We start from the raw sequence: 57,671 nt of genomic DNA, 5'->3' as shown, positions 1-57,671 counted from the left end.
AGCCCCGCACCATCGCCTCGATCAGACTGACCTCGATAGAAAGCTTCAAACAATCGCTCACGGACTAAAGAAGAAATGCTTTCTCCATTGTCTGACACTTTTACTTCTATCACGCCATTTTGCTCACTCATCACCACACGAATTTCACTGCCTTGTCCTGAGTAGCGGATGGCATTGTCGATCAGGTTTCTGAACAATACTTCGACTAAGGCTGTATCACCAAGAAACTGACTGGCACTGCCTTCTAAACATATGTCTTGTTGCTGTTTAAGTGCCAAAGGTGCCAAGTCACCAATCACACGTTGCAACAAAGCATTGAGATCAACAGTATCAATCGCTCGCTCCGAAGCACTGTCAACTTTAGCTAAAGTTAGCAACTGTTGGATTAAGCGGTCTGTGCGCTCTATGCCAAGCAATATGTTGTGCAAAGCTTGTTGCTTTTGCTCTGGCTCATCCGTGGAAAGTGCGTTCTCCACATTGAGTCTTAATATGGTAAGCGGCGTTTTCAGCTCATGAGCCGCAGCACGCGTAAAGCGTTTTTCACGCTCCCATGCTAGATCAAGTTCTTCCAATAGCGTGTTGAGTGCATCGACTAATGGTGCAAGCTCCACGGTGTGATCTTTTACATGGATTCGATCGAGATGGTGAGCATTTCTTTGCGCGATGGCAGTGCGCAATTGATCGATGGGTCGAAGATATTTGGCGATCAGCCACAGAAGTACTGCCAGCAGGGTTGGCAATAAAAATAGCTGCTCAATCGAAGTGGACAACGCAATTTCGTTGATAATTTCTTGTCGGATCTCGTGCTTCTCTGCCACAACAACATATTCATTGGTTCCTTGTTCATCAACAAACGCTAGTTGAAATGTTCGCCATGACTCACCAGCGATCTCTACATCAGAAAATCCATTGCTTTGCGGCGAAGTCGATAGCGCTGGCAACTCTTCTATCGAACTCCACACCAATTCTGTGCGGCTAAAAAGCTGAAAGACTAGGTTTTGTTCGTACGGGTGACCATACTCAGTGCCTTCGTCATCGTCTTTAGCCAGTTTGCTAATGTTGTCCATCCAGCTATCGAACTGATCTCGATGATTGATGAGTTCGTTTTGGTTCTTGGATAAAGATATCGCGAGAAGAAGCAGTTTCGCAGACTGACCTAGACGCGCATCATATACCTCTTCGACCTCATGCTTGGCTGACTGAAAGCTAAAATAGAGCGATACCATCAGTAACACGCTCACCAAGATTGTCACGGACAGTGTCAGTTGGCGCTTAATTGAATAAGGCGCTTGTCGTTTGAAAAGGTTATTTTTCAAGAATGTACCCTACTCCACGGATGTTTTTAATCGCAATATCAGGCACCTTTTTGCGTAGGTTATGGATATGAACTTCTATCGCATTGTCACTGGCTCCCTCATCCCAGCCATGCAGGGATTGTTGCAACTGATCTTTACTCTGAACACGACCCGCATTGGTCATTAAACCCGCTAAGATCTTAAACTCGTTACGGGTCAGTTTCAGTGGTGAGTCCGCAAAACGAATGCAATGTTCCGACAACGAAAGACTCAACTGACCAACAACAATTTTTTCGTCCGCGCAGCCCGATTGGCGACGAATCAGTACACGCAACCTTGCGAGCAACTCTTCAAGCGCAAAGGGCTTGCCGAGATAATCATCCGCACCACCATCCAAGCCTTGAACACGATCGCGTATATCATCTCGCGCAGTTAATATCATAACGGGTAGTTGGTAACCTTCACGACGAATGGCTCGCAATACCTGTAATCCATCTATATCTGGCAGAGTCAGATCTAAAATCACCGCGGTAAACGCCTCTGTTTTTAGTGCAGTAGTAACCCCTGCCCCCTTATCTAGCCAGTCTACCGTGTAGCCATTGCGACTTAGCGATGTCACCATCGATTGCCCCAACAGCGCATCATCTTCTACCAGTAATAAACGCATTCGTTATCTCAGTCTCGCCATTGTTATTTCGATCTCTTTTTTACGCCCTTCATCCGCCAACTGGCGGTTAGCCCTTGGTTCTGCTTGTAGCGCTTTCATGAGGTAAGCTTTTGCTTCTGCTTTACGTCCATCTTGCGCAAGAAAGTCACCATAAAAATAGTTGGGATCGATACCTTTAGGATTGATCTCTAACGCTTTTTTTAACATTTCTTCCGCTTTTTCGTCATCTCCGAAACCAATCGGCCAACCAGGTACTTTATAGTATAAAGATCCCAAACTGGTATAGGCGGAACCATTTAACGTTGCTGGTGATGTATCAATAACCTGCTCTAGCAACTCTTTCGCCTCTTCCGCTAATGATAGCGCTCCTAAACCACCTTTTGCTCCCGCCAATGACGCTTTATTGATCGCTAACCAAACTTTTAATTCCGGATCGTTCGGATTCGAGCGTAAATACTGGTTATTTTTGCTGATCAATGCTTCAAGGCATTGCTGTTTGTCCTTATCTTCTGGCGTGTTGTACTGGCATAGAGCCCACTCTTTTTGCACAGTCTGTATTTGTGCCTCATTCGCATTAGCCAGTGAAGCCCAAAGCCCTATCGACATAATTCCTATTAGTTTGATGTTCATGTTACTTCCCTCACTAATGACTAACGCGGTTAACGTACTGATTAATGGTTTCTTTCTGCTTATTAATCGCTGATGAAACCACACCTGGTAAAATTTGATTTATGCGAACAAATAGCTTTTCGGGCCAGCCGATCCATTTGGCACTGGTCTCTTTCTCGATCATGCTCTGTACGTGCTTAGCAACGCGTTGAGGAGAATCGACGGCATTGCCGAGCTTTTGATTCATCTGATTCACAGCACTACTATTCAACGCGGTGTCAGTGGCTCGCGGTGCCAAATACAGCACTCGAATACCGCTACCGTTCAGCTCGCGATCTAAAGATTCGCTGAACCGATGTAGCCCCGCCTTAGCCGCACAGTAGGTCGTGTATCCAGGATAACCAATCGAACCAAATGTAGAGCCTATATTGAGCATCACACCCGGCTGAGAGATAGATCCAATCAAGGTTTGGCAAATCATGATTGGCGCGACTAAGTTGAGATTAATTTCTTGCTCGATTTGCTGTGGAGATTTACCGCTCAATAACGCAAAATCATTACAGCCCGCATTGTTAATCACGGCATTGATTCTACGGCGCTCTCCAATCGCGCGTTTGGCATATTCATTGATGTCAGCCACTCCCAGTGACGAGGTCACATCTGCAACCAAAACATGGTGTTGTTCGCTGTTCATTAACCCCGCCTGTAAAGATTGCAACGCTTCGTGACTTCTCCCCACCAGCGTTAGCTTCGCACCTGACTTTGCGAGCTGCTCAGCAATGGCTCGACCTATACCGCCAGTCGCACCGGTCAATAGAATATGACTATCTTTGATCTTCATTTTTCTATCTCACGCGGCTTGTTGACGGTTTTGAACAGGCAGTGCACGCAGCATTTGACCATAGAGATCAAACACCATGTTGGCAGATTCGATAATCACCTGTTGATCTTTAGGGTTGGTTACTTTGTTCATCAGTTGTTCAAAAAACTGTAAGTGAGACTGGTCAAGCACGCTGTGAGAAACCAGATAAGTCATGGCTTCTGGAGGAAGGTTGAGTCGTTTTTGGATCATCTCAGCCATTTTGCCGCCAATACCAACACTCGTGCCTTCTAACACCCAAACCATACCAAATAGCGCCAGAGGGTTATGACGGTCAATCTGGTGATACAGGTAGGCCACCATCAGTTCGATTGCTTGCCCTACGTGCCCTTCGTCTTGGTTTTGGCGAACCTTGTCCGCATCCCCTCCACATGCTTTGATATCGTTTAGAATCCACTCTTGGTGGCCTTTTTCTTCATCAATGTATTCGGCAAGCGCTTCCCTAACCCATTCATATTCTGAAGATAAACGACCACCACATGCCATCAGCAATGGTACGGTATGTTTAACGTGATGATAGGCCTGAGTAAGAAAGGCAATGTACATTTCTTTACTGATGTTTCCGCATTGCACTTCAGCAATAACAGGCGCAGTTAACATCCTCTGCTGAGCGGAGGCTGTGCATTGTTGTAGTTGATTAAAAAACGGGGTCATAGTGTTATCCTCACGAGGCTAAGGGCTGATCTGAAACGATCTCTATTCGGCTAACTTTCTTGCCATCAAGCGATACGTTACTGCGCTCATTCGACAATAGAGCGATTGCATCTTGTTCAAGCTGGGAGCGCCTAATTTTTCCATTTGCAGTAAACCATTGCGGTACTTGGTTAATCTCTTCCACTACCAATAAACTGCCAATTTGAGCGTAATCGGGCAGACGGTGGTTCAACTCAATCACTCTTTGCAGTAAAGAAGGGGCTTGCTCAGTGACTGCGCACAAAGCACTTTGGTCGTTGCCAACGACAAAAAAGGGCAAGTTGGGTAAGAAGGCGAAAGCCTCAGACTCTATCCACTCTGGTGATACATTGCGGCCGTATGCGGTGACGATAAGGTTCTTTTTTCTGCCTAAAAGGGTGACAAATCCCTGTTCATCGACTTCCGCCAAGTCGCCCGTTGCTAGCCATTCATCAGTAAATGGTTCACCTAGGTACCCGAGCGCATTATTACCTTTGACTTCCAACTCACCATCTTCAGCGATACGTACCTTTAGATGAGGCAGGACTCGTCCACTAGTGCCCGCCTTATTTGCCTTGGGCGTGTTTAGACAGACGACAGAACTGCACTCAGACAACCCATATCCTTCATACGCAGCGATGCCAACTTGTCGCGCGGCCTCAATAAGCACCGTCGAAACGCGAGCGCCACCAACGGCAACAAACTTTAGCATTTGTGTTAAATCTGGGGATTGTCGAACCACCGAAATCAGTGCAAGTAGCAGAGCGGGAGTTAGAACAAGACTCTCAGGTCGGTATTGAGCCAGAGCGTGAGCAAAACGCTGCGCATCAAACTTGTTTGATCCTTTCAATCCGGTTTGTTCACCACCGAGCACATAGGAAGTCACACCCAAGAGTAATGGGACGTAAACCCCGGTAATATTCTCAAGCAAAGTCGACAAAGGCAGTACGGTGAGGTGTCGGCTCGCCTCGCCACAAACACTATGAGCTAGCGACTGCGCTACTTGGCATATGTTCTCCTCACTTAAACAAACGCCTTTAGGATCACCTGTAGAACCCGAAGTAAACGTAATTTTCTGAGTGCCAGCTAAATACTCTTTGTGTTCTCTTGTATGATGCTGATAGACAGCAAGCCCTGCGATGCTTTCAATTCGCTCTCCAACATAATCGCCTTGATAAACAGACCAGTCTCCGATCAGTAGATCCACAGCCGAACGTTTTAAGACATGCTCAACTTGTTGCAGCGAGAAAAAAGTAGGAATAGGAACAACGACCACATTGACTGACATAGCCGCTAAATCAACCATCACCCAACTTAAGCTGTTATCTGCTCTTAGGGCGATAGCCTTCGCCCCCATCGCTTGTAATTGATGTGCCGTATAATGAATGCAGTCCAGCAACTCTTGGTAAGTAATGGTTAAGGGATCTCCCGTATGATCACTACCAACAAAAGCGATATTGTCAGGCGTTTCGCCTGCCCATTTTTCGATGGCCTCTAGAATCGCGTTCATAATTGTCCTCCCTATGCCTGCTTACGACGGTTGTGTACCAAGCGTAAACGCTGCAACCCTTTAATCAGGTTGCCAGCAAAAACCTTAGGTTGATGCTCGTAATAGGTGCCCCACACTTTCGGTGCATCAAGAATTTTTTCTGCATCGGCGTCAGCAATTAAACGAGGATCTAATCCTAGTCGTGACATCAATGCGAATAGAGGATCTGTCGCGGTAAAAATACACCATTCAAAGCCGTTTTCGACTAAGCACTCTGCAATCAAGAAGAAATGGAGGGGAGACATGCCTTTAGCGAAGGACGCAAGATGACCAAACTCTACAAGGTTGGAACGTTCAACAGGTTGCTGGAACAAGTTTGATATCAATACCTCTGCTGGTGCATCCAAATATTGCTCAAGAAACAGAGGCTCATCAGCCGCAATTCGGAATCCACAGACAGACGCGATCTCATCGTTATCGAGCAAGGTTAAATAGGCTGGCATGAAGAGTTTAAGCTCGGCACGAAAGGCTTGCTGGTAGCGCAAAGAAACGTGGTTAACCACTGGCTTCCACAATGCATGTGATGGATAAACGATGTCGAGCTGAAAATGAGTTGCTTGAGTTTGAGGTTTCATGAGCGTCACCTTACCTTGGTTCATTACCAGTAAGATAAAATGCGAAACTTAAGAAACCCTTAATGTTAGAAATATTCTATAAAAACCCTTCTAACCCACTGAAATTATTACTCTCTATTGAACCCAAAGTGATGACTAACTACCATGAACCGTTAGATATGCGCAGTATGCTCGCGCCTTTTCACCACCCTGCTGCTGGGTATAGCACGTTCGGTAGTTGTCGATGTAACGAAGAAATGCGGCCTCAGCTTGCGCTTTAGGCATTTGCACCAGTTGGTTGATAAAACGGCGCGAGCCCACTTCAAAGTGCTGGGTGTCAATTGGGGTGTTCCAGTCTCCTCCCCAGATTAAAAATCCATGATGAGCGAACAGCTCTACGACATCTTCCGCCATACCCTGACGTTCGATCTCTTCTCGAGCCCTATAGCGAGTCCGGTTGACATAACGTGTTGCAGATTGCGCAGGTTTGACAAAAATCTGGCCATTATCGGCAAATTCTACGAATGGGTTTTGTACGGGGTTAACGTCTATCGCGACGCCATAAGCATGTTTCGACCAGCTAGAACCGCTCGTGATCGGCCGAGCATTAAACGCACTGCTATTATTCGCTGCCATCGATGCGTCGTCATCCCCTTTAAACTCTCGCATCAATCTCGCAGAATGGAGTGGGAAACGGCGTTGATACAAATCCGCAAAAAGACGTTCCACGGAAGGAGCGACAATATCAAGAACGATCACGCTTCCTCGCTGGGTTTGCCCAGAGAAATCAATAAAATCAAAGTCAACCTTAGCCAGGCGTTCACATCCTACCGGAGCTCCAGAAGTCAATACGCCCTGCTTTTTCATCATCCCGCATTGCCACTCAGAGACAGGCGCTACCTGAGCATAACTGGTGGCACTTATCGAAAGGAATAACAACGGCAGTAACCAATTTTTCACGTAGCATTTCCTTCTTTTAGAGATTCAGAGGTAGGCTCAAATCCACCTCTAACTCAGCAACTTTTCGCTAGTTTGCATCTTTAGTCTTGCGGCTTCAAGCGGATCAAATCGGTGAGAAACGAGACATTCGATCACAAATAACTGGCTGAGTTAATTCATAATTACTTAGAAAACACTGCAAATTCGCAATTCGGACCACTCACTTTGTATTGCTGGTGACTTGAAGGCAAAGTCAACTGAGAATAACTCGGAGAGAAAGATGGAAATCATACATCACGGAGGGAAGCATACGGTCACAGGTTCATGTCATGAACTGAGGCATGATAATCAGGCTCTGTTGATCGACTGTGGTTTGTTTCAAGGACAAGATGCTCGCTCGCTTGACATTGATTTCCCAATCAAACAACTCAATGGGCTGATTCTAACTCATAGTCATATCGACCATATTGGGCGAATACCATGGTTGCTCGCGGCGGGATTTAAACAGCCAATATTTTGTACGCAAGCCACTGCGGAACTGGTCCCTCTGATGCTCGAAGATAACCTTAAGTTACAACTGGGGCTCACCGCAAAAAAAGCACAGCGGGTGTTAGAACGAGTCAAGCGCCAGCTCTGTCCTTATCCCTATGATCATTGGTTTTCTCTCGATAGCAAACAATCTGACTCAATCCAGATACGTCTGCAACAAGCTGGGCACATTCTAGGCTCTTGTTATGTTGAGTTGTGCTTACCCAACCAAGAGATCGTCGTTTTTTCTGGTGATTTAGGCCCAACGAACACACCATTGCTGCCCGATCCTGTCTCACCTCAGCAAGCGGATTATCTGTTTATTGAAACGACGTACGGCGATACACAACACGAAGATATCGCCACGCGCTCCTTGCGGCTGAAAGCCATCATCGATCGTTCTCTTGAAGACGGCGGAACGATACTGATACCGGCGTTTAGTGTCGGCAGAACCCAAGAACTGCTCTTTGATATCGAGCAACTGGTATTTGAGCATCAGATAGATACCAAAATCCCTATAATCCTTGATTCTCCCATGGCACAGAAAGTCACCCGTTCCTATCGCCGTTTCAAGCAATTGTGGGGAAATGAAGCCAAGCAAAGACTGCAAAACCGACGCCATCCACTCGCGTTCGAGCAATGCATCACTGTTGAAGATTTTCGCACCCACCTCCGACTGGTTAACCGGCTTAAATCGACCGGAGAGCCTGCGATAGTCGTCGCCTCTTCAGGAATGTGTCAGGGAGGTCGCATAGTGGACTACCTTAAAGCCTTGCTGCCAGATCAACGCACCGATATTTTGCTCGCTGGCTATCAAGCGGAAGGAACGCTTGGTCGTGCCATTCAATCTGGCTGCGTCGACATTGAGATTGACGATGAGCAGGTGGAGGTATTGGCACAGGTTCATACCATGTCAGGCTACTCAGCCCATGCAGACCAATCGGATCTACTGCGTTTTATCGAAGGAATCCCTACTAAGCCGCAAGCGATTCATTTGATTCATGGTGAGCCAAATACCCAATCCCAATTTGCAGAGCTCCTTCGCCGCCGAGATTATCAAGTTATCGAATAAAAATAAGGCTGCGAACAACGCAGCCTTATTGTGTTGAGCTGACAGTTTGACGTAAAAGCTATTTTTTACGTATTTCGTCAATATTACTGAATCCGGACGTTGCGGAACCATCAAACGCTTGCACGCGATAACCATAACTTCCTGTCGGTAAAGCGCTAATATCATCATCAAAACGGGTCGCGTTAATGCCTACCGTTCCAATTCGAACGAAAGAGAATTGACCTTTACGTTTCAACCCTCGCTCGATATAGAAGCCGCCTTCATTATCAGAGTTGTCCGACCAAGTTAAGGAAATAGTGTTGCCATTTTGAGTCAAAATCAGATTGCTCGGCGCCGCTAAACTACCGGGTTGAGGACCAGGTCCCGTACCGCCAGAATCGCTGGTGACAGTAACAATAAGGGTGTCTGATGTTGCTTGGTTAACACTATTTTTTGCAGTAACACGATAGCGATATTCTCCGGTATTCGGCACAGTATCGACAAAGGACGTCGTATCTGCTGGCAACGTCGCGATCTCGATAAAACTCACTTTACCGCGATATTTGGTTCCTCGTTCAACGACGTATTCTGTCTCATTGGCGCTGTTGTCTTGCCAACTCAAACTCACATTTAAGCCATCAACCGAAGCCGCCAGATCCGTAGCAGCATTGAGAGCATCTTGGTCAATGACCAACACATTGACACTGCTGCTGTTCATCGCGCCAGCATTATCCGTCACCGTCAGTGTCACCATAAAATCACCTGCCGACGCGTACGCATGAGAGGCATTCACTCCAACGCTGTTTTGCCCGTCACCAAAGTTCCATTCATAGACGGCGATGGAGCCATCCGGATCACTCGAGCCTAGCCCATTAAAGTAAACGACCTCCCCAATACCATAACTGACCGCGGGGTTGTCGATGGCAATAACCGCATTGGGCAAATCGGTCGTCACTTGAACGGTTGTCGACGTCGAATCCGATAGACCATCGTTATCGGTAACCGTTAAGGTCACCTCATAACTGCCTGCTTGAGCATAGACGTAATCATTAATAGCAACCTGATCAGAGGTAGTACCATCACCAAGATTCCAATCATAACTGACGATATTCCCACCTTCGCTGTCAGATGAGTTGCTACCATCAAAGTCCACAGGGGTACCAAAGGCAACAGAATTCGCGCTCACGACTATCTCTGCGGTTGGAGGGTTCATACCACCCGCATTCAATGCATAAGCTACAGCACCTGCTGCATCAACGAGGCCATGTCCAAATACGTTATCGTCACCAATAACGCCAATATCAACAGCCGTACTAAACAAGCCATTTTCTATATCATCTGGGGTAATATTTGGATTTGCCGCTACCATTAACGCGGCAATCCCAGCCGTCAATGGAGAAGAGAATGATGTACCGCTGTAGTATACGTAGCGGTTGTCAGGGTATGTGGTGAGGATTTCGACACCGGGGGCGGTGATGTCAACATAATCCCCCCAGCTAGAGAAACTGGCTCGATCATTGTTGCGATCTGTTGCCCCAACACCAACAAAACTGGTGAAGTCTGGATAAGTCGCATGCTGTAATCCACTATTACCCGCCGACATAAACAACAGACCATTACGATTTCGCAAATATTGAGCAGCCGCATTAATGGTCTCGTATTGGATGCCTCCGTAACTTAAATTGACCACACGTGCCCCTCTATCCGCGGCGTATTCAATACAGACCGCCATCGTAGAGATATAGGCAGAGCTGTTGTTGTCACTGATAGCGATTCGAACGGGAATAATATCGACATTCCAATTCGCACCCGCAACGCCAGTTGAATTATTACCTACTGCACCTAAGGTTCCTGCCGTCCCTGTACCGTGACCATTGGCATCGTAAATATAGTTAGATCCATCTTGAGCGTTGTAGGCGAGATCGAGTCGTAGGTTTGGGCCAAGATCTGGATGATTGAAGTCAAAACCTGTATCACACACTGCGACCAGTATCGATGAGCTGCCAGTAGTAATGTCCCAAGCCTGTCGGCTATTTACATTATTGTGGTGCCACTGATTACCAAACATGGGATCATTGGGCTGTAAAGTCGGTTCCATTGCGTAATCCGCTTCTGCAAAAGCAACATACCCGCTACTACTAAGAATTTTGGCAATCGCCTTTTCTCGACCATGGTGTTCAAAAGTGGCGATGACGATTTGACTGCCTTCAAGGATACGTTCAGAAACCAATCCTTGGCTCTTGAGTAGGCTGTTAAGTCCTTTTAGATCGCTTGGCGAAGCGTTGGCATCGATTTGGTATATAACCGTACCCGGCCTGACGCGTTCCTGATTGCTTTGCACGGTGTTCGCTAAGACACTAAATGTGACAACTGAGAAGGTTGCCCACAGGAATAAAGCTGGAATAAAGGATTTCACTAGGCGCATAGCACTTCTCCATGACGGACTTCAGGACGCTACTAATAGTTTGGTCAATAAATGAACAGCTGTAAAATAACGCTTTGTAATGAAATCCTCCTCAGAGCCTCCCGATTACTCAACATCAATCAGTTAGCCGACAAGCCTTTTTTACTCACTCGCTCGACTCGTGGCTTTAGTCGATGAAATACAAACCAAAGTTAACTTCCACCTTCACACAGCTCTAAATCAGAGAATTTTTCTATCGTTTTTTCCTATCAAACAAATAGGAGTAAAGAATCTGCAATTGATCCACTCCCATGCCATGCTTACTCAAACGAATAACCGCCCTAGGATTAAGGTCAAACCCTAGTCGCAGCAGGTGGCTCAATCAATTAAATCTCAAAATACTGCATCAGAACGATAAGAAGTCGAATCCGTTAGATGAAAACTTCAACTACGCATCACGTGGCGTCATCATTACGCTAACCGGTAAAACGTCCCATGCGTCGAGATGCGGGTAAGGTCGCTCCCCTTGCCATCGTGTAGTTAAGCGATTGAAAGATAGGTTGATATAGAAAAAGATTATCAATCGATACAAATATGCTGAAATTAAACATCGAAAGTTTGAAAAACATGGTTAAAATAGCCGGCTCAGATTTTCTATCCATACTGCTCCTTTGAGGACGAGACATTGAAAACGCAGCACCTTTCAGCAAGCGACAACCAAGATATCGAACTAGCTAAACAGATTTTAGCGCGTGGTGAATTGGTCGCGATTCCAACCGAAACGGTTTACGGACTGGCAGCAGATGCATCTAACCCAGAAGCAGTGAAGAAGATCTTCGCGGCGAAAGGTCGACCAGCTAACCATCCGCTGATTGTTCATATCGGTGATGTGGAGCAGCTGTCTGACTGGGCGCGTGATATTCCAGCACAAGCCTATACGATTGCTGAGGCATTTTGGCCGGGGCCAGTGACGCTATTGCTAAATAAAGCGCCACAAGCAACCTCTGTTGTGACTGGTGGCTTAGAGACCATTGGTATTCGTATGCCTGCACACGACGTTTTCAGTACGTTATTGAAGTCATCGGGAATGGCCGTTGCGGCTCCTTCTGCGAATCCATACAAAAAACTTAGCCCGACGTCGGCTGAACATGTGATGAACTCGCTCGGTGGCAAAATTTCAGCTGTCTTGGATGGTGGGGACTGTACCCATGGTCTTGAATCGACCATTATCGACCTGACAGAAAAGCCATACCGTATTCTTCGTACAGGCCCAGTAACGGCAGCACAGTTATCAGAAGTACTCGGAGAAGAAGTGCTATCGCCAAAAGCACACAGTGTTTCCGTCCCAGGCAATGTGACCAGTCACTACCAGCCAAACACTAAAGTTCGTCTGGTTACTTTGGAAGAGATTTCCAATGCAAGTGGTGACAATATCGCATGTCTGCACTATTCACCGATTGCACCTAGCTTGGCCTTTAAATCTAAGCCTATGCCAACCGATGTCGCGCAATACTCACATGATCTTTACCGCGCGCTAGATGAAGCGGATAAATGGGGCTGTGATGAAATTTGGGTTGAGAGACCACCAGTGAGTGAGGAGTGGTTTGCGGTACATGATCGCCTAAACCGAGCTCAGTCTAAGCTGTAGCCACAGAGAACAAATCAGCAAAAACGCCCCTGTACCAAGGGGCGTTTTTGTATCCCTATCGCTCAAATACTTATCTTAATGACCATAATTTAAGTGACAACGGATCAATCGCCAGTTAAACGTGTTGCAATTTTGTTAAATAGAATTAAAACTCTAAATATAGCTTCCTCGAGCTCAGCTCAGTGTATGCACGTTTAATAGAAGGAGTATGTTGTGCTAAGTATTCTTCGCCTGATAATGGCTGCCATTTTTGTTGTTTTTACTACTTTATTTGCCTTTGTCTACTGCCTGTTTAGCCCGCGTAATCCTAAACATGTCTATTTCTTCTGCCGATGGTTTAATCAATTACATAAAATCCTTGGTGTCACTTTAATTCAAAGAGGACTAGAGCGAGCCCCTACCCCAGCTAACAGCGTCTATATTTCTAACCACCAAAGCGTCTACGATTTTGTCACATCACCGGGAATGCTCAGACCAAGAACGGTCTCGTTAGGCAAACGAGAGCTGATCTGGGTGCCATTTTTTGGCCAACTTTACTGGATTACTGGCAATATTCTGATCAACCGAGAAGACAAGTCCAAAGCTCGCGATACGATAAAACAAGTCGCAGAAGCGATTGATAAGCGTAACCTTTCGGTTTGGGCTTATCCTGAGGGAACGCGAAGTAAAGGACGAGGTTTGTTGCCATTTAAGACGGGGGCATTTCGCATGGCAATTGAAGCTGGCGTTGCCATTACACCGATGGTGGTCAGCACGACGCATAATAAAATCAACCTTAACCGCAGCAATAATGGCATCGTGATTACTGAAATGCTCGATCCTATCGACACATCTGGCTATACCATTAACGATGCTCGCACCTTGGCAGACCACTGTCATGCTCTGATGGCCGAAAAGATTGCTCAACTGGATCTGGAAGTCGCCCAACTTGAGCTGCAAGCCAGCGAAAAACCGAGTTCTAGCGTCGGCTAAACACCACTCTTCTGCGCAAGGGGCAAATAATAAATAGTCAGCCTATTTTCATATCAGTTATCGAAAGCGAACTGTTGATAAATCATTCAAATATGTGGATTAATTCACACTCCATCACGAGTTTAGATTTTGTCTCAAATCTCCGACAGCCACCGTTATTCATCTGATTAGACCATTTAATTGCATAGCTTCATGTATACTGCGCGACAGTTATAGCCACATGAATAAACTTATGTTTCTAACACCGTATTTTTCACAACAAAACAATCAGTTCCAGTTCACTCGCCAACAAGCAAGCCACTTTGCGAAAAAGGTCGCGGGTGACTTTAACCCTATCCATGATGAAGATAGCAAACGCTTCTGTGTGCCAGGTGACCTATTGTTCGCCGTACTGCTCAGCAAAGAGGGCATCAGCCAGAAAATGCGCTTCGACTTCTCAGGCATGGTGAACGATGGTGTGGCACTGTCTGTTGAAAATAAATGTGAAAAAGAAAGTGCAGTGGTAGACGAGAAGTCTAAAGAGTACTTACATATGTCTCGTGAAGGGGAAGTTAATCACAACCCTGAGTTCATTGAACATGTGGTCACTAGCTATGTTCAGTTCTCTGGCATGAACTTCCCTCATATCATGGTTCCATTAATGGAAGAGCAGCAGATGATGATCAACTGCCAACGTCCATTGGTGATCTATGAGAGCATGGAAGTTGAGTTTTCTCGCCTAGATCTGACTCACCCTGAAGTGGAATTTTCCGGTGCGACATTTGATGTGGACGGTAAACGTGGCTTAGTGACTCTAAACTTTACCTTTAAAGAAGACGGTGAAGTGGTTGGTAAAGGTCTCAAACGTATGGTTGCAAGTGGTTTAAAACCATACGATCAAGAAGCGGTAGATGATCTTGTAGAACGCTTCCATGCTCGAAAAGAGGCGTTTCTAACCGAGTTTGCTAACGCAGCATAATCAATAAGGGGTTATCGACATTCGGTAACCCTTTTTTGATCGGTAGCACCAACACGCTCAGTCGCGTCGAGTTGTTGGTCAGCTCAAAAATCTCACTCAATCATCTAGCCCTCAAAGTGAATCTTGGTTAGCCTCCATCACACTGATTCATCCACACCAATCCCCATGACACAGCAAGCCTACTACTCAGCATCTATATTGCAGTTTTCCGAGAACGACACACAGAACATCCTCAATCATTTACGTGATGAAGCACAAGCTATCTGGCAATCAAAGATCGACCTACTGAAAACACAGTTCAACCAATTACCTCATCTTGCGGGTGATGTGATCCTTGGTTTTAATCAGCCAGAATTAGCACTCGATACCGAGGTGATTATTCTCTATCGCGGTCTAGTGTTTGTTGTCTCGATAGGTTCAGACAATAGCCAGTATGATGAACAGCAAATGTCACAGCTCCACAAACAAGCCCTGCGCCTTAAAAAACATCATTTGGGCAGTCAGACTAAATTCATCATCCCTGTATCAATAGAAACAAAGGCATCACCACAACCAAGCCCAATTATGGTTTCAGAAGATTTGGTGGCTGGCACTATGTGTGACAATGGCGAACATCTGGCTGCACTCATCGAACACTTTTCTAACCAATACAAAGATGACCAAATCCTCTTGGACGAATGGCTCGAAAGTGGCTTTACTCTCTTGTCGCAATCATCGATTAGCGAGTCATCTTCTTAACAAAGACCACAACAAACAGTGCCATGGTAAAGCTGCCTAAGAAGGCTTCGCAGGCAGCGATAAAGCGAGCGACCCCGATGGGCGATATATCACCATAGCCTAATGTTGTGAATGTCACGACACTAAAATAGAGAGAGTTGAAAAACTCAAGCACGTAAAACTGCCAACCCGTCACATCTTCATAAATAGGGTGCGCACCTGTCGTATCGAGAAAGAAGTAGGCAAAAGCGCAGATCAAAATTAGAAAGATGGAGAAACCCACTACTCTTATCGGGTCTTCGCCATAACCACAGAACATGTCCACTAACTTCGAGATCATCCTCTTAGAACTGAGTAATGGCATTTGGTAACGACGAAAGCGCATTTCTCGCTTAAAGAAATCCCCCGCCATCTCGAACAAACCTTGCTTTTCACACTGTTTACGTATGTTTCGACACACTTCTTCAGCTTCTTGGCAATAGGTAATGGATGCTTTCCTGTCATGTCCTTTCATTGCTCGTCGTGCTTCCCGCTCTTGTTTAAGGCTCTTGCCCCATTCAATATTCTCCAGTTTCGCACGAGACAACTCTGCCCCGAGTAGGTTGCAGTTGTCGAGCTTAGCACAATGTAAGTTGGCACCGATTAACTTCGCCTTCATTAACGACGAGTCACGTAAATCTAAACCGAAAAAATGGGCGTCAACCAAGTTCGCCCGATAAAAATCCGCGCCCCGACACTGGTAGCCGTCTTTCGAACCACGGTTAACCAGATCAATATCCTCGAGATTTGTTTTCGCCAACTGAAATCCGTCTAAAGGTTTACCTGCTGCGGCCCATTGTTCAACCTTGTCTTTTATATCATCATTGCTTTTATCGACTTTGGGGTCATGCCAGTAACAGAGTCCTGACTCCCCACACGGTTGATCGCAGCACCAGCCATCAGGATTTTGATAGCTGCATTGGCCTTGGTGAGATTCCATATGCACTGCCCCTAATCATATCCAGAGTGACGTTAGTAGCCCCAGATATCTTTACTAAGTGTAGTGGGTGCATATTAGCGTGCCATTACTATTTACAAATTAATCAGTATCGACCTGTTCTCTAAGCCATTTTTTAAATAGCCGAGTATAAGGGTCATCTATGTGCGTAATCACAAAGTAACCTGCATTCGCAGCAATGGGGGCAAACGGAGCAGTTAACCTTCCCTGCTCAATTTCCTTATCCAATAGAGCAACTCGCGCCAAAGCGATTCCAACCCCAGCTTCAGCAGCCGACATTGCCATATCAGTTCGGTTGAAGAAATGACCTTGGTTGGTTTCAAAGTCCAATCGTTGATGGGATGCCCAATACAGCCACTCATAATCTTTTAGCGCCCCAGACCAGGGCATTAAATCATGGAGCAACGTCACTCTCCCCCACTCGTCGCTGCCATGCAAGATCTCACGATGGGCATTGAAATAGTCACGACTCATCACTGGTAGCAACGATTCTTCCATTAACAGTTCCGCATCAGCATGTTTGTAAGGCAAAGGCCCGTAGTCGATAGCAATATCGAAGTTTCGATTATCGCTATCCACCAACGCGCCCTCTGCAAAGGTATGGATCTGAACATCAGGATAGCGTTTATGAAAGTTTTCTAATCGCGGGACGAGCCATTTAAAAGCGAAGGATGGGGTCAGTTTTAACCGAATCTGTTTGCGTTCAGAAACCTGCGTCAATTGAAAAATGTTCTCTTCTATTGCCGCCAGATGATGACTGGTTGCCTCCACCAGCTTTCGTCCCTGTTCACTTAAACGTATGCCACGAGCGTGGCGTTCAAAGACACTAAAACCTAGTCGCTCTTCAATCTGCTGTAACTGTTGACTGACAGCACCAACCGTTAGATTCAGTTCTTTCGCTGCACTGGTTAAGCTTTGATGGCGTGAAACAATACAAATAAGGTTAACACCTTGTAATAGTGCCGATTTCATAGTCACCCTTTAAATTTTCTAAAAGCTAGTATCAATTCTTATCGATTGTTAAGCGGATGTAAATTGCACATTCTTGGCAAACTTTTAAAACTGTGAGAATTGAACGTGAAGGTTGTTATTTTAGGCAGCGGTGTGGTCGGTTTGACCAGTGCTTGGTATTTATCTCAAGCAGGATTTGAGGTGACGGTCATTGATAGGCAGGCACGCTCCGGAGAAGAAACCAGCTTTGCTAACGCAGGGCAGATTTCCTATGGTTACTCATCGCCATGGGCCGCTCCTGGTATTCCAACCAAGGCAATCAAATGGCTATTTGAAGAGCACGCTCCTTTAAAGATTAAACCTAGCCTAAGCCCTGAGCTGATCCAGTGGGCAAGCCAGATGTTGGTCAATTGCCAACTGGACAAATATCGAGTCAACAAAGCTCGTATGCTGACCATTGCCAACCGCAGTCGAGAGTGTTTAGCTCAGTTAAATAAGCAGTTTGCTCTCAATTATCAGGGCAGAACCCAAGGTACGCTACAAATCTTCCGCAACCCAGCTCAACTCAAGGCGGTCGAAAAAGATATCGCACTGCTTGAAGAAAGTGGTACTCAATACCAACTCATGGATCCGGCACAATGTCTGGCACAAGAGCCAGGGCTAGCGAATATGAACGGGGATTTGGTGGGCGGTCTCTATTTACCTGATGATGAAACTGGCGATTGCCATCTATTTTGTCAGCAGCTTCAAGCAATGGCAGAGCAAGCTGGTGTTACCTTCTTGTTCAATACTCATGTCGAAAAGTTAATCACTGCCAACGGTCAAGTGGTTGGCGTCGAAACATCACATGGAACAATCCATGCCGACAGCTATGTCGTCGCGATGGGCAGTTATTCAAAACACCTTCTTGCGCCGCTTAACATACATATCCCTGTTTACCCTGTGAAAGGTTACTCACTGACTTTACCGGTGATCGACCCAAATCATGCCCCTTGTTCAACCATTATGGATGAGACCTATAAGGTGGCCGTAACACGGTTTGAAGAAAGGATACGCGTTGCAGGTACTGCGGAACTGGCAGGATTTGATCCCGCATTGCCTGATAAAAGGCTAGCGACGCTCAATCACGTAGTGAGCAACTTATTTCCTAACGGCGTCGATTTTTCTCAAGCAGAATACTGGACAGGCTTTAGACCAATGACGCCAGATGGCACACCTATTATTGGTCAAACAACGTTCTCCAACCTTTATACCAATACTGGTCATGGCACTTTGGGGTGGACCATGGCATGTGGGTCGGCGGACATTCTAACGAATATTATCTCGTCACAAGGCCATGCATCATTCCGCGAACTCAGTATGGAACGCTACATCTAATCGCAAACAACACAATTCACTTAATCGCAAACAACACAATTCACTTGGTTAAACTGAAATTGCAAAACATTTCTCAGCAAGACCAAGTGAATTGGTAATATACAAATCACTAGTATACCCACACCTAAAGCAATTACTGCTAATAAATTGTCGAACAACTATTAACCAGAGCTATTAATTAACAATTTTTTAGCACTTTGTGTTTTACCTCACGCAAATTCACACCCACAAACAAATAAATTAACAATTACGTTACAGAAAGGGTAATATCCTGTTCAGAAAACAACCATTACAAAACAAACAGGGAAACTACTTATGCAGTCAATTGTTGATTTTTTGAATGGAATTATCTGGAGCCCGGTATTGATTTATCTTTGCCTTGGCGCGGGTCTATTCTACTCAGTCATGACACGATTTGTTCAAGTTCGTCACTTTGGTGAAATGTGGCGCCTACTTCTTTCAGGGAAAAGTTCTTCAAAAGGTATCTCATCATTCCAGGCTCTAGCTGTATCGCTATCTGGTCGTGTGGGTACTGGTAACATTGCAGGTGTGGCAGCCGCTATCGGTTTCGGTGGTCCAGGTGCCGTATTTTGGATGTGGGTTGTTGCCTTCTTCGGCGCAGCAACAGCATACGCAGAATCTACTCTAGCTCAAATCTATAAAGAAGAAGACAACGGTGAATTCCGTGGCGGTCCAGCTTACTACATCGAAAAAGCGATGGGTCAGAAGTGGTACGCGTGGATTTTTGCTATCTCAACGATCTTTGCTTGTGGCTTCTTGCTACCAGGCGTTCAGTCAAACAGTATCGGTAATGCGGTAGAAGCTGCATTTGGTTCTGGTGAAATGATTGAAACAGCTATCGGTACATTCAGTTTCGCGAAAATCTTTACCGGTACTGTGATTTCAGTAATCCTAGCTTTCATCATCTTTGGCGGTGTGAAACGTATTGCTAACTTCACTCAGATCGTTGTGCCATTCATGGCTTTGGCTTACATCATCACAGCGTTCGTTATCATCCTACTGAATATCGGTGAAGTACCTCGTGTATTCTCAATGATCATTGGTGATGCATTTACGCCTATGGCAGGTGTTGGTGCTGCGATTGGTTGGGGTGTAAAACGTGGTGTTTACTCTAACGAAGCGGGTCAAGGTACAGGTCCTCACGCAGCCGCTGCTGCAAGCGTTGACCACCCAGCTCAGCAAGGTCTAGTGCAAGCGTTCTCTATCTACATCGATACACTACTAGTATGTTCTGCTACTGCATTTATGATCATCATTACTGGTGCATACAACGTACACGGTGCAGAAGGTTTCCTAGTACAGAATATTTCTGCTGATATTGCAGCAAATGGTCCTGTATTTACTCAAATGGCAATCGAGAGCGCGCTACCAGGTATCGGTAAACCATTCATCGCTGTTGCTCTGTTCTTCTTCGCGTTCACCACTATTCTTGCGTACTACTACATTGCAGAAACAAACATTGCATACATCCGTCGTACGTTTAAAGTTAACGGCCTAATGTTCTTGCTAAAAGTCGCATTAATCGCTGTTGTGTTCTACGGTACAGTTAAGACAGCAAACCTAGCGTGGGCAATGGGTGACGTGGGTGTAGGCCTAATGGCTTGGTTAAACATCGTGGGTATCTTAATTATCTTCTTCATGTCAAAACCTGCACTAAAAGCACTTAACGACTACGAAGAGCAGCAAAAACAAGGTGTCACTGAGTTTACATTCAACCCTGTTAAGCTTGGCATCAAAGGTGCTGACTACTGGGAAGATAAATACCGCCGTAAAACGGGCAAAGCACCCGAGGCTGAAGTCGAAACAAAGCCAGTTGAACAACCTTCAACCTAATCTCGACTAAAACAGATAAAAGCAGTGGTAAAAAAAGGGGTTAGCCAATGGCTAACCCCTTTGTTATTACTGTTCCCATATATTTCAGTGCCGACCTAATCAGGCTTGGCCAACACTCAATATTCTTGATTAAGCCGCTACCTGCTCTAACTCAACAGATTCGCGCTGTTTTTTCTCACCAATAGGCAAGATGGTACGACCATATTCGTTGTTCAGTACTTGCGCCATTGCAAAGTAGATTGCGCTTGCGCCGCAGAAAATACCTTCAATACCTGCGATAGTACCAATCAGTTCACTACCAGAGAAATCACGTGCTGCAAGTAGGAAGAATAGGATTGTTAGTGAACCGAAAACGATCTGTTTAGCCACTGGGTAACACAGTGAACCAATAAACATAAAGCCAGTGAAGACACCCCAAAGTAGCAAGTACCAACCCATAAAGCTTGCTGGGCTTGCAGGAAGACCCATGTATGGCATCACGATTAAACCAACCAAAGTTAGCCAGAATAGACCGTATGAAGTAAATGCTGTGGTACCAAACGTATCACCACGTTTGAAACACATCATGCCGACTAGCACTTGGCTCAGACCACCATAAAAAATACCCATTGCAAGAATCATTGAGTCAATTGGGAAAAAGCCTGCATTGTGGATATTTAGCAGGATGGTTGTCATGCCGAAACCCATAAGGCCTAATGGAGCCGGGTTTGCCAGTTTTGTTGACATTTTGCGCACCTTTCAAAAATGTTAGTAAAAATTACGCGCGAAGTTTAATCCTGTTCAACAAAAAAGATAAACATTGAATTTGCAATCTAAGATTACGCAAACCATTTGATATGCTTTTTATTTAATCACCTCGGTGCTTTCTCACGGTAAGGATGCCAATTATGCTATTGCGCAGAAAACAAAAGGCCTCAACTTTCAGCATTGAGGCCTTATTTCTAGTTTGAACACTTACCGGTTACTGGCAGGATATTTCATCCCAGAACCAATTGGACTGAACGGGTGTTTCCCAAACTCCCGGTCCGTTTTTAGCGATAAAACATTTGCCGTTATAAGTCACTTTGTCACCATTTGCGACTTGAGTAACGCCCGGTTCCCACTGAGTCATACCGCCTGGGTCTGGCGTTGGATCTGGTGTGGGTGAAGGATCGACAGGATCGACAGGATCGAGCTGCTCAACCACTCGAACTTCTGGCCAGCTTGAATGAGAGCCATAAAAGTTGGTCACACACTTTTCATAGTCGCCCTCAACCAAGGCGGAATAAGCCGTTTGGAATCCCACCAGTTCACACTCAAATGAATAGCCACCGGGACGGTCTGCATAGTATTTCCAGTTACCATCCCAATTGGTATAAAGCACATCCGTCGCGCCATTGAGGTTTAAGCTTCCGTATGGAGTTTGCTGCCAACAGGTGTCTTTTTCATCACTGCCAATCGGAATTTGATAGTGGGATGATAAACCTTGCCAATAACGAATTCGGTTAACGGGCTGGCCTTTATCCTTGTTCTGCTCGCCACACTCAATACCACCATTGATAATGTTAATCGTGGTACCAAAACCATAGCCGATCCCTGCATCGCTCTCTCTCTGAGATGGCTGCCATGTTTTATCTATAACGTGAAGCATCGCTGGCTTAGGGGCTTGCGGAGTTAAGAAGAACCAAATCGCTGACGCCAGATTGAGCCAAGAGTCAGCCACTAGCCCTGGGTTGTTGAGTAACACCGACGCATCGCCGTCGAACATCGCTTCCGAGAATGCACCGTAGTTAAAGTGGTAAGAGAGCTGTTTAGCTCCACGTCCAAAGTACCCCTGCCCTGCAACACATGGCCACTTTCTATTTTGCCAGTCGTTCTGACCACATCCAGTCGTGTACCCTTCCTGACCTTCAGACCAGCCCATTTCCCGTACATGAACCAACGCTTGCTGCCACTCTTCTAAACCCAACGGATTATCCCAAGTGTTATCAATGGCAATATGCCCTCCTGTTTCCTGAGCGAAATGAGCAAATGCCGTTACGATAGAGCGCTTACAAATTGCGTCAGAATCACGCCCATCCGTGTACTCAGCACAAAATGCAGGGAACTTACCGATCGCACGTAGGAAGCGAGTGTAAGTGTATTCCGGTGCTGCCATCTGAGTAAGAAAGTCCCACTCTGAACGAGGAAATACTCGCTCAGCGCGCTGTACGTTATCCGGATTGGTGGCTAGCCCCGCATCAATGGCTTCAACGACGCCGTTAGGAGCCGTGCGAAGTGCCTGTGACCATAACTGATACATTGGTTCAGAGGTCTTCTGTTGCTCTACGGCGGCAACATCCGCGCGAGAGATAACAAAACCAGTCGGGTTTAGTGGATCGGGCTGAATATTCATCGTTGCCCATGCACTTGAGCCCATACTCAAGGCCGATGCGACGGCTAAAAAGCGCAAGGTTTTCATTGTTATACAACTCCTGTGTATGTGAAGTTGTATCAGCATAGATGAGGAAAAAATAACTAGAATAGTCACTAAGTCAGGTTGCGAGTGATCACGAAGAGCAAAGTAATAATGTTATTTATCACTCGCCGAAAGCGATAAATGAGTCGAAAAAAACCTATATAACAGCTAATTAGAAATGTGGTCGTTATCAAATAAATAGCCACTGAGCTGATAAAAAATTTTACCGTAACCGACTTGACGTCAACTAAGGGTATATCCAAGGTTGAGTCATCCACGTTACTCAATCTATTGAAGTTCGATACGTTTGTTGAATTTGAAAGTGAGATAATCATTCCATAGTAATATTCCTCCTGAACATGAAAATATTACCTCGTACTTTTAAGTAGTAGAGTCTTAAAACTGATTATTCAACTACTAAAACGATAGGTTCCCATGCCACAACCTTGTTATTTAAGAGTATCAGGACTGAATCAAGGCTTTATTACACGCAATGCAGGTGCAAGTAATTCCGTCGGCGTTCGGTTAGCGATGTTAATCGAAAGAAAATAGAGAAAATTGCCGATGAGGAGTGGTTAAATTCGTCAGGAAAAGAACATGAATTCTGGAAGTGTGTTTATCAGGCTATGTAGTATTGCGTTTCTTGCACTCTTCGGGGGGGCATTGTCCTATGCTCAACCCAATGTGCCCGATAATCTGATGTTGAAGTCGGATAGCTCCATTGATAGCTATATCAGTTTTATCCAAAAATTTAAGATTTGTGGAGATAAAACTAACCGAGTAAATAACCCTTATCCGATAAATGATTGGCTGTTATCACTCCCGTTAAGAAAGCAATCAAGCGTTGTTATGTACTTATTAAGCGACGCTGAATATCGATGCTATGAAGTAGAGTTGAATGAAATGGTAGAGGCTTTAAAAAGTAATCAAGACCACCAAGCTATTAACATCCTAGAGTCCGAAGGTTGGTTGTCTAAGCCTGTTTATGGTCAATATTCATTAACAAATAAAAAAGACCTTGAGCTTACTCAGAGTGACCACGAGGCTTTATCGTTATTACTTAACATGAAGTATTTGCCGTTTGATCTAATTGGCATGGGGGAGTTATTGAAGGTGCTAAGAGAACAATAAAAGTATGCTACATGGACTAACGCTACTTTCCTGAACGAAAGTCCCCTGTTTGCCCCCCATAGGGTGAAGAGATATTTGAGATAAACTGTAGAATACTTCTGATAAAACAAAGCCTTGACGGTCACCACAATGTGGGATTCATCAAGGCTTATCATTAAGTTACAATGAGTTAGATGTAGGGATTAACCTAATCTTATTCCCACTCGATTGTCGCTGGTGGCTTACCTGAAATATCGTAAACAACACGTGAAATACCATCAACTTCGTTGATAATGCGGTTAGAAACCTTACCTAAGAAGTCGTATGGTAGATGCGCCCAGTGAGCAGTCATAAAGTCGATTGTCTCTACAGCACGTAGTGATACAACCCAATCGTACTTACGACCGTCGCCCATTACACCAACAGAGCGTACTGGAAGGAATACCGTGAACGCCTGAGAAACTTTGTTGTAAAGATCAGCAGCGTGCAGTTCTTCAATGAAGATAGCGTCCGCACGACGTAGTAAGTCACAGTACTCTTTCTTAATTTCACCAAGAACACGAACACCTAAACCCGGCCCTGGGAATGGGTGGCGGTAAAGCATATTGTATGGCAGACCAAGTTCTAAACCAATCTTACGTACTTCGTCTTTAAACAGCTCACGTAGTGGTTCAACAAGACCCATTTCCATATCTTCTGGCAGGCCGCCAACGTTATGGTGAGATTTGATTACATGTGCTTTACCAGTCTTAGATGCCGCTGACTCGATAACGTCTGGATAGATCGTACCCTGAGCAAGCCATTTAGCATTCTTCAGCTTCTTCGATTCTTCATCGAATACGTCAACAAATACATGACCGATAGTCTTACGCTTATCTTCCGGATCAGATTTGCCTTCTAACGCTTTTAGGAAGCGATCTTCAGCATCTACTTTGATGATGTTTAGGCCAAATTTATCACCAAACATGTCCATTACTTGCTGACCTTCGTTAAGACGAAGTAGACCGTTATCAACAAATACACATGTTAGTTTGTCACCAATAGCACGGTGAACCAGCATAGCAACAACAGAAGAGTCCACACCACCAGATAGGCCAAGAATCACTTCGTCATCACCAACTTGTTCTTTGATACGAGCAACTGCGTCTTCAATGATAGATTCTGAAGTCCATAGACGCTCACAACCACATACGCCAAGAACAAAGTTCTCTAGCATCTGTAGGCCACCTTTCGTGTGAGTGACTTCTGGGTGGAACTGAACACCGTAGTATTTCTTCTCTTCGTTTGCCATTGCAGCGTAAGGACAAGTATCCGTTTCGCCAACTTTCACGAAGTCTGCTGGAATTTCTACAACTTTGTCGCCGTGGCTCATCCAAACATCTTGAGTCGCTTCAAGATCTTTGAAGATAGCTGAGTCACCAGATACTTTTACTTGCGCGTAACCGAACTCACGTTCAGTTGAGCCAGCTACTTTACCACCTAGCTGCTCAGCCATAGTTTGCATGCCGTAACATACACCTAAAACTGGAACACCTGAGTCAAATACGTACTGTGGCGCGCGTGGTGAGTTTGCTTCTGTTACGCTTTCTGGGCCACCAGATAGAATGATACCGTCTGGATTGAATTCACGAATATCCGCTTCTTCAACATCCCAGCTCCAAAGTTCACAGTAAACGCCGATTTCACGTACGCGGCGAGCTACTAGTTGAGTGTACTGAGAACCGAAGTCCAAGATCAGAATACGTTGGTCATGAATATTTTTAGTCATTTTGAGCAGTCTTATAAGCTAAGTGATTAAAATGCAGGCGAGTGTACTCGCCTCTTCTTAATGCTTCAAGGAAAAGCAACCGTTTTCGTTAGGCTATATTTCAGCTGGTTATCTCACTGATAAGGGCTGTTGAGTGCCATTAAGTTAGTGAAATAACCAGTGAGGATTAACCTAGACGGTAGTTTGGTGCTTCCTTAGTAATTTGAACGTCGTGTACATGAGACTCTTTCATGCCAGCGCCAGAAATACGAACGAATTCAGCTTTCGTACGTAAGTCTTCGATAGTCGCGCTACCTGTTAGACCCATGCTTGAACGTAGACCACCCATTTGCTGGTGTACGATCTCTTTTAGGCGACCTTTGTAAGCAATACGGCCTTCGATACCTTCAGGTACAAGCTTGTCTGCTGCATTGTCAGACTGGAAGTAACGATCTGATGAGCCTTGCGACATGGCACCAAGAGAACCCATGCCACGGTAAGCTTTGTATGAACGGCCATTGTATAGAATGACTTCACCTGGTGCTTCTTCTGTACCCGCGAACATCGAACCAACCATAACGCAAGATGCACCCGCAACGATTGCTTTACAGATATCACCAGAGAAACGGATACCACCGTCAGCGATAACTGGAATACCGTACTGGTTCGCAACTTCTGCAGCATCTGCAATTGCTGTTACTTGAGGAACGCCAACACCTGTTACGATACGAGTCGTACAGATTGAACCTGGGCCGATACCAACTTTAACTGCACTTACACCCGCGTCGATCAGTGCTTTAGCACCAGCGCCAGTTGCAACGTTACCACCAATGATGTCTAGGTCAGGGTATGCTGCGCGAGTTTCGCGGATACGGTTAAGAACACCTTCCGAGTGACCGTGAGAAGAGTCGATTAATAGAACGTCAACGCCAGCTTCAACAAGGGCTGCAACACGCTCTTCGTTACCAGCGCCTGCACCAACGGCTGCACCAACACGGAGACGACCTTGTGCATCTTTACATGCATTTGGCTTACGTTCTGCTTTATGGAAGTCTTTTGCTGTGATCATACCTTTTAGTTGGAACTCATCGTTCACAACCAGTACTTTCTCTACACGTGCTTTGTGCATTTTCTCTTGAACTTCTTCACGAGTTGCACCTTCTTTAACGGCTGCCAAACGCTCTTTAGGCGTCATGACAACATCTACCTTCTTAGAAAGGTCTGTTACAAAGCGAACGTCACGACCAGTGATAATACCAACGAGTTCGTTGTTATCGGTTACCACTGGGAAACCTGCAAAACCATGCTTTTCTGTCAGAGCCACAACATCTGCAATCGTCGCATCAGGACTTACGGTGACTGGATGAGAAACCACACCCGCTTCGTAAATCTTAACCTGATGAACCATCTCAGCTTGTTTCTCGATAGACATGTTCTTGTGGATAAAGCCAATGCCACCTTCCTGCGCAAGAGCGATAGCGAGACGAGCTTCCGTCACGGTATCCATAGACGCAGAAATCATCGGAATATTTAGAGTGATATTTTTCGTCAACTGAGTGCGAAGATCAGCTGTGTTTGGGAGAACGGTGGAGTGTGCTGGCACAAGTAGTACGTCATCGAATGTCAGCGCTTCTTTGGCAATTCTTAGCATTTGCAATATCTCACAATTAGAGGAGTAAAAAAACAATCCGGTCTCATCGTTTCGCATAATGAGGGCAGTAAGCTTGGGAAACTCCACTGCATTTGGATTAGATATTGCGGACGGATTATACGGCTTAGGAAATCGCTTGGCTACACATTTTTCTATTTTTTATTTGCATTTACCCCCTTGATATGTATTATATTGCCGCTAATTTCCATACTCACGTCTACGAGATTAGCTGTGTCTTCTCTGACCAATCAAAACATCTTTACCGTCTCTCGCCTCAATGCTGAAGTGCGACTTTTGCTTGAAAATGAGATGGGTATTGTTTGGTTAGTTGGTGAGATTTCTAACTTCTCTGCTCCCGTTTCAGGTCACTGGTACCTGACCCTTAAAGACTCTCGCGCTCAAGTCAAATGTGCCATGTTTCGTGGTAACAATCGCCACGTCACCTTTAAACCACAAAATGGCAACCAAGTACTGGTCAAAGCTCGTCTATCTCTCTATGAACCTCGCGGCGACTACCAGTTAATTATCGAGAGTATGCAGCCAGAAGGCGATGGTCGACTCCAACAGCAATTCGAAGAGTTGAAAGTTAAACTCGCAAGTGAAGGCTTGTTTGCTCAGAGCAACAAACGCCCTTTACCTGAACATCCTAAACGCGTGGGTGTCATCACTTCTAAAACTGGCGCAGCCCTGTTTGATATTCTTGACGTACTCAAACGCCGTGATCCTTCATTACCCGTGGTCATCTACCCTACTATGGTTCAGGGAGAAGAAGCCGCTATCCAAATCGCTCAAGCGATTGGTTGTGCGAATAGCCGCAATGAGTGTGATGTTCTGATCGTCGGTCGCGGAGGCGGTTCATTAGAGGATCTATGGTGCTTTAACAACGAGATTCTCGCCCGCACGATTGCGGCCAGTCAGATCCCAATTATCAGTGCGGTTGGTCATGAAATCGATGTGACGATCGCCGATTTCGTCGCGGATATGCGTGCACCGACACCGTCTGCTGCCGCTGAGCTAGTCAGTCGTGATAATAGCCATAAAGATCAAGCTCTCATTGGCCGTCAACACAAGCTTGTTGCTGCGATGCGCCACTACATCAATGAACAAAAACGGTGCACTACCTCACTTGTACACCGTTTGGAAAGACAGCATCCAAGCTATCAGTTACAGCGCCAAAGCCAGCAACTTGATGAGCTTGAAGTGAAACTGCACCGCGCGATGCAGCACTATATTTCAGTTCGCCAGCAAAAAGTCGAGCGTCTGCAACACAGAGTTGCTCTCAACTCCCCTTTCAAGCGTTTATCTGAACAGAAAGGGACATTGCAAAGACTCGAACAGAAACTGTTGGATGCGATGGATAGAAAGTTGCTTAACACACGTCATCAACTGGCACTGGCGGCTGAAAAACTTGACACCGTTAGCCCTCTAGCAACGTTAAAGCGCGGTTATTCCATTACCCAAACAGAACAGGGCAATGTGGTAGTTCGAGCCACAGACGTAAAAGCAGGTGACATCTTGGTCACCCGCTTATCTGATGGCGAAGTTTGTTCAACGGTCAATTAGCAACAAACTCAAATTTTACTTTCGATTTAGACTTTAACTCATTACAGCTGTTACAAAAATAGTTGGCTGCTCCACACGCCTGAAGCTTCTCAAGTTCCGCGTCACAATCTGGGCAGTAGCCTATTTTCTTGTAGCTGACTTGGCAGCTCTGGCACTCATATTGTCCATCCCACTGCAGTTCAGCATTACAGCTAGGGCATTGATTTTCAGTCATAGCACTCTCTTTGATCTAACAATATCTTTCCATCAGTATCATTCGCTTCATCATCTACCAGCAATGATCTTAATCAGTATAGACTGCGCTTTGCGTGCTTAACCTGATACATTGACTGGTCCGCACGTCGAATTATGCCTTCAATCGAATCACTATTTGGTTTATGACTGTAGCTATAACCGACACTGACTTTGACCTGATAGCCATCAATGAGTCGCATATCATTAAAGGCACGTTCTAAACAGCCAGAGAAGTCTTCCAAATCGGACAAGCTTTCGAAGCAACAGAAGCCAACAAATTCGTCTCCTCCATAGCGCCCTAGCACCGAACGAAGCTGAAACTGTTGCTTGAGTACTTCGGCAACTTCGATCAACACACTATCCCCAACATCATGACCAAAGCGATCATTGATATATTTGAAGCTATCAATATCGATAAAAAAGCAGGCAAACAGCAAGTTGCGATTTTCATCATTCAACAATGTATTTTGCACTTCTAATTGCAACATTCTACGGTTGAAACAGCGTGTTAGAGGGTCACGGCTTGCGTGAAAGTGCAGTTGCTCTTCCAACTGATACTTTTCCAGTGCAACCGCATATAACGAAGCGACCATCTCAAGTATTTCGAGTTCTTCTGTGGTTGGGGAGGACGGTTTTTCGCTGTAAATGGCAAATGTACCAAGCACGCTACTATCAGATGCAATGATCGGTACAGACCAACAGGCATGCAGATTCGCTTGCTGAGTTAAAGCCGTATAGAGCCGCCAGTTTTCATGCTGATTTATATCCGAGACGACAACCGGTTTTCCCGTTGCCGCGGCTGCACCACAAGAGCCGACTTGAGGTCCGATGGCGACCCCTTCAATCGCTTGATTATAAAACTCAGGCAAATGTGGGGCGTGTTCTAAATACAAGTGTCCGTCAATATGTCGCAAAATAGACGCGAGCCTTCGACCAAATAATTGTTCCGACAATGCGATAACGGCTTCATTTAGTCGAGACTTGTCCATTCCTAAAGCTAACTGCTGCAACAAACGATTCACTGCCCGGTGAGCATCGAGCAGGCTGTACGTGTTCATTTCGCGTGCCTTATTCTTTTTTAATATAGTTATATGAGGAGAATATCATATACACATATGAAATTATCTGAACTGGAACACGCTTAGATGATCTTGTACAGATCATCGGCAAAATCCATTTTGATCAGCGATCTACCCTAAAAAGAATATTTATATAACCACACACCGAAAGCATAAGTTACATATGCTGCATTTCAATTTTAAACAGGATTTAAATCCAAGTATGAATCAAAATCTAAACCAAACAGGATTTAATAAAAAGATCATTTGCTACTATGATGGCTTTACACTGGTGTGCATTTCAATGTTTTGCTCATCTATCTGAGTTAAGTGTACTTCAATAGCAGCGTATTCAGTCAATGAGTTTACATGGCTGCCACCGCAAGGGATTACCGCTATTTCCCCCTGATGGAGATCGCACTGCCAGTAACGCGAATCGGTCAATGCTTCACCATGACACTCTACTTTGACCTCTGAACCAAGTTCGATCCACTGCAACAAAATGTGATTCACCTGTTGTTGAATTTGCTCAAGATTACTCAGCATATCTGCGCTGTTCAGGCCACGTTTACGTAACGTTTTACCTAGTCGATAGGTATCTAAGCATTGATCAGGAGTAACAAAGCTGGTGACCTGAGCATAGCTGTTAAAATCGTAGTGGCCATGAGGGTCTTTGCGGTCAGCGTCTTTTCTCCAATAACCTTGCTCCGTTAACACTTTGTTCAACGCTAAGTAAGATAAATGACCCGCGCTATGTCCACGACTCAGCGAACCTTGGTAAGCCTTGTCTACAGCAAGAGTTACTCGCTCTCCTAGCTGCAATGCAGAACAATCTGCTGCTAAACAGTGTACGACGACAAAACACCAACCGGATTGGTCACGCTTGACTGGAATCTCATGCCCAACATATAACTCACCCGTTGCCAGTTCTACCGCACCAACTTGGCAATCAAGAACGGGGAACTGGTTCAGTGTCCCTTTATCTGCCGGATGATCTGGCCAAATGTGGCTAACAGGGTGAAAGGGCGTTTTATCCGTCACAACGTAAAGATATTCACTACCACGCTGTAACAGTTGAATGTCTGCGTCTAACTGCCAGATTCCGTGGCAGAATTGGGTAATCGTGGGGGTAACTTGCATCGTTTATTCCTATAAAAAAAGCGCCGGAACGAATGCGGCGCTTTTCATTTAACTCGACAATCTGATCTTTCTCATCAAGATCAGTTTTTACGATTTTTCATCATGCTCATCAAGCGCTTACGTTTACGCTCTTGAGACAGTGTCATCTTGTTCGATTTGCCTTCGAACGGGTTATCACTGTTCTGGAACTGAATACGAATTGGTGTACCCATAATTTCCAGTGACTTACGGTAATAGTTCATCAAGTAACGCTTGTACGAATCTGGTAACTCATTAACCTGGTTACCATGGATAACCACGATTGGAGGGTTGTAACCACCTGCGTGAGCGTATTTCAGCTTCACACGACGACCACGAACCATTGGTGGCTGGTGATCATCCGTTGCCATCTTCATGATACGAGTCAGAACAGAGGTACCGACACGAGTCGTAGCCGATTTGTACGCTTCTTGCACGGATTCAAATAGGTGGCCAACACCTGTGCCGTGAAGCGCTGAAATAAAGTGAATACGGGCAAAATCAACGAAGCCAAGACGACGATCGAGCTCTTTCTTGACCTGCTCTTTGACGTCCATATCTAGGCCGTCCCACTTGTTGACAGCGATAACGATAGAACGACCAGCATTCAGCGCAAAGCCAAGTAAGCTCAGGTCTTGATCTGAGATGTTCTCACGCGCATCGATAACCAGCATAACAACGTTCGCATCTTCTACTGCTTTGAGTGTTTTTACTACCGAGAACTTTTCGACCGTTTCGTTAATACGAGTACGACGACGAACACCCGCGGTATCAATCAATACGTATTCGCGACCATCACGTTCCATCGGAATGTAGATAGAGTCACGAGTCGTTCCTGGCATATCGTAAACAACAACGCGTTCTTCACCCAAAATTCGGTTTGTCAGTGTCGATTTACCTACGTTTGGACGACCGATAATGGCCAGTTTGATTGGCTGATCTTGAAGACGCTTGAACTCTTCTTCCGCCTCTTCTTCGCTGTAGTCGAGCTTCTCGTCTTCATCGACAAACTCGGTCAGATCTTCAATCTCACCTTTTGCTTCTTCAAGAAGTTGCTCTGCGAATGGGTTAAGAGCTAGATCGATAAGTGCCGTTACGCCTCGGCCGTGTGCCGCAGCGATTTGATACATGTTTTCTACGCCAAGCTGCCAAAATTCTGCACTTGCCGCATCAGCGTCGATACCATCAACCTTGTTTACAACCAGCATTGATGGCTTTTCAATTTTACGTAGGTGTGAAGCAATAGCTTGGTCAGCAGCAGTCAAACCAGCACGACCATCGACCATAAACAGTACAACGTCTGCCTCATCGATTGCCGCCAGTGACTGTTGAGCCATTTTGGTTTCAACACCTTCTTCTGTGCCATCAATACCACCGGTATCAATAACGATAAATTCGTGTTCACCAAGCTTAGCTTGGCCATATTTACGGTCACGAGTTAAGCCAGGGAAATCCGCAACCAATGCGTCGCGTGTACGAGTCAATCGGTTAAACAACGTTGATTTGCCAACGTTTGGACGCCCTACCAGAGCAACAACAGGTACCATAACAACCTCTACAATATTCTTTACTTTATGTAGTTATAGGTAACGACTCAGCAGAAATCACGTCGTGAGACCTTTACCTATAACCACATCAAACTATGGGTATCTAAAACAAACAAACGGCTCCCAACTGTTACCAGCTAGGAGCCGAATGTGAATTATATCACACGATTACTCGTTGATCGTCAGTTTCTTTACATCGCCATTACGAGTCACAGCTACGTAACCACCGGGAACCGCAATTGGAGCAACGGCAAAGCCACTACTGTTGACTTGTTGCATCGAGACAAACTCGCCGCTACTGCGATCAATCCAATATAAGTAACCTTCGCTATCACCAACAACAACGTACTGATTAATCATGACTGGTGCTGTCACCAGACGATGCTCTAATTGCTCGTTTGACCACAACTCGGTGCCACTACGAGCATCTACCGCCACAATGTGGTCTTGGTCGGTCACAACAAACAAGCGGCTACCGTCACTCACTAAGTCAGTTGAGGATGAGTAGTTGCGCTTCCACGCCGCTTTACCCGATCGTAGATCGATGGCCGTCAACTGACCGTTATAGCCAACAATGTACAGTGTGCTGCCTAAAATTAATGGAGATGCATCAACGTCGACTAGACGATCGATTTCTGTCGCACCTTGTGGCATACCAATTGGCTGCTGCCAAATGAGTTGTCCACGTTCGACAATAGCGGCGGCCAATCGACCATTAGCCGTACCCCAGAACACACCACCAGAGGCAGTCACAGGCGCACTGTTACCACGTAAAGTCAGACTTGGAACCTCTGTACTGATGGTCCATTTTACTTCACCGGTCACTTGATCCAGTGCCTGCAAGATGCCCTTGTTGGTATGGACAATAACAAGGTTGCTATCCGTTGCTGGTGCAGCGAGCACTTCACCATCAACGTCAGCTTGCCAATTTAACTCACCCGTTTCTTCGTTGAAGGCGAATAGACGCCCGTTTTCGCTACCGATGAAAATTTGACTGTACGCTGCCGTAATACCACCAGACAATCGAGCCGACACATCAGCTTCAACATTGGCTTCCCAAAGTGTTTTACCACTTTCAGGATCAAGTGCTTTAACCACGCCATCACGACCCGCGACAAACACTTTGTCGTAAGCATATTCAGGTGTCAGCTTTGAGTAGTATTGCCCTACACCACCACTGACTGAATTACTCCACTCAGATTTAGGTGTGAACTCGCTGTCCACTTGAGGAACTGGCGCCATGATAATGGTATCTTCTTCACTAGCACAGCCCGCCAGTACGCCAACAAACATTGCCGTTGCAAGCGCCTTTTTAAGCATATTCTTCATGCTACGCCCTTACTTGGCTAGGTCATCCAGTTTCATTTGTAGAGCCTGGCTAGCGTCACCAGATTGCTGCGCTTCTGTGTATGCAGAATACGCTGCTTGTGTATCGCCTTTACGCAACAAGATGTCGCCTTTCAACTCAGCAACACGACCTGCCCAACTTTGGTCAGTGATGTTGGCGAGTTCTGCGATAGCGGCATCAAACTCACCTTGCTCCGCTTTAACACGGGCAAGACGGTAGTTAAGTACCGCAGATACTGCTGCATCTTTGGTTGCAGACTTCGCCCACTCTAGTTGAGCCAACGCTTCATCCAGATTACCCGCTTCAACTTGAACTTTAGCCAGTTGTAACGCAGCAAGCACTGAGTATTCAGTCTCTTTGTTGGCATCAATGAAAGCTTGAATATCGCCTTCTGCTGATGCGCCTTTTTCCGCTAATGATTGTACCGCTTTGGTGTAGCTTTCAGACGCGGCTTCTTGAGCGGCTGTTACAGAATCTTGATAGTAACGCCAACCAAACAGACCGCCCAGACCAACAACCGCACCCAAAATGACTGCTTTGCCGTTCTCTTTCCACCAATCTTTGATCGCTTCTACTTGTTGTTCTTCAGTATCGTAGAGTTCCACTTCCTGTCCTCTTACATCTTAAAAAAGTGGCGATACTCATCACCACTTTTGAGAATAGATAAATTGTTTAAACTAGTTCAGATAGTTTTGCGATAACGTCTGCTTGGCTGTATGTATCTTGTGTACCACCAATCAGATCTTTCAGTACAACTGTGTTATCCGCAACTTCGTTTTCACCAAGAACCAATGCGACCGCTGCGCCGACTTTATCCGCACGCTTGAACTGCTTCTTGAAGTTACCACCACCAAAGTGGTTCATAACACGTAGACCTGGTACCTGCTCACGTAATGTTTCCGCTAGCTTCATACCCGCCATCATAGTGCCTTCACCCGCTGTGACCATGTAAACGTCAACGCTACGACGAACTTCAGTTAATTCCAAAGTTTCAAGCATCAGTACTAGACGCTCTAGACCCATAGCGAAGCCAACAGCAGGTGTTGCTTTACCGCCTAACTGTTCAACCAGACCATCATAACGACCACCACCACAAACGGTGCCTTGTGCACCTAGGCTCTCAGTGATCCATTCAAATACAGTGCGGTTGTAGTAATCCAAACCACGAACTAAGCGTTCGTTAACTGTGTATTCGATACCAGCAGCGTCAAGAAGTTCACAAAGTCCTGCAAAATGTTCTTTAGACTCTTCACCTAGATAATCAGAAAGGCGAGGTGCATCACCAAGAATCGCCTGTACATCTGGATTCTTTGTATCCAAAACACGTAGTGGATTGGTATGCATACGACGCTTACAATCATCATCAAGAACATCAAGATGCTGCTCTAAGAAAGCAATCAGTGCGGTACGGTAGTTCGCACGATCCTCCAGCGAGCCAATAGAGTTAAGCTCAAGACGTACATGCTTATCGATACCCAGCTCACGCCATAAGCGCGCTGTCATCATAATAAGTTCAGCATCAACATCAGGGCCATCTAGACCAAATACCTCAACACCACACTGGTGGAACTGACGGTAGCGACCTTTCTGTGGGCGCTCATGACGGAACATCGGTCCCATGTACCACAAACGCTGCTCTGAGCGATCAATCAGGCTGTTTTCAATGCAAGAACGTACACAACCCGCGGTGCCTTCTGGACGTAGAGTCAGGCTATCGCCATTGCGGTCTTCAAAAGTGTACATCTCTTTTTCAACCACATCGGTTACTTCACCGATTGCACGGCTAAATAGATGGGTCATCTCAACGATTGGCATGCGCACTTCATTGTAACCGTATGCGCTGATTACGTTTTTCACTGTGTTTTCAAGTTTTTGCCACAGTGGTGATTGAGTTGGAAGGCAATCGTTCATGCCTCGAATTGCTTGGATTTTCTTTGCCACAATATCTACCGTTAGGTTAATTACTTAGCGTAATCTAGGTTGAGATTAATCTTGTACTTTAATGTCGATACGTTGTTTCTCGTCAAGAATCGCAGCCTTGGCACGAATCTTCGCTTCAAGTTGCGCGACGAGATCATTGTTATCAAAACGCTCTTTTTGACGTTTGCCGTCTTCGTAGAAAGCACTCTTCTTGTTGCTTCCTGCTAGTCCTAGGTGCGACACTTCAGCTTCACCCGGACCGTTAACGACACAACCGATAATCGAAACATCCATCGGTGTAATAATATCTTCTAAGCGTTCTTCGAGTGCGTTGACCGTACCAATGACATCAAATTCTTGACGAGAGCAGCTCGGGCACGCAATAAAGTTGATACCGCGTGAACGAATGCGCAGTGATTTCAGAATATCGAAACCAACCTTGATCTCTTCAACTGGGTTAGCCGCTAAAGAGATGCGCAGCGTATCGCCAATCCCTTCCGCTAATAACATACCAAGACCAACAGAAGATTTAACCGCGCCAGCACGAGCACCACCCGCTTCGGTAATACCTAAGTGCAGCGGTTGATCAATTTTCTTCGCCAGTAGTCGGTACGAATCGACAGCTAAGAAGACATCCGACGCTTTTACACTGACTTTAAATTGGTCAAAGTTGAGACGGTCTAGAATATCGACATGACGCATTGCTGATTCAACTAGGGCTTCTGGCGTTGGTTCGCCATATTTCATCTGGATATCTTTTTCCAGAGAGCCACCATTAACACCAATACGAATAGGAATATTTTTGTCGCGAGCACAATCGACAACTGAACGAATGCGTTCTTCGTTGCCTATGTTGCCTGGGTTAATGCGTAAACAGTCAACACCGTACTCAGCAACTTTAAGTGCGATTCGGTAATCAAAGTGAATATCCGCGACAAGTGGGACATTGACCTGTTGTTTGATCAGTTTAAACGCTTCGGCTGCATCCATAGTTGGTACAGAAACTCGCACTATGTCTGCACCGACATTTTCCAAAGCACGGATTTGAGCAACAGTCGCTTCAACGTCTGTTGTTCGGGTGTTGGTCATTGACTGTACTGCGATTGGTGCACCGTCACCAATAGGTACATCGCCCACGTAGATACGAGTCGATGGACGACGTTTGATCGGAGATTCGTATTGCATAGTAATTTCTAAGGTAAGTTGAATCTTGCTACTTTGCCTGAAGTATACCCAGAAAGGTCGACAGGTTCACTCGCTAATGTCATTGAAACGTTTTCAGGGGCACCTAAAATGACGCTATATGGCAAATTGCCACTTAATTCGAGCGTCTGCCCTGCTTTTTTCACACCAGTCGATAATGTTTTACCTGAAGAGTCCTTAACCTGGATCCAGCAATCATCTGAGAAAGTGAGTTTGAGCAGATTAACAATCGTGTCGGATTGCGTCGATTGAACTGACTCAGACACAGGCTCTGCTTCCGTAGTATTAACGTTTTGCTCTAGCTGTTTTTCAGGCTGAGCTTGTTTTGCAACTTCTGGGACAATTTCTGTCTCTAGAGGCGCTTGAGAATCTGGTTGTTCTAACACGGGTTCCACTTCTGGCACGTCATCGGCATTAGCATCGAGCGCAACCTCTGGTTGCGGCTGCGCACTTTCTAAAGTGGTAAAGTCGAGCTCTTGGTTAGCAGTCTGCTGTTCAAGCTCAATTTCCTGCTCTGTTTGGCTGGTTAAGTCGAGCATGGTCGTTTCTTGGTTTTGCCACCACCAAACGGAAGAGATACCAATAATGACCGCAAAGATCCCCCAAGTAAGGGTCATAATACGGCTGTCATGGGCTTCACGTTTGGTTTTTCGTGAAAAGCTCTTCATCTCCTGAGGTTCTGGCTTAGTTTCTTCACACCCGTCCAATGCGCAAAGGACGACGGATTCTTCAATTCCTACCGCTTTAGCGTAAGAACGTAGATAACCGCGAGTAAAGGTCGCAACCTGGTCAGAAGCAAAGTTGTTGTTTTCGATATTCTCAATGATTGAAAGACGGAGACGGAGACGGTCGGCAATTTGCTTTTGCGATAAACCAAGTTGCTCACGTTTGTTCTTTAATAGCGTACCCGCTTGTACTTTTTCTACTTGCTCTTCGCTAGCTGGAGTTTGTTGTTCAGCAGTCATGATGGTAATAATTCTCTTCTCGTTAGTGCCTTGCTAATTCGCATCTTAATTATTTATTTTTCGTTGAATGCGAGATAACCAAGCCCTGAAATAATTCGAGGTCAAAGCCTCATTTGATAAAAAGTTACGCTCCACTCAATAAACAGAGGAATACCCCGAAAGCGTTAACCTTTAATTCTAATAGATATCATAGATGAAACAACACAGAGAAAGTGCATATTTTACAAGCAGCTCAAGGTTTTTCGTTATTTTGACATAAATATCGCTACACGATGTAACAAAAAAGCCAGAGCGAGGCTCTGGCTTTAGTAAATTCTTACACGTGATTATGAAACCGCTTTAATTTCGATGGTCTCGCCTTTTGCGGCTTTGTTCATCGCAGTACGCTTAGTACGGTCGATGACATCACCCACCAACTGACCACATGCTGCATCAATATCGTCGCCACGTGTTTTACGTACCGTTACTGTGTGTTCGTACTGCATCAACGTTTTCTGGAAGCGGTCGATACGAGAGTTGCTTGGCTTCTTGTATGGTGAACCTGGATACGGGTTAAACGGAATCAGGTTGATTTTACAAGGCGTGTCTTTGAGTAGCTCTGCCAACTCACGTGCGTGGTCCATGTCATCATTAACATGGTCAAGTAACACATACTCAACGGTTACCTTGCCGCGGTTAGCGTTTGAAGACGCAATGTAGCGACGTACAGATGCCAAAAAGTCCTGAATGTCCCAACGGTCATTGATCGGCATGATTTCACTGCGAAGCTTATCATTTGGTGCATGCAGCGAGATCGCTAAAGCAACGTCAATTTTACCCGTCATCTGATCAAGACCAGAAACCACACCTGAAGTGGACACAGTAACGCGACGCTTTGAAAGACCGAAACCTAGATCATCTAGCATGATCTCAAGTGCTGGGATCAGGTTTTTCATGTTCAGTAGCGGTTCACCCATCCCCATCATAACGACGTTAGTAATTGGGCGACGACCAGTCTCTTTCTGTAGACCGATTTCACGTGCAGCACGCCAAACCTGACCAATAATCTCAGACACTTTTAGGTTACGGTTAAAGCCTTGTTGCGCCGTTGAACAGAACTTACACTCTAACGCACAGCCTACCTGAGATGAAACACAAAGCGTTGCACGGTCATCTTCTGGGATGTATACCGTTTCAACGTCTTGATCTCCCACCTTCATAGCCCACTTAATCGTGCCATCAGAAGAGTGTTGTGCTTCCGCCACGGTTGGAGCTTTAATCTCACAACGAAGCTCAAGTTTCTCACGTAACTTCTTGTTAATGTTGGTCATGTCTTCGAAGTTATCAACACCGAAATGGTAGATCCACTTCATTACTTGATCTGCACGGAATGCTTTTTCACCGAGCTGGTCAGCAAAAAACTTACGCATACCTTGACGATCAAAGTCGAGTAGATTGATTTTTTCAGTGGTCATGTGGCCTCTCAAGCGACGGAACATTAAATAAGGGCGCGAATTGTACAGCCTTTACGCAGCGACAACAAGCATTGTAAAGCCACTTATTTATTAAGGCGTTAATATCGCAATGATTAAATTTTAAACAGCAATAATCAGTCCGCCTTTTTGACAGGCTGAATAGGAGAAAATTATTGGGCGACTTGCTTTATCTGCTCAACAATCGCTTTAAGACCATTACCTCTGGAAGGGCTCAGGTGTGCAATCAGACCTAGCTGTTCAAAATAACCATCAGTATCAAAGCTCGCGATCTCCTGAGTGGTTTTGCCATCGAATGCAGCCAACACCAGTGCAATCAGACCTCGAACAATGCGTGCATCAGAGTCAGCACAGAAATACCACTTGTCTTCTAGCTGTTCGTGAACCAACCAAACCTGACTCTCACAACCTGCCACCGTCACATGTTGCGATTTTAGCTCTTCAGGCATCTGAGGTAGTTTTTTACCCCACTGGATAACCTGACGATAACGATCTTCCCAGCCTTTGAAACCTTGCATAGTCGCAATGATATCTTCAACGCTAATATCGTGGCCAAACGGAGATTGAGGAAACGACGACATAGAAAAATCCACCTGTTACTTACTGTGTTTTTGGATTAGCTTTTCAACAATGCGAGATACGGCAACAAAGCCAAAGGTCGCCGTCACTACCGTTGCAGCACCAAAGCCACTCGCACAATCCATACGTTTTGGGCCTTCCGCTGTCGACTTAACGCCACAAACCGTGCCGTCTGCTTGAGGGTATTTCAACTGCTCAGTTGAAAATACACAATCAATGCCAAACTTACGTGCTGGATTGGTTGGAAAATTATGATGGCGACGTAGCGTATCTTTGATTTTTTTCGCTAGTGGGTCCTGAATCGTCTTAGTCAAATCAGCGACCTTTATCTGGGTTGGATCAACCTGACCACCAGCACCACCAGTGGTAATGACTTTGATTTTGTTACTACGACAGTAGGCAAGTAAGGACGCTTTTGCTTTTACGCTGTCAATCGCATCGAGTACATAGTCATACTCTTTACTCAAGTATTCGTGCTGATTGTCAGGAGTGATAAAGTCATCGATCAGATTAACTTTACATTCTGGGTTAATCAGCTTCACTCTCTCTGCCATCACTTCGATTTTACTTTGACCAACAGTACCAGACATAGCGTGGATCTGACGGTTAATATTGGTTACACACACATCGTCCATATCGATAAGTGTCAGTTGACCAATTCCGGTACGAGCTAAGGCTTCTACCGCCCATGAACCCACGCCACCAATACCGATGACACAAACGTGCGCAGCACGCAAAATCTCGACTTCACTGTTACCGTAAAGACGGCGAGTGCCACCAAAACGTTGGTTGTAATTATCAGAAGCTGGAGTATCGAGTTCACGCATATTGGTTTTCCGCTTGGTACAAAAACAAAGAGTGCGATTTATACGCACTCTTCAATAAAAAGTCTAGATGAAGGAGACGAGTCCTTGTTCAACTATTGTCGCTTTTCCGGTGGCAATGCCCAAGGCGCTTGAGTCGTTGAGTTTTCAAGACCCAGCTTCCATACACGACCAAAGTGTTTGTAGTGCCCAGCTTCGATCCCCGCTCTCGGTCCCATGCCGTGATATAAATCAAGATGGTTCTGCTTTACAGCCCCACCGGTATCTAACACGACCAAAAGACGGAGCTGATGTGCACCACTCCATGAACCATCTGAGTTCAGCAAAGGTACTTCAGCCAATATAGGCGTCCCCATAGGAAAGATACTGCGGTCGCCAGCAACCGACGCCATAGGCAATAATGGAACTCCGGCAGAACCTGTTACTGGCGCATCCGCGCGCGGTTCAAAGAAAACAAATGATGGATTTTGCTCTAGAAGTTCACGAACAGTCTCTTCATCGTTTGCCAGAACCCATTCCTTGATCGCTTTCATTGACATTTTCTCGCGTGAAACGAGCTCTCGCTCAATCAACACGCGTCCAATACTCACGTACGCTTTGTTATTTTTGCCGCCGTAAGCGAAGTATTCCAAAGTATCGTCATCTTCAAAATGAACAAAACCACTGCCCTGAACCTCCATTAAAAATGGATCTATCATATTGGCAGCATAGCCGAGCTCTAATCCTTGTCCGCTAAGCGCACCATCATAAATTTGTGCACGAGTAGGACAATCACTTTCACAAGCGGGTTTACCATAAACCGGATATTTGAAGACCTCGTTCGGTTGATGACGAAGCTCCATAACTGGAGAAAAATATCCCGTAAATAGGACATTACCTTTTTTATCTCCACCACCTAGCTGTGCAGCCTGAATGCCGAAGTTAGCAAACTCTGTCGGCTCACCACTTTGAAGAACCCACTCATTGAGTTTTTCATACAAAGGTTGGTATGTGGCCGCCAATGAAGGCGAGTTATCGACGACCAATTCAGTCTGACGATGGAACTCAGTAAAGTCACGAGGTTTGTCAGACTCAACAAGTGAGGATTTATTCAAAATAGAATTGAATTCATCATCGATATATTGCTGAGCACGATCGGTAGGTTGCGCACAGCCAAACAAAACGCTGACTGCGGCGATAGGAAGATATTTTTTGAACACTAATTTTATTCCTTTCAAGCGATGCTAAGAGCATGACAAACTTGACTGAAATACGCAATTAGCCAGTCGTTAGGGAATGTTATTTTTAATCGTTTTCTGACAATCGATACACAGGCTGGTAGTGCGGCTCAGAGATAAGCTGTATCTCAGTCAGCTCTTCATTGAGCACTTTAAAGCGGCGCGTCTTGTTACCGACCTGAAATTCAAGGTATGTGCCATTCCAACTATAGCGAGTGTCGACAATACCACCATTGATAGCGACTCCCGCAGGTGTCACGACAAACGCTTCAGCAGCATAAGTCGCTACATCTTGTTCAGTCCAAGTCCCATAAAGATCCGACTTAGGGTATTTTTTCTCTAGATAGAAGTCATAAAGAACATTGGCCAGCATAACGGCACCAACAGCGGCGACGATCGCTAACAGCAAAATGGCTCGCTCTATGAGCTTCTTTTTACCCTTACTTACACTACTCACTTTCTTTACTACCTACCCATCACTAGTATGGAATTCACTCTCTAAGTGTCGTTCAAAATATAGACAACTTCGAACCAAATCTCCTAGCGCCGCTCAGAGTGACGCATTATTCACAAGTTCAGCTAGAAGAAACACTTATACCCAAGCCTAAAAACAATAGATTTAGACGCTAAAAAACGCTTGCCGAAAAAAGAATAAAATTGCAGTATATCTGTATATAAATTCATTACGGAAGATATTGTGAAGATTCGAAGTACAGCTCTGGTTAAGGGGTTCAGACAATCCGCTCCCTATGTCAATGCTCACCGAGACAAGACCATGGTTATCATGATCGGCGGTGAAGCTGTAGCAGATGGAAATTTTGCCAATATTATCAGCGATCTCGCACTGTTGCATAGCTTGGGCGTGAAAATTGTATTGGTCCATGGAGCGCGTCCACAAATTAACAATCTTCTTGAACAAAATAATCATCACACGCCTTACCACAAAGGTATCAGGATCACCGATGAGACATCTCTCAACTACGTCATGCAAGCCGCAGGGCAACTACAGTTGAGCATTACCGCACAGCTATCGATGAGCCTCAGTAATACGCCGATGGCCGGTACTCAACTCAACGTTGTCAGCGGTAACTTTGTCATCGCTCAACCGCTCGGTGTCGACGATGGCATCGACTATTGTCACAGTGGACGCATAAGACGTATCGATGCACAAGGCATCAACCGTATGCTTGATCAAGGTTCGATCGTTTTACTTGGCCCTATCGCCAGTTCGGTGACCGGAGAATCTTTCAACTTACTCTCTGAAGAAGTGGCGACCCAAGTCGCAATAAAATTAAATGCCGATAAGTTGATTGGCTTCTGTTCTGAACAAGGCATCATTGATGAAAATGGCAACGCGGTCGCCGAGCTGTTTCCCAAAGACGCAGAACGGATTTTGTCTCGTCTGGAAAACGAACGCGGCAGAGACAATGACTCTTCTTCGGGGACTTTACGTTTCCTTAGAGCAGCAACAGCAGCATGTCGAGCGGGTGTTCCACGTAGCCACTTGGTCAGCTACAAGGTTGATGGCGCACTGATTCAAGAGCTTTTCTCTCTCGATGGTATCGGTACTCAGGTCGTTGAGGCGAGTGCAGAGCAAGTTAGACTTGCCGATATTGACGATATTGGCGGCATTCTTGATTTGATTCGCCCATTAGAAGAGCAAGGCATTCTTGTTAGACGTTCACGTGAGCAACTCGAGCAAGAGATTCATCAATTCACCATTATTGATAAAGATGGGCTAATCATTGGTTGCGCTGCTCTTTATCCTTATCCTGATGAGAAAATGGCAGAAATGGCGTGTGTGGCCATTCATCCAGAATACCGCGATGGAAATCGAGGACTGTTGCTGCTTAACCATATGAGATTGCAATCAAAAGCTCAGGGTATCGAACAAATTTTCGTCCTGACGACTCATAGTCTCCACTGGTTTAGAGAGCAGGGTTTCCATGAAATGGGTGTCGACTCTTTGCCATCACACAAGCAAAACTTATACAACTATCAACGTAAATCGAAAATACTCTCTTTACAGCTGTAAGACGTTGATATTCTCATAGTTGCGCTTGAAGCGGTGAATTTTCCTACATTATTCACTTTATTTCATTCGTCAGATTGTTTAAAATTCGAGCTCCCAAATTAATGGGAGCTAAATAGGATTCGCTTATCCGCTTAACTTATTCGCAAGTTAAGTCGCAAGGATTGCTTGAGGTAACTCACTACGTCACTTAGAGCAAACTGTCGATGAAAAAAATTATCTGTAACTCAGTCCAGAGTTTTTGGGATATGGCAGACAATGAACTGCTAGAAAATCTAGACGTTCACTGTGTATTTCCCGTTACAGAAGGCTTAAAAGCATTCATTTTGAACTATCAAAAAAAATACCGCATTCGCAGTATTTCTTTCACTAAAGCACTTTAACTTTTGCATTCGATAACCACGGAAGGTTATCCATTCGCTTGCAACCGCTCTATCAATCCACTTGCTCGCTCAGTCCGAACCTTAATACCTCTTTTCATCACTCTATCATCGACATACAAGCTCAAACGCTTCTTGGCTCGCGTGATCCCTGTATAGATCAACTCACGCGTTAAAATAGGGGTAAACTCAGGTGGAAGAATCATTAGAGTATGCTCAAACTCACTGCCCTGTGACTTGTGAATCGTCATTGCGTAGGCGGTTTCATGCTCTGGAACTCGACTTGGCAGCACCGATTTCACGCTACCATCCGGAAGTTCAAAAAAGACTTTCAACCTTAGCAGACTGTCTGACTGTTCAAGCATACAGATACCAATGTCACCATTGTAAAGCCCTAGCGAATGGTCATTGCGTGTCACCATTACTGGTCGACCGTGATACCAAATTTCGTCCTGAACCTGAATAAGTTTACGTGCAGCCAAGGCGCGTTCAATACGCAGATTTAGCCCTTTAACCCCAAAGTCTCCCTCACGAATAGCACACAACAAACGACAGCGTGAAAATAGTTCCAATACGGCTTTCGCTTTATGAGCCGCGGTTTCAAGTTGACCGGTACTAGCATCGTGTTGCGAAATATTCATACGTTTGAGGTAGTCGCTGTACTCGTTGACTAGGGATTGAATTAATTGACTGTAGTGCTGACTATCGATAGGAAATCTCGCGATATCAGCAAACTCTTTTTGCCACACCCAATCGACTTTCTGCGCCGAGCCTGCGTTGACCGCCTGAGAAAGTTGACCGATACCTGAGCGTGCATCAAAACGGTAGCTCTTTTTGAGCATACACAAGCTATCGGCTATCGAAGGTTGAACATTATTTGTCTGAGCCAGTGTTGTATAGCCCGTTAAACGCGCCACTTGCGTCGCTTGTAACTGACTGAAGCCAAAATGACTAAACGAACAAATATCCCCAAGCACCGCTCCCGCCTCTACCGAAGCAAGCTGGTCTTTATCGCCAAGTAAGATCAAACGCGCATGCTTAGGTAACGCATCAATCAATTTGTACATCATCGGCAGATCAACCATAGAGGCCTCATCGACGACAAGAATATCTAAGTGAAGTGGATTATCTTGGTTATGTCGGAACTCTGCGCTGTTTGGTATCGCGCCCAATAGACGATGAAGGGTACTTGCATCTGTAGGAATCGCTTGCTTGAGCGCTAACGATACTGGCAAACCAGCGACCGCTTTACCTATCGATTCCGTCAAACGGGCTGCTGCTTTCCCCGTCGGCGCTACTAGTTTAATGGTTGGGTATTCATTATTGCTTTGTGCTTGCTCGATAAGCGCGGCAAGTAATTTGGTTACCGTTGTTGTTTTACCGGTTCCCGGTCCACCTGAAATCACCGCAAAACGTCGGCTCAGCGCAACCGCTGCCGCAACCTTCTGCCAGTTAACACAAGCAGCCATAGGGACCAACTCATCTAACACCAACAAATCAGAGACACTTTTCGCCGCAACAAGCTTTTGGTCTATGGTAGGCCAATCCAAGATTTCCTCACACACGACGTCTAGGTGATCGCAAACCATACGCTGACGAAGCACCGAATTTAGCTCTCCAGATTTAAAGCTTTTCTTAATATCTTCAAATAGATAGCGATAATTTCTGGCAAAAAGATGATCGAGCAGGTCTGCGAGCTTTTGTACTTCAGTAGGCTTTTGGATCATAGGTGACCCAAAGCTATTTAAGCGTTCGGCTAGCGCGACTTCGTAGTGCCAATAGCGATGAAGGTAGAGCCGTTTACCATCAAATATTAGTGGCAGCGATTCTCCCATTGTTCCGACTAATGGCGCCGAACTAAGGCACTGATGCCAATCCACTCCGACCAAGATTTGATTAAGTTGATGGGCAGCCTCACCAAAAAGACCAAGCTTTGCACTGAGATCAACCACCTGTCCCTGAGCATCGTTCAATGGAAGACAAATATGACCTTTTCCTAACTCACTACTCACCACTCCGGCAATGAACCCCAGATATGGGTCATGAGATTGAGACTCGATGAATCGAGCAAATTGATAATCAAGTTGTCGGATACCGCCTTTCAGCGCTAACTGCTTGAGGGTTTGAACTAGATTCATCATGATCAAAGTAACTCCATCTGGCCTGCGCTATTTTGCTTCACATCAATCGCTTCACCATCGATCAGTTTGTCCATATCGGTCAAAAACTCCAAGCTCGGTTTGGCACTAAATACACCATGGTCACTCGCGCCATCCATACCTCTCAAAAACAGGTAGTAAACTCCACCAAAATGCTGCTCATAATCATAGTTGGCGATACGGCTGCGCAAAAAACGGTGCAGTGCTAAAGCATAAATCTGATATTGAAGATCGTAGCGATGATCGGCCATTGCCGTCCTTAATGCATCGCCGTGATAGAAACTCACCTCATCGCCAAGGTGATTAGACTTCCAGTCAAGAACGTAATACTTACCTTGGTGTTCAAATACCAAGTCAATAAAACCCTTCAACATACCTTGAACGGTGTGAAAACCGAGGTCACCCGCTTTGGCTGACAGCGGATCATGGCGCTGAATCGTTCGGTTAAGTGCTGGAGCCGAAAGCACTTCAATCGGTAATAAGAATTCCATCTCAACCAGTCGTTGATTAGGGCCTTTTTGTTTGAGTAACAAAGATTTACCATCTAAAGGTGTCGCTAACACAGTATCGATAAGTTGCTGAAGGACAGGCAACCAATTGATGTCTAACTGCTCACTTTCTAATAGCTGGAGAATAATTTCACTGTTTTCAACGCTGGTCGCAGGCAGAGTGAACTCAACCTCTTCAAATAAGGTATGTAAGAAGGTGCCAGGTCTTGCTCCTCGCGGAAAAGTAAAAATCGACATTTCTGGGTCGGCAATTTCGTCTTGATCCTGTTCATCGGAAGAATCAATATCGAGGTGCATCAGATCCGTGAAGGCTTCATCGCTATGATGAGAGCCCTGCTTTACCAATCCTGAATAGCTAGTAATCCGCCAGTTACGATCAATCTCATGACTCAGTTCACTGGCTGTCAGTGAATGTTGAGACTCATTTAGTAAGCTAAACGGTTGTGAATGCTGTTGGGGCAACGCTGAAAGCACAACGCAATTCAATCCATCCACGTGCTTTTGAATAGCTATGGTTAAATCTTGTATACCGCCCTGTTGACCATCCTGAAGCAAATGCCCCATCGCACTATTGTGAACCCCCGTAGGCTCTTTGGTTGAACGCCCATTTCTCAACGGAGACGTGCCAATAAAACAACCATAAACCGCACGAGTTAAGGCGACGTATATCAAACGCAGATCTTCTGCCAAACGCTCTTTGTCGGCCTGAGCAAGCGACGAACCCTGCTTAGCGATATCTAAAATGGTTTGATCTTGCTTAGCATCGTAATACTTGGCTTCACTTGCTTCTCGATGACTCATAGCAAAAGGCAAGAAAACAAGATCATATTCAAGACCTTTTGACTTGTGAATCGTCACAATTTGCACCAAGTTGCGTTCTGACTCCAAACGCTGAATTTGCTCCTCGCTGCCTCCCAAACCATTTTGCGCGTCACTGATTGCCTGAGCGAGCCAACGCAACAAACCGTGGTCACTTTCCAACTCTTGGCTCGCCTGTTGTAAGAGCTCGCCAATATGCATTAAGTCAGTAAGATTGCGCTCACCCGCCTCTTCTTCGAGCATACGTTCGGCAATATGACGCTTACTCATCACACTGCGCAGCATGGGTAGCACACCACGCTGACTCCATAGCTTGCGATACTCTTTGAATTCATTGATCGCACTTTCCCACTCATTCTCATCATTATTGAGCTTGTCGAGTGTTCCGGCATCAAGAGCAAAAATTTCTGAAGCAAGACTGGCACGCAAGGCACGGTCATTTTCAGGTGTAAGTACAGCTTGCAGCAAACGCTGAATATCTTGTGCGATCAAAGAAGTAAAAACGCTGTCACGGTTCGAAAGGTACACGCTCGCTATGCCCTGCTTGGCTAGCGCTTCTTTAACCATGCGACCTTCGCTACCTGTGCGAACTAGAACCGCTATATCACCGGCCTGTATCAGATGCTGCTTATCGCCATCAACGAAGTAAGCCCTCTGCTCTTGCGCCGCCGTTAGTACTGACTGTATCTGGTCAGCCGTGGCTTTGGCCATAGCTTGCAAATACTCACCTTTCGGTAGCGGCTTATCGTCAGCGTCTTGCAGCCAATAGGTCAGCGCAGGTTGCTTTTGGTCACCAATGAGCCAAGTGCGATTTTGAGCTTTAGGACTATGATTAACCGCAAGGAACGGAATGTCCTCATCATAAATAAATGGACTGGTCGGTAGTTCAAAAATCTGGTTTACAGCCGCCACCATATCTGCGCTTGAACGCCAGTTGGTTCCGAGGGTGAAGTGAGACGAAACCTGCTTACGAGCCTTGATGTATGTAAAAATATCAGCGCCACGGAAACCATAAATGGCCTGCTTAGGATCGCCGATCATGAACAACCCACATTGTGGATGGTTCAAATAAATACGGCTAAAAATACTGTATTGCAGAGGATCGGTATCCTGAAACTCATCAATCATCGCAACCGGATATAGCGTCCGAATACGCTCCGCAAGCAATTCTGATTCATCGCTATCAATGGCAGCAGAGAGATTAGTTAACAGGTCATCAAACGATAACCACTGTTTTTGCTGCTTCGCTTTTGCCAGCATAGAACGGCAATGCTCTATTGCATGAGCAAGAATCGGCGCTTTAAGAGTGATCGGATTGGCAACAAATTCTTCGATCGCCGAAAATACAAGATGCTCTGGCGCCCGCCCTTTTGGCGTTTTATCAAACAGCACCTGCTGAGAAAAACGCTCCAGCTTGTCTGGAGAGTCGTAGCCCGTGGTATCGGACGCAGCCCAATGGTTGACCTCTTCCAGCCACGCTGGCAGGGATTTTTTGGTGTAGCTGCGTTTATTCACATCAGAATCATTGATGATGGCAAAAAGGTCATCCTGATGGCTTCGCCACAACTGTTTCAACTCATCAATACGTTCAAGATTTTGCTTATGCAGATCCGCCAGCGTGCCACTCATCGCTTTAACCGAAAGGCTTAACGGTGCTCCCGTTAAATAGTTACTGATATCGCGCAGCAGGTCAGAAGGAGCGTTCCATAGTCGACGAACTTCACCCGCCAAGTTCAGTGGCAGTGGATAAAAATTTCGCCGCCAATAGTCAGCAACCACTTGTGCTTTAAGGTGGCTTTCATCCGTGACAAACTCATTATTAAATCGACTGCCTGACTCAAACGCATTTTGGGTCAGCATACGCTGACAGAAACCGTGAATGGTATAGACCGCGGCTTCATCCATTTGCCTCTCGGCTTGAAGCAAGATATCAGCCGCCTGCTTATGATCATGAACCTCTTCAAGCAGAGGTTGGATCACAGGGTCATGACTTGTCCCTCGAGCAAACGCCAATCGTGCATCATGAATCCTCGCACGGATACGATCGCGCAATTCTGCCGTAGCCGCTTCCGTAAAAGTGACCACTAAAATCTGATCAACAGTTAAAGGGACTTGGTGCTTGGTTTCTGGATCACCATGACCCAAAAGCAATCTGAGGTATAAGCCAGCGATGGTAAATGTCTTACCCGTACCCGCCGATGCCTCGATAAGCCGGGCACCGTGCAAAGGAAAAGTCATGGCATTTAGCGGGGTCACCATCGACGTTGCTGTCATAAAAATTCTACCTTTCTAATCAAAACCCAAGATCCAAGTGTGATCTAGACTTAAAAATGATTGTAATTACGTTAAACGCCTAAATAGTTAGGACTTTATGGGATCTTTCTCACGGCAGAAGATTGTTCTAACCGCTAGTATCCGCGACATGTGTTGAACAAGTGACGTTAACTTTGGATTTAACCGCACTTGTGAACAACCAACCGAATCATGGTCCCTCTGACCTGTGGCCGTACAGCGAACGCCCTACACAATAATGATTTACTGGCGGCCACCTACTTTCCTCATACTATCAATCACTCAACATCTTCACGATTTTTTGCGGTTAAGCGCGGAGCCTGAAGCACCAATGCACTCATCATTCGTACTTGTGCTGCCAGCTCGTCACTCCAGTTCGGCCAAACTCGCGCGATATAAGGATTATTACCTTCACCAGCAGCCATAAAGCTGTCATTAAATGTTTCCGCCATTTTTTTCAGCGACTTCTCTTCATCGTCTACCCAATTACCACGGCTAAAACCCGCTTCAACACACGCTAAGGCGGTTTTAGGGAAATAGCACAACGGCTGCGTCATACCCTGATAGAACAGACGGATCAATTCAGCTAACAGTGACTTAGCATATGTCGAATCATTGACGGCTGGGTAAACCAGATGAACCACGCCCTCTTTACGATCGTAGCCAATCATGTGAGTGGGCTTATTAATACCCATCGCTGACATTGAGAGATGATCAATCCACGCGGCTAGGTAGTCTTGAGCACGAATGCTTCCACTACGGTAGCGGATCAATCCAGATTGATAGTGTTGGGTCAGCCAGCCAGTAAGGTTGACAAGTTTATCCTCTCCCAGCACATCGAAGCTGAGCTTGATTTCCAAATCCTCATGTTCAGCACCACATAAGAAAGTTAATTTCTCGACCAATTCTTCAGCCTGAACGCGATTGGTTTCAAATTCAATATCACCAAACGCACCTACTGGCAGCTTACCTTGAGCACGTTGTTGTTCAACAAAGCGGTTTATAACGGTTTGTGAATCTTGTTCACCTGCAAGTCGGTGTTTAAGCAAACTATCGAGCAGACCATCACGCATCTGATAGCTTTGCAGACCATTCAGTACGAAAGGCTCGTCATCTTCCATAACAGGCAGTGGCGGTTCAAATATTACTTTCAAACGGCGATTGAAAAAATACTGAACAGGTAAACGCCAAAAACGCTGCAACTCAACCAAATCCAATTCCAACGGATAAGTGGCATCGAGCAGATAATCCTCAAGCTGACGGTTAAACTCACCACCGCTTTGACCTTGTCTATTTGCAGCGGGCAGCCACTCTTTGGCATAGCTTGGCTGTTGACCGACAAATGCACTGGCACTAAATGGCACCATAGAATGGCGATGAATCAACCGACGAAGTAACCCATCTCCAGACGCATCACTAGGCAACGACTCATCGCCCTCCAAGCAATAGTTTTGTTGACAATATTCCGTTAACTCAGACACCAATACCGACGGAACGCGCTCAGTATTGTCCTGAATCGAACGGCCAACGTAGCTAATGTAAAGCGTTTGCTGCGCTGAAAGCATTGCTTCAAGGAACAAATAGCGGTCATCGTCACGACGAGAACGATCGCCAGGTTTGGTTCGACCATTCATTAGATCGAAACCTTCTGCGGGCATTGAACGAGGATAAACGCCATCATTCATCCCCAACAAACAGACAACCTTAAATGGAATTGAGCGCATCGGCATCAAGGTACAAAAATTGACTTGTCCAGCTAAGAAGCGCTGACTGACTCTCGTCCCTGCGAGTTTATTGTGTAGATACTGAGCCACGATCGCTGGTGCTAAGGTTTGCTCAAAGGCGGCATCAGTAAGTTGCTCTTTAAGATTGGCCAAAGTATCTCGAATCGATTTCAATGCTGCCTCACCTTCCAACTCGACCAAGAAAAAATCATCGAGCAATAAGGTGAGGACTTCACGCCAGCGATCAATTGACTGGGTGAGTTGCAGTTGTTGGCGATAATCGCTGATGGTTTCAATAAAGTGCGCCAGCTTACCCGCTAGCTCGGCCCCCATGCCCTGAACTTCATTATAAGGGGCGATCGTTCCTGATTGAGATTCAAACAAACCAGCGCTATTTGGCATCGCGTAACCAAGTAACATACGCTCAATGCCGAATTGCCATGTATTTTGTTCGGTTGCCGGCAATTCAAATTCCTCACTCGTTGAGGCGTTCAATCCCCAACGAATACCTGATTCCTCAACCCACTGCTTAGCTAAAATAAACTCATCTTCGCTTAATTCAAATCGTGCTAGTACTGCTGGAGTTTCGAGTAATTCCAACAGCTCTGACGCCAAACAACGAGTATTCGGTAAGTTAACCAACTGCATAAAGGCATTAAGGATAGGACTTTCTTGATCTGCGGTTCGGTCGGATATTGAGTAAGGAATAAATCGTTCGCCCGGAGCATTCCCAAATACCGCCTGTATCGCAGGGCTATAGGCATTAATGTCCGACACCATAACAATAATATCGCGTGGTTTGAGCGCCGGATCTGAATCGAACATCGCTAATAGCTGGTCATGAAGCACTTCTACCTCACGCATCGGGCTATGACAAGCATGCAAGGTCAGCGACTTATCTTCCAAAACGATGACTTGCTTGTGTGTACTGGTCTCTAGTTGCTGGTCATTCTGGTGTTCTTCCAGATTGAGAATATCCGCTTGTAGATGGTGAAGTAGACTATCTCGTTCGATATCAACAAAAGCTTCGATCTCGTTCGATTCAAGCTGTGACAACAAATACATGTTATCGCGCCCCAACTTACCCATAGAAGCCAACAGGCTATTGCCAACCGCGTCGGTATGCAGTTCGTCGATGACGTTCTCTTCTAGACCGCCTTTTAACTGTTCGCTTTCGCCATGCTGTTCTGAGTGATCCTGATTCCATACCACATGCTTACGATGCTTAGCCGCTAAACGAGCAAGGAATTTTCTATCTCGCACTTCTCCCCAATAGTAACGACAAGGATTGGTAAACATCAGATGAACGTCGATATGCTCACCAATAGCTTTTAACGCATCCATATAGCGCGGAGGCAAAGAAGTGATACCAAACACAAATAAGCGTTTTGGCAGATGATCAAAACTCGCCTGGCTGCTCTCTAAGGTATCAATAAAGTGCTCATAAAGATTGGCACGATGGTAAGGCGACTGACCAAGAGCGACCGTATGATCATAAAGTGCCTGCCATAGGATAGGCTGCCACGGATGTTCGTCCTCGAGTTCAAACACCGTCTGCCCAGCCTCCCAAGCGGCTATCCATTCTGGACGATAGACGAGATAGCCATCAAAAATATCGGCTATTTTTTCAGACAACTGATAGAGCTTAGATTTGTCATCATCTTGCTCTAAATAGTGTTTGAGTGGTTCAAACTCCTCGCGCCCGAGTAACTCAGGCAAAATCAGCATCAATTTCCAAGTCATTGACTCTTTGTTAAATGCACTGCGTTTGGGTACGTCAGGTAGAACCTGAGTAAACATATTCCAAATAAAAGTAGCTGGCAGAGGGAACTCGATGTTCGCTGCCACTCCAAACTCCTTGGCTAGCTCCATCTTTAGCCACTGAGACATCCCCGGGCTCTGAACTAAGATCTGCTCTTGCTCAAATGGGTTTGACAAAGGGTTAAGCCGTACAAGCTCGACAAGTAAGGATTTTAATATATCCACTTGATTGGAATGGTAGACAGTAAACAAAACACACTCACACTATTAATGCCGCAACTAGGGTGAGACTAGCACATGCAGCTAAATTTCGAGAGTGTTATAAGCGTATGATTTGGCTCGAATCAAAATACCCGCTCAAGCCTTAGACAGACAAGAGCGGGTAGGAGGGAGAAATTATCAACTCATTGTTAGAGAGCTAATTATTGAGCGATGAGATCTTTGTAAGCGATCGTTTTGCCTTGTGGCTTTTCATTGGCCAGCTTGGCTTTAGGCGCACCAGGTTGCGACAACCAGTACTGTGGATCTTTCTTCTCATTCAGTTTCGGACCACACTCACCTTGTGCACCACTACGCTCTAGACGCTGTAGTACACGGTCTTGTGCTTGCGCTAGACCATCCAATGCTTCCTGAGGCGTTTTCTCGCCACTTGCCGCTTCAGAAACGTATTGCCACCATAGCTGTGCTAGCTTCGGATAGTCAGGAACGTTGGTTCCCGTTGGCGTCCACTGCTTACGTGCATCACTGCGGTAAAACTCAACCAAACCGCCGAGTTTCGGCGCAACTTCTGTCATAGCATCAGAGTTGATGTCTGATTCACGAATTGGAGTCAAACCAACCAGCGTTTTCTTCAAACTCACTGATTTCGATACCACAAACTGAGCGTATAACCACGCTGCCTGACGGCGGTCAAGTGGTGTGCTGTTTAGGAATGTCCAAGAACCTGCATCCTGATAACCCAGCTTCATGCCTTCTTCCCAGTAAGGACCACGTGGAGAAGGTGCCATACGCCATTTTGGCGTACCATCTTCATTCACGACCGGTAGTCCAGGTTTGGTCATGTCAGCAGTAAAAGCGGTGTACCAGAAGATTTGCTGAGCAATGGAACCTTGCGCCGGAACTGGACCTGCTTCACCAAACGTCATGCCCTGAGCTTCTGGTGGTGCGTACTGCTTGAGCCAGTCTACGTATTTGGTTGTCGCATACACTGCGGCTGGGCCATTGGTTGCACCGCCACGAGCGACATCTGAACCGACTGGTTTACAGCCTTCAATACGAATGCCCCACTCGTCAACCGGTAGACCATTTGGAATACCCTTATCGCCAGCACCAGCCATTGAGAACCATGAGTCAGTGAAACGCCAACCTAGAGAAGGATCTTTCTTACCGTAATCCATGTGTCCGTACACAGGCTCACCATCGATAGTCTTCACTTTATCGGTGAAGAACTCTGCAATATCTTCATACGCAGACCAGTTCAATGGAACACCGAGTTCATAGCCGTACTCTTTTTTAAACTTGGCTTTTAGATCTTCGCGCTCAAACCAGTCCGCACGGAACCAGTATAAGTTCGCAAACTGCTGATCAGGAAGTTGATACAATTTACCGTCAGGCCCCGTTGTGAAATCCAAACCAATAAAATCAGGCAAATCCAAATATGGGTTAGTAACGCTTTTTCCTTCACCAGCAATGAAGTCTGAAATAGGTACAACTTTTCCGTAACGAACGTGAGTACCAATTAAGTCGGAATCGTTAATGTAGCCATCATAGATGTTACGGCCAGTCTGCATCTGAGTTTGTAGTTTCTCAACGACGTCACCTTCTTGAATTAGGTCATGATTCACCTTAATTCCGGTAATTTCATAAAATGCTTTCGCCAAAACTTTCGCTTCGTACTCGTGCGTTGTGATGGTTTCAGAGGCAACATTAATTTCCATACCTTGGAAAGGCTTAGCAGCATCAATGAACCACTGCATCTCTTGCGTTTGTTCCTCTTTCGACAGTGTCGAAGGAGTAAACTCTTCACTCATCCACTTTTTCGCTGCTGCTATATCAGCTAATGCAGCAGGAGAGATTGCAGCAAGCGCAAATGTCAGCGCCAAACTACGTGCAAGGTAAGACTTTTTGATATCCTTTTTCATTCTAGTGTAACTCCAGTTATGAGTATTCTGTCTCTTACGTTATTGATTACGCTCATGACCCTATGACTATGGCTTACTGTCAGCTTGGTCAGGAGCACATGTCAGTCAGTTGTTGTTATCCCCATTTCAAAACCGTACCCAGCCAAACTACGCAGATCGTAAATGGCACCCAAATTGTCAGTTCAGTAAACCCAATAAATCCCAAGTGGATAAAAGCGGAGCTTAATAAACCGATAAACAGCCGATCACCACGAGTGGTTGTGATCGGAAGGAATCCTTTGCGCTCAATACATGGTGTACGAATTTCTCGAACCGTCATCGTGAGCAAGATCAGAGCTATTCCTAGGAAGAACAGTGCTGAAGGTGTAGTCCATGCCATCCAAGCCATAATGTTTCTCCTTATACTCGACCTAACGCGAAGCCTTTCGCGACATGATTTCTAACGAACCAGATAACCAAAATACCCGGTAAGATGGTCAGTACCCCAGCCGCAGCCAACACACCCCAGTCAATACCCGACGCGCTCACGGTTCGAGTCATAACAGCTGAAATTGGCTTGGCCTCTACGGATGTCAGCGTACGAGCAAGCAACAGCTCGACCCAACTGAACATGAAGCAGAAAAAAGCCGAGACCCCAATCCCCGAACGGATCATCGGCAAAAAGATTTTGATGAAGAACTTAGGAAAGCTGTAACCATCAATGTAAGCGGTCTCATCGATTTCGCGGGGAACACTCGACATAAAACCTTCCAGAATCCATACCGCAAGAGGCACATTGAACAGACAGTGCGCCAATGCGACCGCAATATGGGTGTCAAATAAACCAACCGAAGAGTAAAGCTGGAAGAATGGCAGCAAGAACACGGCTGGTGGTGCCATACGGTTGGTTAACAGCCAGAAGAACAGGTGCTTATCACCGACGAACTTAAAACGAGAGAACGCATAAGCAGCAGGCAACGCAACCGTTAAGGTAATAACCATATTCATCACTACATAGATGATCGAGTTGACGTACCCCATATACCAACTAGAGTCGGAGAAAATGGTCTGATAGTTCTTAAACGTCCAGTTCTCAGGAAAGAAGCTCAGGCTTCCTAATATCTCTTGGTTTTCTTTAAAAGACATGTTGAGCAGCCAGTAAATTGGCAGCATCAAACAGATGATGTAGAACGCTAGCCCGACGATCTGTGTGTATCGGG

Annotated in this window: 47 protein-coding genes (2 of these 47 cut by a window edge); 11 read left to right on the top strand and 36 right to left on the bottom strand. The window is 45.6% G+C overall.

From position 1 onward, the window contains the following. The 8 genes from ACQEXT_RS05985 to ACQEXT_RS05950 all read right to left on the bottom strand — a co-directional run. Positions 1-1,316 carry the 5' portion of an ATP-binding protein gene (locus ACQEXT_RS05985; RefSeq protein ID WP_426951063.1) on the bottom strand. It extends 112 nt beyond the left edge of the window, so only the first 1,316 of its 1,428 coding nucleotides appear in the window; its start codon is at positions 1,314-1,316; the stop codon falls past the left edge of the window. Further along, the gene (locus ACQEXT_RS05980) at positions 1,306-1,962 is read right to left on the bottom strand and encodes a response regulator (protein ID WP_269377557.1); all 657 of its coding nucleotides are present in this window, start codon (positions 1,960-1,962) and stop codon (positions 1,306-1,308) included. Before ACQEXT_RS05980 ends, ACQEXT_RS05985 begins: the two co-directional genes overlap by 11 nt. A gap of 3 nt (positions 1,963-1,965) precedes the next feature. Beyond that, on the bottom strand, positions 1,966-2,592 hold the full coding sequence (locus ACQEXT_RS05975; RefSeq protein ID WP_331428373.1) for a tetratricopeptide repeat protein: 627 nt from the start codon (positions 2,590-2,592) through the stop codon (positions 1,966-1,968). Positions 2,593-2,605: 13 nt separating this feature from the next. After that, complete coding sequence (locus ACQEXT_RS05970) at positions 2,606-3,412, bottom strand: SDR family oxidoreductase (RefSeq protein WP_331428374.1); 807 nt, start codon at positions 3,410-3,412, stop codon at positions 2,606-2,608. Positions 3,413-3,421: 9 nt separating this feature from the next. Beyond that, positions 3,422-4,105 carry a TenA family transcriptional regulator gene (locus tag ACQEXT_RS05965; RefSeq protein ID WP_426951061.1) on the bottom strand — a complete coding sequence of 228 codons (684 nt, stop codon included), beginning with the start codon at positions 4,103-4,105 and terminating at the stop codon, positions 3,422-3,424. 10 nt (positions 4,106-4,115) lie between these two features. Then, entirely contained in the window at positions 4,116-5,633 is a 1,518-nt protein-coding gene (locus tag ACQEXT_RS05960; protein ID WP_426951059.1) for an AMP-binding protein, read from the bottom strand. 11 nt (positions 5,634-5,644) lie between these two features. Beyond that, entirely contained in the window at positions 5,645-6,247 is a 603-nt protein-coding gene (locus ACQEXT_RS05955; RefSeq protein ID WP_426951058.1) for a thermostable hemolysin, read from the bottom strand. A 135-nt stretch (positions 6,248-6,382) separates the two neighbouring features. Next, a complete protein-coding gene (locus ACQEXT_RS05950; RefSeq protein WP_426951067.1) occupies positions 6,383-7,096 on the bottom strand; it encodes a M15 family metallopeptidase in 714 nt (237 codons plus the stop codon). A gap of 349 nt (positions 7,097-7,445) precedes the next feature. Here ACQEXT_RS05950 and ACQEXT_RS05945 point away from each other — a divergent pair, with 349 nt between their 5' ends. Next, positions 7,446-8,765, top strand: a complete 1,320-nt coding sequence (locus ACQEXT_RS05945; RefSeq protein ID WP_426951057.1) for an MBL fold metallo-hydrolase RNA specificity domain-containing protein — start codon at positions 7,446-7,448, stop codon at positions 8,763-8,765. 58 nt (positions 8,766-8,823) lie between these two features. On the opposite strand, the gene ACQEXT_RS05940 is transcribed toward ACQEXT_RS05945, so the two are convergent. Then, entirely contained in the window at positions 8,824-11,169 is a 2,346-nt protein-coding gene (locus ACQEXT_RS05940; protein ID WP_426951056.1) for a S8 family serine peptidase, read from the bottom strand. 455 nt (positions 11,170-11,624) lie between these two features. Further along, on the bottom strand, positions 11,625-11,810 hold the full coding sequence (locus tag ACQEXT_RS05935) for a hypothetical protein (protein ID WP_426951054.1): 186 nt from the start codon (positions 11,808-11,810) through the stop codon (positions 11,625-11,627). Between the two features lie 23 nt (positions 11,811-11,833). Between ACQEXT_RS05935 and ACQEXT_RS05930 the strand changes: the two genes are divergently transcribed. From ACQEXT_RS05930 to ACQEXT_RS05915, 4 genes are all read left to right on the top strand, one after another. After that, complete coding sequence (locus ACQEXT_RS05930; RefSeq protein ID WP_426951053.1) at positions 11,834-12,796, top strand: L-threonylcarbamoyladenylate synthase; 963 nt, start codon at positions 11,834-11,836, stop codon at positions 12,794-12,796. Between the two features lie 213 nt (positions 12,797-13,009). Continuing rightward, positions 13,010-13,768 carry a 1-acylglycerol-3-phosphate O-acyltransferase gene (locus ACQEXT_RS05925; protein ID WP_426951051.1) on the top strand — a complete coding sequence of 253 codons (759 nt, stop codon included), beginning with the start codon at positions 13,010-13,012 and terminating at the stop codon, positions 13,766-13,768. 232 nt (positions 13,769-14,000) lie between these two features. Continuing rightward, the gene (locus ACQEXT_RS05920) at positions 14,001-14,726 is read left to right on the top strand and encodes a DUF3581 domain-containing protein (protein ID WP_138973877.1); all 726 of its coding nucleotides are present in this window, start codon (positions 14,001-14,003) and stop codon (positions 14,724-14,726) included. A gap of 165 nt (positions 14,727-14,891) precedes the next feature. Next, entirely contained in the window at positions 14,892-15,464 is a 573-nt protein-coding gene (locus ACQEXT_RS05915) for a hypothetical protein (protein WP_426951050.1), read from the top strand. Here the strand turns inward: ACQEXT_RS05915 and ACQEXT_RS05910 are convergent. Together ACQEXT_RS05910 and ACQEXT_RS05905 are read right to left on the bottom strand one after the other, a co-directional pair. After that, entirely contained in the window at positions 15,445-16,422 is a 978-nt protein-coding gene (locus ACQEXT_RS05910; protein ID WP_426951049.1) for an ion channel, read from the bottom strand. The genes ACQEXT_RS05915 and ACQEXT_RS05910 overlap by 20 nt on opposite strands. A 99-nt stretch (positions 16,423-16,521) precedes the next feature. Then, on the bottom strand, positions 16,522-17,412 hold the full coding sequence (locus ACQEXT_RS05905; RefSeq protein ID WP_269377601.1) for a LysR substrate-binding domain-containing protein: 891 nt from the start codon (positions 17,410-17,412) through the stop codon (positions 16,522-16,524). 105 nt (positions 17,413-17,517) lie between these two features. Here ACQEXT_RS05905 and ACQEXT_RS05900 point away from each other — a divergent pair, with 105 nt between their 5' ends. Beyond that, complete coding sequence (locus ACQEXT_RS05900) at positions 17,518-18,768, top strand: D-amino acid dehydrogenase (RefSeq protein ID WP_426951048.1); 1,251 nt, start codon at positions 17,518-17,520, stop codon at positions 18,766-18,768. 315 nt (positions 18,769-19,083) lie between these two features. Further along, positions 19,084-20,622 (top strand): alanine/glycine:cation symporter family protein, encoded by a 1,539-nt coding sequence (locus ACQEXT_RS05895; RefSeq protein WP_269377603.1) that lies wholly within the window; start codon positions 19,084-19,086, stop codon positions 20,620-20,622. A gap of 129 nt (positions 20,623-20,751) precedes the next feature. On the opposite strand, the gene ACQEXT_RS05890 is transcribed toward ACQEXT_RS05895, so the two are convergent. Together ACQEXT_RS05890 and ACQEXT_RS05885 are read right to left on the bottom strand one after the other, a co-directional pair. Beyond that, on the bottom strand, positions 20,752-21,348 hold the full coding sequence (locus ACQEXT_RS05890; protein ID WP_138973871.1) for an acetate uptake transporter: 597 nt from the start codon (positions 21,346-21,348) through the stop codon (positions 20,752-20,754). A 235-nt stretch (positions 21,349-21,583) separates the two neighbouring features. After that, complete coding sequence (locus tag ACQEXT_RS05885; RefSeq protein WP_426951047.1) at positions 21,584-23,062, bottom strand: chitinase; 1,479 nt, start codon at positions 23,060-23,062, stop codon at positions 21,584-21,586. Positions 23,063-23,656: 594 nt separating this feature from the next. Here ACQEXT_RS05885 and ACQEXT_RS05880 point away from each other — a divergent pair. Further along, on the top strand, positions 23,657-24,190 hold the full coding sequence (locus tag ACQEXT_RS05880) for a hypothetical protein (protein ID WP_426951046.1): 534 nt from the start codon (positions 23,657-23,659) through the stop codon (positions 24,188-24,190). Between the two features lie 193 nt (positions 24,191-24,383). Here the strand turns inward: ACQEXT_RS05880 and guaA are convergent, their stop codons facing one another. Together guaA and guaB are read right to left on the bottom strand one after the other, a co-directional pair. Next, complete coding sequence (gene guaA, locus ACQEXT_RS05875) at positions 24,384-25,937, bottom strand: glutamine-hydrolyzing GMP synthase (protein ID WP_269377606.1); 1,554 nt, start codon at positions 25,935-25,937, stop codon at positions 24,384-24,386. Positions 25,938-26,103: 166 nt separating this feature from the next. Next, positions 26,104-27,567: an IMP dehydrogenase gene (guaB, locus tag ACQEXT_RS05870; RefSeq protein WP_269377607.1), complete on the bottom strand. Its 1,464-nt coding sequence runs from the start codon at positions 27,565-27,567 to the stop codon at positions 26,104-26,106. 231 nt (positions 27,568-27,798) lie between these two features. Here guaB and xseA point away from each other — a divergent pair, with 231 nt between their 5' ends. Next, positions 27,799-29,130, top strand: coding sequence for an exodeoxyribonuclease VII large subunit (xseA, locus tag ACQEXT_RS05865; RefSeq protein WP_426951045.1), 1,332 nt, complete (start codon positions 27,799-27,801; stop codon positions 29,128-29,130). Here xseA and ACQEXT_RS05860 read toward each other — a convergent pair. The 14 genes from ACQEXT_RS05860 to ACQEXT_RS05795 form a co-directional block, all read right to left on the bottom strand. Next, the gene (locus ACQEXT_RS05860; RefSeq protein WP_426951044.1) at positions 29,123-29,344 is read right to left on the bottom strand and encodes a zinc ribbon domain-containing protein; all 222 of its coding nucleotides are present in this window, start codon (positions 29,342-29,344) and stop codon (positions 29,123-29,125) included. The two genes, xseA and ACQEXT_RS05860, sit on opposite strands and share 8 nt — an antisense overlap. Before the next feature lie 73 nt (positions 29,345-29,417). After that, positions 29,418-30,422: a sensor domain-containing diguanylate cyclase gene (locus ACQEXT_RS05855; RefSeq protein ID WP_426951043.1), complete on the bottom strand. Its 1,005-nt coding sequence runs from the start codon at positions 30,420-30,422 to the stop codon at positions 29,418-29,420. A gap of 273 nt (positions 30,423-30,695) precedes the next feature. Further along, a complete protein-coding gene (locus ACQEXT_RS05850; RefSeq protein WP_426951041.1) occupies positions 30,696-31,562 on the bottom strand; it encodes an alanyl-tRNA editing protein in 867 nt (288 codons plus the stop codon). An 80-nt stretch (positions 31,563-31,642) separates the two neighbouring features. Further along, a complete protein-coding gene (der, locus tag ACQEXT_RS05845; RefSeq protein ID WP_331416540.1) occupies positions 31,643-33,127 on the bottom strand; it encodes a ribosome biogenesis GTPase Der in 1,485 nt (494 codons plus the stop codon). A 168-nt stretch (positions 33,128-33,295) separates the two neighbouring features. After that, positions 33,296-34,456: an outer membrane protein assembly factor BamB gene (gene bamB / locus ACQEXT_RS05840; protein ID WP_138970496.1), complete on the bottom strand. Its 1,161-nt coding sequence runs from the start codon at positions 34,454-34,456 to the stop codon at positions 33,296-33,298. A gap of 9 nt (positions 34,457-34,465) precedes the next feature. Beyond that, positions 34,466-35,080 carry a YfgM family protein gene (locus ACQEXT_RS05835; RefSeq protein ID WP_426951039.1) on the bottom strand — a complete coding sequence of 205 codons (615 nt, stop codon included), beginning with the start codon at positions 35,078-35,080 and terminating at the stop codon, positions 34,466-34,468. A 67-nt stretch (positions 35,081-35,147) separates the two neighbouring features. Beyond that, on the bottom strand, positions 35,148-36,416 hold the full coding sequence (gene hisS, locus ACQEXT_RS05830) for a histidine--tRNA ligase (RefSeq protein ID WP_426951038.1): 1,269 nt from the start codon (positions 36,414-36,416) through the stop codon (positions 35,148-35,150). A gap of 45 nt (positions 36,417-36,461) precedes the next feature. After that, positions 36,462-37,580: a flavodoxin-dependent (E)-4-hydroxy-3-methylbut-2-enyl-diphosphate synthase gene (ispG, locus tag ACQEXT_RS05825; protein ID WP_138970494.1), complete on the bottom strand. Its 1,119-nt coding sequence runs from the start codon at positions 37,578-37,580 to the stop codon at positions 36,462-36,464. An 8-nt stretch (positions 37,581-37,588) separates the two neighbouring features. Beyond that, positions 37,589-38,563, bottom strand: a complete 975-nt coding sequence (rodZ, locus tag ACQEXT_RS05820; protein ID WP_426951036.1) for a cytoskeleton protein RodZ — start codon at positions 38,561-38,563, stop codon at positions 37,589-37,591. Between the two features lie 326 nt (positions 38,564-38,889). Further along, positions 38,890-40,017, bottom strand: a complete 1,128-nt coding sequence (locus ACQEXT_RS05815) for a bifunctional tRNA (adenosine(37)-C2)-methyltransferase TrmG/ribosomal RNA large subunit methyltransferase RlmN (protein ID WP_426951034.1) — start codon at positions 40,015-40,017, stop codon at positions 38,890-38,892. 170 nt (positions 40,018-40,187) lie between these two features. After that, a complete protein-coding gene (csdE, locus tag ACQEXT_RS05810; RefSeq protein WP_426951032.1) occupies positions 40,188-40,616 on the bottom strand; it encodes a cysteine desulfurase sulfur acceptor subunit CsdE in 429 nt (142 codons plus the stop codon). Positions 40,617-40,631: 15 nt separating this feature from the next. Continuing rightward, positions 40,632-41,441 carry a tRNA cyclic N6-threonylcarbamoyladenosine(37) synthase TcdA gene (tcdA, locus tag ACQEXT_RS05805; protein ID WP_331426654.1) on the bottom strand — a complete coding sequence of 270 codons (810 nt, stop codon included), beginning with the start codon at positions 41,439-41,441 and terminating at the stop codon, positions 40,632-40,634. A 92-nt stretch (positions 41,442-41,533) separates the two neighbouring features. After that, the gene (mltA, locus tag ACQEXT_RS05800; protein ID WP_426951030.1) at positions 41,534-42,637 is read right to left on the bottom strand and encodes a murein transglycosylase A; all 1,104 of its coding nucleotides are present in this window, start codon (positions 42,635-42,637) and stop codon (positions 41,534-41,536) included. A gap of 85 nt (positions 42,638-42,722) precedes the next feature. Continuing rightward, a complete protein-coding gene (locus ACQEXT_RS05795; RefSeq protein ID WP_138970488.1) occupies positions 42,723-43,112 on the bottom strand; it encodes a DUF2850 domain-containing protein in 390 nt (129 codons plus the stop codon). Between the two features lie 240 nt (positions 43,113-43,352). On the opposite strand from ACQEXT_RS05795, the gene argA reads away from it, so the two are divergent. Together argA and ACQEXT_RS05785 are read left to right on the top strand one after the other, a co-directional pair. Then, positions 43,353-44,690: an amino-acid N-acetyltransferase gene (gene argA, locus ACQEXT_RS05790; RefSeq protein WP_426951028.1), complete on the top strand. Its 1,338-nt coding sequence runs from the start codon at positions 43,353-43,355 to the stop codon at positions 44,688-44,690. A 203-nt stretch (positions 44,691-44,893) separates the two neighbouring features. Beyond that, positions 44,894-45,070: a hypothetical protein gene (locus ACQEXT_RS05785; protein ID WP_171052109.1), complete on the top strand. Its 177-nt coding sequence runs from the start codon at positions 44,894-44,896 to the stop codon at positions 45,068-45,070. A 26-nt stretch (positions 45,071-45,096) separates the two neighbouring features. Here ACQEXT_RS05785 and recD read toward each other — a convergent pair whose 3' ends face one another. From recD to ACQEXT_RS05755, 6 genes are all read right to left on the bottom strand, one after another. Continuing rightward, positions 45,097-47,208, bottom strand: coding sequence for an exodeoxyribonuclease V subunit alpha (recD, locus tag ACQEXT_RS05780; RefSeq protein ID WP_426951026.1), 2,112 nt, complete (start codon positions 47,206-47,208; stop codon positions 45,097-45,099). 2 nt (positions 47,209-47,210) lie between these two features. Continuing rightward, positions 47,211-50,828, bottom strand: a complete 3,618-nt coding sequence (recB, locus tag ACQEXT_RS05775; RefSeq protein WP_426951025.1) for an exodeoxyribonuclease V subunit beta — start codon at positions 50,826-50,828, stop codon at positions 47,211-47,213. Between the two features lie 296 nt (positions 50,829-51,124). Continuing rightward, on the bottom strand, positions 51,125-54,583 hold the full coding sequence (recC, locus tag ACQEXT_RS05770; RefSeq protein WP_426951023.1) for an exodeoxyribonuclease V subunit gamma: 3,459 nt from the start codon (positions 54,581-54,583) through the stop codon (positions 51,125-51,127). A 170-nt stretch (positions 54,584-54,753) separates the two neighbouring features. Beyond that, a complete protein-coding gene (locus ACQEXT_RS05765; RefSeq protein WP_138970483.1) occupies positions 54,754-56,472 on the bottom strand; it encodes an extracellular solute-binding protein in 1,719 nt (572 codons plus the stop codon). A 115-nt stretch (positions 56,473-56,587) separates the two neighbouring features. Then, the gene (locus ACQEXT_RS05760) at positions 56,588-56,860 is read right to left on the bottom strand and encodes a DUF2160 domain-containing protein (RefSeq protein WP_138970482.1); all 273 of its coding nucleotides are present in this window, start codon (positions 56,858-56,860) and stop codon (positions 56,588-56,590) included. 11 nt (positions 56,861-56,871) lie between these two features. Next, on the bottom strand, positions 56,872-57,671 hold the 3' portion of the coding sequence (locus tag ACQEXT_RS05755; RefSeq protein WP_138970507.1) for a carbohydrate ABC transporter permease. The gene runs 19 nt beyond the window's last position; only the last 800 of its 819 coding nucleotides appear in the window; the start codon falls outside the window, past its right edge; it ends in the stop codon at positions 56,872-56,874.

Origin of the sequence: Vibrio sp. TRT 29B02, from assembly GCF_050113655.1 — a bacterium.
In the GTDB taxonomy this organism is placed as follows: domain Bacteria; phylum Pseudomonadota; class Gammaproteobacteria; order Enterobacterales; family Vibrionaceae; genus Vibrio.
The sequence above is the reverse complement of the archived record's forward strand: the minus strand, read 5'-3'. Positions and strand labels throughout refer to the sequence as shown.

What these genes read in the sequence shown, in the direction of transcription:
- ACQEXT_RS05980 (WP_269377557.1), bottom strand. Translation starts at nt 1,962, where the DNA reads ATGCGTTTATTACTGGTAGAAGATGATGCGCTGTTGGGGCAATCGATG.
- ACQEXT_RS05975 (WP_331428373.1), bottom strand. Translation starts at nt 2,592, where the DNA reads ATGAACATCAAACTAATAGGAATTATGTCGATAGGGCTTTGGGCTTCA.
- ACQEXT_RS05970 (WP_331428374.1), bottom strand. Translation starts at nt 3,412, where the DNA reads ATGAAGATCAAAGATAGTCATATTCTATTGACCGGTGCGACTGGCGGT.
- ACQEXT_RS05965 (WP_426951061.1), bottom strand. Translation starts at nt 4,105, where the DNA reads ATGACCCCGTTTTTTAATCAACTACAACAATGCACAGCCTCCGCTCAG.
- ACQEXT_RS05960 (WP_426951059.1), bottom strand. Translation starts at nt 5,633, where the DNA reads ATGAACGCGATTCTAGAGGCCATCGAAAAATGGGCAGGCGAAACGCCT.
- ACQEXT_RS05955 (WP_426951058.1), bottom strand. Translation starts at nt 6,247, where the DNA reads ATGAAACCTCAAACTCAAGCAACTCATTTTCAGCTCGACATCGTTTAT.
- ACQEXT_RS05950 (WP_426951067.1), bottom strand. Translation starts at nt 7,096, where the DNA reads ATGATGAAAAAGCAGGGCGTATTGACTTCTGGAGCTCCGGTAGGATGT.
- ACQEXT_RS05945 (WP_426951057.1), top strand. Translation starts at nt 7,446, where the DNA reads ATGGAAATCATACATCACGGAGGGAAGCATACGGTCACAGGTTCATGT.
- ACQEXT_RS05940 (WP_426951056.1), bottom strand. Translation starts at nt 11,169, where the DNA reads ATGCGCCTAGTGAAATCCTTTATTCCAGCTTTATTCCTGTGGGCAACC.
- ACQEXT_RS05935 (WP_426951054.1), bottom strand. Translation starts at nt 11,810, where the DNA reads ATGGATAGAAAATCTGAGCCGGCTATTTTAACCATGTTTTTCAAACTT.
- ACQEXT_RS05920 (WP_138973877.1), top strand. Translation starts at nt 14,001, where the DNA reads ATGTTTCTAACACCGTATTTTTCACAACAAAACAATCAGTTCCAGTTC.
- ACQEXT_RS05915 (WP_426951050.1), top strand. Translation starts at nt 14,892, where the DNA reads ATGACACAGCAAGCCTACTACTCAGCATCTATATTGCAGTTTTCCGAG.
- ACQEXT_RS05910 (WP_426951049.1), bottom strand. Translation starts at nt 16,422, where the DNA reads ATGGAATCTCACCAAGGCCAATGCAGCTATCAAAATCCTGATGGCTGG.
- ACQEXT_RS05905 (WP_269377601.1), bottom strand. Translation starts at nt 17,412, where the DNA reads ATGAAATCGGCACTATTACAAGGTGTTAACCTTATTTGTATTGTTTCA.
- ACQEXT_RS05895 (WP_269377603.1), top strand. Translation starts at nt 19,084, where the DNA reads ATGCAGTCAATTGTTGATTTTTTGAATGGAATTATCTGGAGCCCGGTA.
- ACQEXT_RS05890 (WP_138973871.1), bottom strand. Translation starts at nt 21,348, where the DNA reads ATGTCAACAAAACTGGCAAACCCGGCTCCATTAGGCCTTATGGGTTTC.
- ACQEXT_RS05885 (WP_426951047.1), bottom strand. Translation starts at nt 23,062, where the DNA reads ATGAAAACCTTGCGCTTTTTAGCCGTCGCATCGGCCTTGAGTATGGGC.
- ACQEXT_RS05880 (WP_426951046.1), top strand. Translation starts at nt 23,657, where the DNA reads ATGAATTCTGGAAGTGTGTTTATCAGGCTATGTAGTATTGCGTTTCTT.
- guaA (WP_269377606.1), bottom strand. Translation starts at nt 25,937, where the DNA reads ATGACTAAAAATATTCATGACCAACGTATTCTGATCTTGGACTTCGGT.
- guaB (WP_269377607.1), bottom strand. Translation starts at nt 27,567, where the DNA reads ATGCTAAGAATTGCCAAAGAAGCGCTGACATTCGATGACGTACTACTT.
- ACQEXT_RS05860 (WP_426951044.1), bottom strand. Translation starts at nt 29,344, where the DNA reads ATGACTGAAAATCAATGCCCTAGCTGTAATGCTGAACTGCAGTGGGAT.
- ACQEXT_RS05855 (WP_426951043.1), bottom strand. Translation starts at nt 30,422, where the DNA reads ATGAACACGTACAGCCTGCTCGATGCTCACCGGGCAGTGAATCGTTTG.
- ACQEXT_RS05850 (WP_426951041.1), bottom strand. Translation starts at nt 31,562, where the DNA reads ATGCAAGTTACCCCCACGATTACCCAATTCTGCCACGGAATCTGGCAG.
- der (WP_331416540.1), bottom strand. Translation starts at nt 33,127, where the DNA reads ATGGTACCTGTTGTTGCTCTGGTAGGGCGTCCAAACGTTGGCAAATCA.
- bamB (WP_138970496.1), bottom strand. Translation starts at nt 34,456, where the DNA reads ATGAAGAATATGCTTAAAAAGGCGCTTGCAACGGCAATGTTTGTTGGC.
- ispG (WP_138970494.1), bottom strand. Translation starts at nt 37,580, where the DNA reads ATGCAATACGAATCTCCGATCAAACGTCGTCCATCGACTCGTATCTAC.
- rodZ (WP_426951036.1), bottom strand. Translation starts at nt 38,563, where the DNA reads ATGACTGCTGAACAACAAACTCCAGCTAGCGAAGAGCAAGTAGAAAAA.
- ACQEXT_RS05815 (WP_426951034.1), bottom strand. Translation starts at nt 40,017, where the DNA reads ATGACCACTGAAAAAATCAATCTACTCGACTTTGATCGTCAAGGTATG.
- csdE (WP_426951032.1), bottom strand. Translation starts at nt 40,616, where the DNA reads ATGTCGTCGTTTCCTCAATCTCCGTTTGGCCACGATATTAGCGTTGAA.
- tcdA (WP_331426654.1), bottom strand. Translation starts at nt 41,441, where the DNA reads ATGCGTGAACTCGATACTCCAGCTTCTGATAATTACAACCAACGTTTT.
- ACQEXT_RS05785 (WP_171052109.1), top strand. Translation starts at nt 44,894, where the DNA reads ATGAAAAAAATTATCTGTAACTCAGTCCAGAGTTTTTGGGATATGGCA.
- recD (WP_426951026.1), bottom strand. Translation starts at nt 47,208, where the DNA reads ATGATGAATCTAGTTCAAACCCTCAAGCAGTTAGCGCTGAAAGGCGGT.
- recB (WP_426951025.1), bottom strand. Translation starts at nt 50,828, where the DNA reads ATGACAGCAACGTCGATGGTGACCCCGCTAAATGCCATGACTTTTCCT.
- ACQEXT_RS05765 (WP_138970483.1), bottom strand. Translation starts at nt 56,472, where the DNA reads ATGAAAAAGGATATCAAAAAGTCTTACCTTGCACGTAGTTTGGCGCTG.
- ACQEXT_RS05760 (WP_138970482.1), bottom strand. Translation starts at nt 56,860, where the DNA reads ATGGCTTGGATGGCATGGACTACACCTTCAGCACTGTTCTTCCTAGGA.